52 protein-coding genes (2 of these 52 cut by a window edge) are annotated in these 57,671 nt (G+C 49.8%); 45 read left to right on the forward strand and 7 right to left on the reverse strand.

From position 1 onward, the window contains the following. The 20 genes from liaF to AC3WRW_RS10500 all read left to right on the forward strand — a co-directional run. Positions 1–858, forward strand: the 3' portion of a protein-coding gene (gene liaF, locus AC3WRW_RS10405; RefSeq protein WP_492546245.1) for a cell wall-active antibiotics response protein LiaF. The gene continues 264 nt to the left of window position 1, outside the view; only the last 858 of its 1,122 coding nucleotides appear in the window; its start codon lies beyond the left edge, outside the window; its stop codon occupies positions 856–858. 9 nt (positions 859–867) lie between these two features. Then, positions 868–1,932, forward strand: coding sequence for a HAMP domain-containing sensor histidine kinase (locus AC3WRW_RS10410; RefSeq protein ID WP_492546246.1), 1,065 nt, complete (start codon positions 868–870; stop codon positions 1,930–1,932). Continuing rightward, on the forward strand, positions 1,925–2,572 hold the full coding sequence (locus tag AC3WRW_RS10415) for a response regulator (RefSeq protein WP_492546247.1): 648 nt from the start codon (positions 1,925–1,927) through the stop codon (positions 2,570–2,572). Before AC3WRW_RS10410 ends, AC3WRW_RS10415 begins: the two co-directional genes overlap by 8 nt. Positions 2,573–2,658: 86 nt before the next feature. Beyond that, the gene (locus AC3WRW_RS10420; RefSeq protein WP_492546248.1) at positions 2,659–3,072 is read left to right on the forward strand and encodes a YugN family protein; all 414 of its coding nucleotides are present in this window, start codon (positions 2,659–2,661) and stop codon (positions 3,070–3,072) included. Between the two features lie 144 nt (positions 3,073–3,216). Further along, positions 3,217–4,797 carry a S1C family serine protease gene (locus tag AC3WRW_RS10425; RefSeq protein ID WP_492546249.1) on the forward strand — a complete coding sequence of 527 codons (1,581 nt, stop codon included), beginning with the start codon at positions 3,217–3,219 and terminating at the stop codon, positions 4,795–4,797. 140 nt (positions 4,798–4,937) lie between these two features. Further along, entirely contained in the window at positions 4,938–5,627 is a 690-nt protein-coding gene (locus tag AC3WRW_RS10430; protein WP_492546250.1) for a response regulator transcription factor, read from the forward strand. A gap of 1 nt (position 5,628) precedes the next feature. Next, positions 5,629–7,098 carry a sensor histidine kinase gene (locus tag AC3WRW_RS10435; RefSeq protein ID WP_492546251.1) on the forward strand — a complete coding sequence of 490 codons (1,470 nt, stop codon included), beginning with the start codon at positions 5,629–5,631 and terminating at the stop codon, positions 7,096–7,098. Between the two features lie 46 nt (positions 7,099–7,144). Continuing rightward, complete coding sequence (locus AC3WRW_RS10440; protein ID WP_492546252.1) at positions 7,145–8,101, forward strand: 4-hydroxy-3-methylbut-2-enyl diphosphate reductase; 957 nt, start codon at positions 7,145–7,147, stop codon at positions 8,099–8,101. Between the two features lie 60 nt (positions 8,102–8,161). Then, positions 8,162–8,677, forward strand: a complete 516-nt coding sequence (locus tag AC3WRW_RS10445) for a DUF2062 domain-containing protein (RefSeq protein ID WP_492546304.1) — start codon at positions 8,162–8,164, stop codon at positions 8,675–8,677. A 130-nt stretch (positions 8,678–8,807) separates the two neighbouring features. Then, the gene (gene aroF, locus AC3WRW_RS10450) at positions 8,808–9,851 is read left to right on the forward strand and encodes a 3-deoxy-7-phosphoheptulonate synthase (protein WP_171682792.1); all 1,044 of its coding nucleotides are present in this window, start codon (positions 8,808–8,810) and stop codon (positions 9,849–9,851) included. A 234-nt stretch (positions 9,852–10,085) separates the two neighbouring features. Continuing rightward, positions 10,086–11,510, forward strand: a complete 1,425-nt coding sequence (glnA, locus tag AC3WRW_RS10455; protein ID WP_492546253.1) for a type I glutamate--ammonia ligase — start codon at positions 10,086–10,088, stop codon at positions 11,508–11,510. 203 nt (positions 11,511–11,713) lie between these two features. Continuing rightward, entirely contained in the window at positions 11,714–12,265 is a 552-nt protein-coding gene (locus AC3WRW_RS10460) for an NADPH-dependent FMN reductase (RefSeq protein WP_492546254.1), read from the forward strand. A 188-nt stretch (positions 12,266–12,453) separates the two neighbouring features. Then, positions 12,454–13,809 (forward strand): adenosylmethionine--8-amino-7-oxononanoate transaminase, encoded by a 1,356-nt coding sequence (gene bioA, locus AC3WRW_RS10465; protein WP_492546305.1) that lies wholly within the window; start codon positions 12,454–12,456, stop codon positions 13,807–13,809. Beyond that, positions 13,806–14,546 (forward strand): dethiobiotin synthase, encoded by a 741-nt coding sequence (bioD, locus tag AC3WRW_RS10470; RefSeq protein ID WP_492546255.1) that lies wholly within the window; start codon positions 13,806–13,808, stop codon positions 14,544–14,546. The genes bioA and bioD overlap by 4 nt, the downstream gene beginning before the upstream one ends. A gap of 16 nt (positions 14,547–14,562) precedes the next feature. Then, the gene (gene bioB, locus AC3WRW_RS10475) at positions 14,563–15,561 is read left to right on the forward strand and encodes a biotin synthase BioB (RefSeq protein WP_492546256.1); all 999 of its coding nucleotides are present in this window, start codon (positions 14,563–14,565) and stop codon (positions 15,559–15,561) included. A gap of 22 nt (positions 15,562–15,583) precedes the next feature. Further along, positions 15,584–16,777 carry an 8-amino-7-oxononanoate synthase gene (gene bioF / locus AC3WRW_RS10480; RefSeq protein ID WP_492546306.1) on the forward strand — a complete coding sequence of 398 codons (1,194 nt, stop codon included), beginning with the start codon at positions 15,584–15,586 and terminating at the stop codon, positions 16,775–16,777. Beyond that, positions 16,774–17,523 carry an alpha/beta fold hydrolase gene (locus AC3WRW_RS10485; RefSeq protein WP_492546257.1) on the forward strand — a complete coding sequence of 250 codons (750 nt, stop codon included), beginning with the start codon at positions 16,774–16,776 and terminating at the stop codon, positions 17,521–17,523. Before bioF ends, AC3WRW_RS10485 begins: the two co-directional genes overlap by 4 nt. Continuing rightward, positions 17,501–18,370 (forward strand): malonyl-ACP O-methyltransferase BioC, encoded by an 870-nt coding sequence (gene bioC, locus AC3WRW_RS10490; RefSeq protein ID WP_492546258.1) that lies wholly within the window; start codon positions 17,501–17,503, stop codon positions 18,368–18,370. The genes AC3WRW_RS10485 and bioC overlap by 23 nt, the downstream gene beginning before the upstream one ends. Positions 18,371–18,507: 137 nt before the next feature. Beyond that, entirely contained in the window at positions 18,508–19,029 is a 522-nt protein-coding gene (gene mug, locus AC3WRW_RS10495; protein WP_492546307.1) for a G/U mismatch-specific DNA glycosylase, read from the forward strand. Next, positions 19,026–19,646, forward strand: coding sequence for an NUDIX hydrolase (locus AC3WRW_RS10500; protein WP_492546259.1), 621 nt, complete (start codon positions 19,026–19,028; stop codon positions 19,644–19,646). The genes mug and AC3WRW_RS10500 overlap by 4 nt, the downstream gene beginning before the upstream one ends. On the opposite strand, the gene thpR is transcribed toward AC3WRW_RS10500, so the two are convergent. Then, the gene (thpR, locus tag AC3WRW_RS10505) at positions 19,643–20,257 is read right to left on the reverse strand and encodes an RNA 2',3'-cyclic phosphodiesterase (RefSeq protein WP_492546260.1); all 615 of its coding nucleotides are present in this window, start codon (positions 20,255–20,257) and stop codon (positions 19,643–19,645) included. The genes AC3WRW_RS10500 and thpR overlap by 4 nt on opposite strands. A gap of 150 nt (positions 20,258–20,407) precedes the next feature. On the opposite strand from thpR, the gene serC reads away from it, so the two are divergent. The 4 genes from serC (at position 20,408) to nrdF (ending at position 25,553) form a co-directional block, all read left to right on the forward strand. Next, a complete protein-coding gene (serC, locus tag AC3WRW_RS10510; protein WP_492546261.1) occupies positions 20,408–21,496 on the forward strand; it encodes a 3-phosphoserine/phosphohydroxythreonine transaminase in 1,089 nt (362 codons plus the stop codon). Between the two features lie 617 nt (positions 21,497–22,113). Then, a complete protein-coding gene (gene nrdI / locus AC3WRW_RS10515; RefSeq protein WP_171682802.1) occupies positions 22,114–22,473 on the forward strand; it encodes a class Ib ribonucleoside-diphosphate reductase assembly flavoprotein NrdI in 360 nt (119 codons plus the stop codon). Further along, positions 22,460–24,544, forward strand: coding sequence for a class 1b ribonucleoside-diphosphate reductase subunit alpha (nrdE, locus tag AC3WRW_RS10520; protein WP_492546262.1), 2,085 nt, complete (start codon positions 22,460–22,462; stop codon positions 24,542–24,544). The genes nrdI and nrdE overlap by 14 nt, the downstream gene beginning before the upstream one ends. A gap of 22 nt (positions 24,545–24,566) precedes the next feature. Then, on the forward strand, positions 24,567–25,553 hold the full coding sequence (gene nrdF, locus AC3WRW_RS10525) for a class 1b ribonucleoside-diphosphate reductase subunit beta (RefSeq protein ID WP_492546263.1): 987 nt from the start codon (positions 24,567–24,569) through the stop codon (positions 25,551–25,553). A gap of 86 nt (positions 25,554–25,639) precedes the next feature. Here nrdF and AC3WRW_RS10530 read toward each other — a convergent pair whose 3' ends face one another. After that, positions 25,640–26,356, reverse strand: a complete 717-nt coding sequence (locus AC3WRW_RS10530; RefSeq protein ID WP_281364255.1) for a response regulator — start codon at positions 26,354–26,356, stop codon at positions 25,640–25,642. Between the two features lie 146 nt (positions 26,357–26,502). Here AC3WRW_RS10530 and trmL point away from each other — a divergent pair, with 146 nt between their 5' ends. Next, positions 26,503–26,967, forward strand: a complete 465-nt coding sequence (trmL, locus tag AC3WRW_RS10535; RefSeq protein WP_492546308.1) for a tRNA (uridine(34)/cytosine(34)/5-carboxymethylaminomethyluridine(34)-2'-O)-methyltransferase TrmL — start codon at positions 26,503–26,505, stop codon at positions 26,965–26,967. 182 nt (positions 26,968–27,149) lie between these two features. After that, on the forward strand, positions 27,150–27,404 hold the full coding sequence (locus AC3WRW_RS10540; RefSeq protein WP_492546309.1) for an AbrB/MazE/SpoVT family DNA-binding domain-containing protein: 255 nt from the start codon (positions 27,150–27,152) through the stop codon (positions 27,402–27,404). 584 nt (positions 27,405–27,988) lie between these two features. On the opposite strand, the gene AC3WRW_RS10545 is transcribed toward AC3WRW_RS10540, so the two are convergent. Genes AC3WRW_RS10545 through AC3WRW_RS10560 form a run of 4 tightly spaced genes read right to left on the reverse strand, consistent with a single transcriptional unit; the run spans position 27,989 to position 32,994 of the window. After that, positions 27,989–29,059, reverse strand: a complete 1,071-nt coding sequence (locus tag AC3WRW_RS10545; RefSeq protein ID WP_492546264.1) for a phosphodiester glycosidase family protein — start codon at positions 29,057–29,059, stop codon at positions 27,989–27,991. Next, entirely contained in the window at positions 29,059–29,490 is a 432-nt protein-coding gene (locus AC3WRW_RS10550) for a hypothetical protein (RefSeq protein WP_171682806.1), read from the reverse strand. Before AC3WRW_RS10550 ends, AC3WRW_RS10545 begins: the two co-directional genes overlap by 1 nt. 52 nt (positions 29,491–29,542) lie before the next feature. Beyond that, positions 29,543–31,171 carry a response regulator gene (locus tag AC3WRW_RS10555; RefSeq protein WP_492546265.1) on the reverse strand — a complete coding sequence of 543 codons (1,629 nt, stop codon included), beginning with the start codon at positions 31,169–31,171 and terminating at the stop codon, positions 29,543–29,545. Next, positions 31,171–32,994, reverse strand: coding sequence for a cache domain-containing sensor histidine kinase (locus tag AC3WRW_RS10560; protein ID WP_492546266.1), 1,824 nt, complete (start codon positions 32,992–32,994; stop codon positions 31,171–31,173). The genes AC3WRW_RS10555 and AC3WRW_RS10560 overlap by 1 nt, the downstream gene beginning before the upstream one ends. 158 nt (positions 32,995–33,152) lie before the next feature. On the opposite strand from AC3WRW_RS10560, the gene AC3WRW_RS10565 reads away from it, so the two are divergent. The 5 genes from AC3WRW_RS10565 (at position 33,153) to AC3WRW_RS10585 (ending at position 38,726) form a co-directional block, all read left to right on the forward strand. Continuing rightward, on the forward strand, positions 33,153–34,037 hold the full coding sequence (locus tag AC3WRW_RS10565; RefSeq protein WP_492546267.1) for a carbohydrate ABC transporter permease: 885 nt from the start codon (positions 33,153–33,155) through the stop codon (positions 34,035–34,037). Further along, positions 34,037–34,873 (forward strand): carbohydrate ABC transporter permease, encoded by an 837-nt coding sequence (locus AC3WRW_RS10570; protein ID WP_492546268.1) that lies wholly within the window; start codon positions 34,037–34,039, stop codon positions 34,871–34,873. The genes AC3WRW_RS10565 and AC3WRW_RS10570 overlap by 1 nt, the downstream gene beginning before the upstream one ends. 172 nt (positions 34,874–35,045) lie before the next feature. Beyond that, entirely contained in the window at positions 35,046–36,365 is a 1,320-nt protein-coding gene (locus tag AC3WRW_RS10575) for an ABC transporter substrate-binding protein (RefSeq protein WP_492546269.1), read from the forward strand. A 111-nt stretch (positions 36,366–36,476) separates the two neighbouring features. Continuing rightward, a complete protein-coding gene (locus AC3WRW_RS10580) occupies positions 36,477–37,706 on the forward strand; it encodes an MFS transporter (protein ID WP_492546270.1) in 1,230 nt (409 codons plus the stop codon). A gap of 42 nt (positions 37,707–37,748) precedes the next feature. After that, positions 37,749–38,726 (forward strand): NAD(P)/FAD-dependent oxidoreductase, encoded by a 978-nt coding sequence (locus AC3WRW_RS10585; RefSeq protein WP_492546271.1) that lies wholly within the window; start codon positions 37,749–37,751, stop codon positions 38,724–38,726. Here the strand turns inward: AC3WRW_RS10585 and AC3WRW_RS10590 are convergent. After that, a complete protein-coding gene (locus AC3WRW_RS10590; RefSeq protein ID WP_492546272.1) occupies positions 38,723–39,448 on the reverse strand; it encodes a DUF2161 domain-containing phosphodiesterase in 726 nt (241 codons plus the stop codon). The two genes, AC3WRW_RS10585 and AC3WRW_RS10590, sit on opposite strands and share 4 nt — an antisense overlap. Before the next feature lie 213 nt (positions 39,449–39,661). On the opposite strand from AC3WRW_RS10590, the gene AC3WRW_RS10595 reads away from it, so the two are divergent. The 14 genes from AC3WRW_RS10595 to AC3WRW_RS10660 form a co-directional block, all read left to right on the forward strand. Then, a complete protein-coding gene (locus tag AC3WRW_RS10595) occupies positions 39,662–40,954 on the forward strand; it encodes a sn-glycerol-1-phosphate dehydrogenase (protein WP_492546273.1) in 1,293 nt (430 codons plus the stop codon). A 340-nt stretch (positions 40,955–41,294) separates the two neighbouring features. After that, the gene (locus AC3WRW_RS10600; protein WP_492546274.1) at positions 41,295–42,098 is read left to right on the forward strand and encodes a heparin lyase I family protein; all 804 of its coding nucleotides are present in this window, start codon (positions 41,295–41,297) and stop codon (positions 42,096–42,098) included. A gap of 219 nt (positions 42,099–42,317) precedes the next feature. Continuing rightward, a complete protein-coding gene (locus AC3WRW_RS10605) occupies positions 42,318–43,712 on the forward strand; it encodes a family 4 glycosyl hydrolase (RefSeq protein WP_492546275.1) in 1,395 nt (464 codons plus the stop codon). 28 nt (positions 43,713–43,740) lie between these two features. Next, positions 43,741–45,954, forward strand: a complete 2,214-nt coding sequence (locus AC3WRW_RS10610) for an alpha-galactosidase (protein WP_492546276.1) — start codon at positions 43,741–43,743, stop codon at positions 45,952–45,954. Between the two features lie 2 nt (positions 45,955–45,956). Further along, entirely contained in the window at positions 45,957–46,331 is a 375-nt protein-coding gene (locus AC3WRW_RS10615; RefSeq protein WP_492546277.1) for a cupin domain-containing protein, read from the forward strand. After that, on the forward strand, positions 46,328–48,097 hold the full coding sequence (locus AC3WRW_RS10620) for a glycoside hydrolase family 36 protein (protein WP_492546278.1): 1,770 nt from the start codon (positions 46,328–46,330) through the stop codon (positions 48,095–48,097). The genes AC3WRW_RS10615 and AC3WRW_RS10620 overlap by 4 nt, the downstream gene beginning before the upstream one ends. An 18-nt stretch (positions 48,098–48,115) precedes the next feature. Then, complete coding sequence (locus AC3WRW_RS10625) at positions 48,116–49,108, forward strand: aldo/keto reductase (protein WP_492546279.1); 993 nt, start codon at positions 48,116–48,118, stop codon at positions 49,106–49,108. A 39-nt stretch (positions 49,109–49,147) separates the two neighbouring features. Further along, positions 49,148–50,359 carry a glucuronate isomerase gene (locus tag AC3WRW_RS10630; RefSeq protein WP_492546280.1) on the forward strand — a complete coding sequence of 404 codons (1,212 nt, stop codon included), beginning with the start codon at positions 49,148–49,150 and terminating at the stop codon, positions 50,357–50,359. Positions 50,360–50,459: 100 nt separating this feature from the next. Beyond that, positions 50,460–51,416 carry an ABC transporter permease gene (locus AC3WRW_RS10635; RefSeq protein ID WP_492546281.1) on the forward strand — a complete coding sequence of 319 codons (957 nt, stop codon included), beginning with the start codon at positions 50,460–50,462 and terminating at the stop codon, positions 51,414–51,416. A 30-nt stretch (positions 51,417–51,446) separates the two neighbouring features. Next, complete coding sequence (locus tag AC3WRW_RS10640; protein WP_492546282.1) at positions 51,447–52,316, forward strand: carbohydrate ABC transporter permease; 870 nt, start codon at positions 51,447–51,449, stop codon at positions 52,314–52,316. 158 nt (positions 52,317–52,474) lie between these two features. Further along, complete coding sequence (locus tag AC3WRW_RS10645; protein WP_492546283.1) at positions 52,475–54,049, forward strand: extracellular solute-binding protein; 1,575 nt, start codon at positions 52,475–52,477, stop codon at positions 54,047–54,049. Between the two features lie 83 nt (positions 54,050–54,132). Beyond that, positions 54,133–55,095 (forward strand): Gfo/Idh/MocA family protein, encoded by a 963-nt coding sequence (locus AC3WRW_RS10650; RefSeq protein ID WP_492546284.1) that lies wholly within the window; start codon positions 54,133–54,135, stop codon positions 55,093–55,095. 18 nt (positions 55,096–55,113) lie between these two features. Next, positions 55,114–57,243, forward strand: coding sequence for a glycoside hydrolase family 31 protein (locus AC3WRW_RS10655; RefSeq protein WP_492546285.1), 2,130 nt, complete (start codon positions 55,114–55,116; stop codon positions 57,241–57,243). Between the two features lie 51 nt (positions 57,244–57,294). Next, positions 57,295–57,671: the start of a response regulator transcription factor gene (locus AC3WRW_RS10660; protein WP_492546286.1), read on the forward strand. The gene runs 643 nt beyond the window's last position; the window shows 377 of its 1,020 coding nt (coding positions 1–377); its start codon is at positions 57,295–57,297; its stop codon lies off the right edge, out of view.

The following is a 57,671-nucleotide window of genomic DNA, read 5'->3' on the forward strand; positions in this document are numbered from 1 at the left end:
TCATTAGGCGAAATGTTTAAAATTTTGGCCCCGGCTGCCTTGATTTTATTCGGTTTGAATGTGCTCTTCCGGCCGGGTCGTAAAGAGTCTCCCGATTGGCTAGCGATGAAAGAAGCGAAAGAACAAGCAAGAAGAGAAAGACGGGAAGCTAGGAGGAAAGAACACGGGAGACATAGCAATCCGTGGGATTCCTCAAATTGGCATCCGCATACTGCGAAGGAGCCGTTCGCTAAGGAAAAAGCAGAAAAGGATCATTTCTCGGGAAATGAAACGAAGCATACGCTTAGCGATGAGGAAAAAGAGGTGCTGAAGGATATTCATGGCGAGTTCCACACGAAGCATGCGGAGGAATGGCTCGGCTCTGAAGAGCCTGCTCCTAAGCCGCCAATTCGACTTGACAAGCAGGCACAGCCGAAAACGCAGCATATGCATCACGGCCATCGGTACGATGATTTCGTGCGAAATTTCGATTCCGGCGACGTGCTTCACCGGCACGGCTTTATCGGCGATGTGCATCTTGGCCAAGAGGCGTGGGAATTAAAGCCGATTCAAATTTCACATTTTATTGGAGATTCTGTCATAGATTTGACCCGTGCGGCAATTCCGTTAGGTGAAACAACGATTCATGTCACGGCCTTTATCGGCGATGTGAAAATTTTTATCCCGAACGATCTTGATGTGGAAGTGCGCGTTATGGCCAGCTCTTTTATTGGAGATATGAAGGTGCTTGACCGGCGTGAGAGCGGCTTCCTGCGCAGCGTGAGAACGCAAACCTCGCATTATGAGGAGGCGGACCGGAAGCTCGTAGTCACAACCAGCATGTTTATTGGTGACATCACAATCAAAAAGATAGGTTAAGGATGGAGCATGTACAAATTGCGAATGTTCAATATGAAGTGGCAGCTGCTGAATTACTTTCTGATTTCGAGTTTACTCACCGTCTCAAGTATTTTTATCGTGCTTGAGTACTACAGCCGGGAGCTTGCGTCATGGGAGTTCCGGATGTGGTTTCTCATTGCCATTTTAACGCTCTGTCTAACCGTAGGTTATGTAGCAACCAAGAGATGGCAGCGCAAGGTCGATGAGCTTCATGTGGCCATGCTGGAATTGTCTAAGGGGAACTTCTCCAGCCGCGTTGAGCTTGAGCCTGTAGAACCATTCTTATATTTATATGATGCTTTCAATAAAATGGCTGCCTCTGTTGAAGAGCGTGTGCAACTGCTGCAAAAATTAGGCGAGGCAGAAGCTATTCGCGATCAGGAGCTCACGGAAAATGCGGTGATGGAGGAAAGGCGCCGCCTGGCGCGGGACCTGCATGATACTGTCAGCCAAGAGCTGTTCGCTATCCATATGTCCGCCTCCTCTTTGCCGAAAATACTGGAAAGAAACCCTGATGCAGCTCCGACCGTGATGAATCAACTCATTCAAATGTCGCATCATGCCCAGAAGCAGATGCGCGGTTTGATTTCGCAGCTTAGACCGATTGAATTAAATGATATGAGCTTACAAGAAGCCCTGGAGAAATGGTTTCCGGAATATTGCCGGACTCATGAACTGCAGGGCCAGCTTGATGTTTCGCTGCATGAAGCGATTTCGGAAGCGATCGAGCATCAGTTTTTCCTGATTATTCAAGAAGGTCTTGCCAATGTCGTCAAGCATGCTTCCGCCAAAGGAGTTCGGCTCGCGATCTACGAAAGAGAGCATCAATACGTGCTTCAGCTGCAGGATGACGGCCAAGGCTTCGAGCGAAGGGATATCCCGTCAGCCTCCCATGGCTTATCGACAATGAGAGAACGGGCGCAAAAGCTCGGCGGCGATGTGGAAATCGATAGCAAATTAGGATCGGGTACCCGGGTACGGGTACGCATTCCGCGTTTTACGGGACAGAACGGACTTGTTACAAAGGAGAAAGAGGGTAATGGCGATGACTAACATAAAGGTAATGATTGTAGATGATCACGATATGGTCCGCGTAGGATTAAGGACTTATATTTCCATGGAACCTGGGTTGGAGGTTGTAGGCGAAGCCGGGAACGGCCAGGAGGCATTCGACAAGTTAAATGGGGAGCTGTCCACAAGGCTTCCGGATGTGATTTTAATGGATCTTACGATGCCTGTGCTTGACGGGATAGGGGCTACCAAATTAATATGCGGCAAGTTTCCGGAGATCCGGATCATCATGCTTACGAGTTTCTTGGAAGAAACGAAAGTGCTTGAGGCCGTGGAGTCGGGAGCAATCAGCTATATGCTGAAAACGGTCTCCTCTGAGCAATTGATTCATGCCATCCAGAGCGCATACCGCGGGATGCCTGTGATGAATTCGGAGGTGTCTTTGGCCTTAACGAGAGGCGTAAGACAGCGCAATGCGATGCCGGAGGAAGAGGGGCTGACTTCCCGCGAGAAGGAAGTGCTGCTTTTGATTGCGGAAGGCAAAAGCAACAAAGATATTTCGGAGGAACTTTTTATTAGTATAAAAACAGTAAAAACGCATGTCAGCAATCTATTGATGAAGTGCGAGTTAGACGATCGGACCCAGTTGGCTATTTTTGCCCATCGTAAAGGTTGGGTTTGATGAAGTAGGAACCTCACACATAAAAACTACATTTTGGCACATTCTATGCGTACGGCAACTAATATGAGCGCTTAAGGAGTGTCTGAATGAAAACATTATCATCATCGTTGGAGCAGGTCAAAGAGTCCTTCGACAGTGTTCGCGACCACCTGCATGAGTTCGATTTCGCATTAGGAGGAAACTGGGATTACGATCATGGCTATTTCGACCGCTATTTAGACGAAGCGCATAAAGTATGGCTGCGCATCCCCTTTCAAGTCATCACCGGGAGAATCGATGGCGATTCGGAGGCAACGGATGCTATCGTGGAAGTGGGTACGCCATTTGTGCTGAAGCACGTTTATAATGAAGGGCTTGATCAAGCGGCGGAAGCGGAAACCTATGGAGCGATGATTGACCAGTTTCAAGCGCCGCTGGATCCGGATGCCGATGTGGAAGCCAAATGGGTGGAAGAAGCCGCAGAATTGCTCAAAAAGGTTGAGCAAGCTTGGATTCAATAAATTTGTCCTTTTTTTACCTCCATTTTATTGTTTTTTAATATTCGTTTAAGGTTGTGAGTGCATGATAGAACCATAGACAGCAAGACATTAGCCCACTAATGAAAATGCACATTATAACTTATTAAACAAGTGGAGGTAAGATGTATGGACGATAACAAAAAAGACTACAGCGACTTCTTCAAGTCGCAGAATAACAATAACGATTCAATGAACGGTAAAGAAGATAATCATCAAGAACCGCATGATCCTAATAAAGAAAGACCTTCCTACTATTATTCTTACGGTCCTTACAAGTCGGCTTTTAACGAAAATTCCGAGCAGGAAACATTGACAACCTCCGCTTCAGGAGCAGAGGGAACATCCAGCGTTGAGGTTACGCCGCCGAAGAACTTGCGCCCTTTCAGTTTCGGTCCGGATATAAGTTCCGGTCAAGGCCCTGGCCACTGGGATACGCACGCTAAGAAACGTTCTTCCGTGAAAAGCGTTTTCGCTGCTTTCATGGCAGGCGCCTTGGTTGTAAGCGCGCTGATGTTCAGCGCTGACAAGTTGAACCTGTTCACAGGAGGCAGTCAGCCGCTAGCATCCGGCAGCTCGACGACAGCTTCGACGAAGAGCTCCAACGGCGGCGAGGTGAAAAATGTAGGACTGGACGTTGTCCGCCCAGGCAACATTGCCGCCATTGCTCAGAATGCCGGACCGGCTATCGTGAAGGTTGAGTCTTTGGTGAAACCGAAGCAGACCACACGAGGTGGCAACTCCCTCTTCGACGATCCGTTCTTCCGTCAGTTCTTCGGAGATAACGGCGGCGGCTCCTCACCGAAGAGCGGCACGCAAGACTCGGGCAGCGGCGATCTTCAGCCTGCGGGGATGGGAACCGGGTTTATTTTCGAGAAAACCGGCTATATTTTAACAAATGAACATGTTGTCGATGGTGCGGATGAAGTTCAAGTGACTGTCGAAGGCTACGATAAACCGTTCAAAGCTAAGCTGCTGGGCAACAGCTATGACTTAGACTTGGCAGTACTCAAAATTGAGGGAGACAAAGAATTCCCGATTCTACCACTTGGTAAGGCAGAAGATGTTAACGTTGGAGACTGGGTTGTAGCTATCGGTAACCCGTACGGGTTTGATCATACGGTAACAGTCGGCGTACTGAGTGCGAAGGAACGTCCAATCTCCATTCCGGATACCAAAGGAACACGTGAATACAAACACTTGCTGCAAACGGACGCATCCATTAACCCTGGTAACTCCGGCGGTCCTTTGCTTAACTTGAATGGCGAAGTTATCGGGATTAATACAGCGGTAAGCTCCCAAGCGCAAGGTATCGGTTTCGCTATTCCGACGAGCACGATTTCATCGGTATTGGAAAACTTGAAGAATAATGTGCAAATTCCAAAAGAGCCTGTTCCTTATCTAGGGGTTGGCTTGCAGGATATCGGTAAAGACTGGGTTAGCGAATTGAAGCTTTCGAATACGGATGGGGCGTTAGTTGGCAGCGTTCAACGTAAAAGTCCTGCTTTCCAAGCCGGTCTGCGCCAATATGATGTGATCGTTGATCTTAACGGTACGAAGATCAAGAACTCTCAAGAGCTAATCACGAAGGTTCAAGCGACAAAAGTAGGCGATAAAGTAACGCTGGGCATCATCAGAGACGGCAAGCGCATGGAAGTGCCGCTTACGGTCGGAGACAAAAACGCACTGGCCGAAACACCCGCTCAATAAGATAGAGATAAACAAAGGTTAGTACGTGCGTTACAGGGAAGTGGAGACCCGCGGGCTTGAAGCTTGCAGGCTCTGCTTCTTTTTGCTTAGATGGCTGATTTTGATACAATGAAGAGAATAGAATGAAGGGGGGCCAAACGATGCGGGAAAATATTATGGTTATTGACGATGATGAGAAAATTACCTCGATGCTGAGACGAGGCTTGGCTTTTGAAGGATATTCCGTTGAAACGGCAAGCAATGGCGCGGAGGGGCTTAAGCAAATGCTAAGATCGGAGCCTAATTTGCTGATCTTGGATGTCATGATGCCTCACATTGACGGCTGGGAGGTTGTGCGCCGCGTTCGCGAAAGCGGAAGCGAGGTGCCAATTCTGATGCTGACGGCAAAAGATGAAATCAGCGACCGCGTCAAAGGCCTGGATCTCGGAGCTGACGATTATTTGGTCAAGCCCTTTGCGCTTGAGGAGCTGCTGGCAAGGGTGCGGGTTCTTCTGCGCCGGAGAACGGAGAGAACTGAACATCCGACAAATCGATTGAGTTATGAAGATACGACACTTGATTTGGATACGCGCGAAGTTTTTCGTGACGATAAATTGATTGAATTGACAACGAAAGAATTCGACTTGCTGCACCTGTTTATGCAGAATCCGAAGCGGGTGCTCTCCCGCGATATTATTATGGAAAAAATATGGGGCTACGATTACAGCGGCGAATCCAACGTACTCGAGGTATACATAGCGCTTCTGCGCCAAAAGACCGAAGAGTTCGGTCACAAACGATTAATTCAAACCGTCCGGGGAGCGGGTTACGTACTGAGAGGAGAATCCTGATATGTCGCTTCGTTTGCGGCTGACGCTCTGGTATTCGGGTGTTTTGGCACTGACCATGCTGCTATTCGGAATCGTGCTGTACTTTTTCCTGAATTATTTTCTGTACGATCAAATCCGTCAAGACTTGAGAAGAGAAGCAGGGAACACTTCTTTGCGTATCCAGAAAAGCTTTGCCCTTTCACAGAAGGGGCTTGTTGTGGAATTGGAGCTGGAAAACAGAGATTTTTATTCTACGAATACGTTCCTGCAATTATATAATGTGAAGCTCAAAAGCTATAACCGCTCGGCGAACTTGCAATTTTACAATGTTTCTCTGCCCATTGATAAGCCTAGCATCGATAAATTAATGGTGGATGACAGCGGCTTTTTTCAAAAGGCAAAAGTATTAGGGCAAGATTTCCTCATCTATTATCAAGGGATCTATGATCAAACCAGCCAACTGATCGGAGTTCTGCAATCGGCTGTACCTATAGGGAGTTATGAGAAAACTGCCGTTACCCTCCGCTATACGCTGATGGTCTGGGCGCTGCTGACGATTATCGTTGCGGCTTCGTTGGGATGGTTCTTATCGCGGAAGGCGCTTCAACCGATTGAACGCGTAATTGATGCTGCGAATCAAATTGGCAGCGGGGATGATTTGGAGAAGCGAATCGAGTACCAAGGTCCGCTGGATGAAATCGGCCGGCTCACCCAAACGATTAACGGCATGCTTTCACGTATCCAGATTACTTATCTGGAGTTGGACGAAGCGTATCGCGCACAGCGTAGATTCGTATCGGACGCTTCTCACGAGTTGAGAACACCGCTCACGACCATTCGGGGCAATGTGGATCTGCTCGAGAAAATGTGGAAGAAAACGTCAGGGACGGAACTTGCTACCCCTGAACAGATGCAAATGTCGCTGGAAGCGATGCATGACATTGCCGGAGAAGCCCAGCGGATGAGTCGGCTCGTAAACGACCTGCTGGCGCTCGCTAGAGCGGACGCCGGTGTAATTATGGAGAAGAGTCCTGTCGAAATGCTGCCGCTAGTGCAGGAGGTTGTGAGAAGGGCTCAATTGCTGGATCATACGGCGGATTGGCAGGTGGGCGATCTCCAGGCTTTAGATCATGCCATTGTGCAAGGCAACCGAGATTATTTGCAGCAGCTGTTGTTCATTTTCATTGAGAATGCGTTCAAATATACGCCGGATGGAACCGTATCGCTGCACGTGTCCCGGACAGATACTTTCATTGGCATTCAAATCGCGGATACGGGGATCGGGATGGACAAGGAAGATATTCCCCATATTTTCGACAGATTTTATCGCGCCGATTTATCCCGAGGGCTCACCGCGGGCACTGGACTAGGCCTTTCGATTGCCAAATGGATCATTGATGAACACGGCGGCTCCGTTGAAGTGACTACACGCAAGGATGAGGGCAGTACATTTATGATATGGCTGCCGGCAAACTTTCCTCTACCTGTGTAATCCGCTATAATAAAAGGAAAACCGATGAAGCAGGCAGGTGGAAGGCATGGAAGTGGTTCGAATATCTCCAAGAGGCTATTGTTATGGCGTCGTAGACGCGATGGCATTAGCTATGCAGACAGCAAAAAATTTAAATCTTCCTAGACCTATCTATATATTAGGTATGATTGTGCATAATGCGCACGTCACAGAATTTTTCAAAGAAGAGGGCGTCATCACGCTTGATGGCGAAAACCGTCTTGAAATATTGGAACAAGTCGAAAAAGGAACCGTCATTTTCACCGCGCACGGCGTTTCTCCGGAGGTCAGACGTCTGGCAAGAGACAAAGGTTTGACGGTTGTCGACGCAACGTGCCCGGATGTTACAAAAACACATGATTTAATTCGCGAAAAAGTAGCAGATGGCTATGAAATTATCTATATTGGTAAGAAGGGGCATCCTGAGCCGGAAGGCGCGATTGGCGTTGCCCCTGGCTTGGTACACCTGATTGAAAAGCTGGAAGAAGCCGAGCATCTGAACATCAAAGCTGAACGAATCATTATTACGAACCAAACAACGATGAGCCAGTGGGACATCAGGCATATCATGAATCGTTTATTAGAGCTGTTCCCGAAAGCGGAAATTCATAACGAAATCTGCCTTGCGACACAAGTGCGGCAAGAAGCGGTGGCTGAGCAGGCGAAGGAAACTGACCTTGTGATTGTCGTTGGAGATCCCAAAAGCAATAATTCCAACCGCTTAGCGCAAGTTTCAGAGGAGATTGCCGGGGTAAGGGCGTATAGAGTAGCTGATGTAACTGAATTGAATCGCGAATGGTTAACTCATGTTCGCAAGGTTGGTGTGACATCCGGGGCATCAACGCCGACGCCGATTACCAAAGAAGTCATTTCTTACCTAGAAAGTTACGATCCAAAAGATGAAACCACATGGGCAGTTATACGTACTATTAATATGAAGAAGCTCATTCCGGCTGTTAAATCCAAAGCTGCTGGCAGTGAGTGATTCCTATTTATTCCACAGGGCGGGATTGTGACCAGCATGCAGAGCACTCAGAAGGTGAAAATGATGAAAACTCGCTACGATTGGAAAAGCAGCAAACGCTGGTTCAGGTACAAATATTTACTTCTTTTACGTGCCAAAGGCGGACCATCTAAGGTAGCGCGCGGCTTTTCAATTGGTTTGGCAATCGAAATGTTTACCTTGCCAACTGCTGGGTTTGCTTTCGTTCTTATTTTTCCTTTGGTTTATTTGTTAAGAGCTAACTTACCTGCAGCATTAATTGGGTTTGTATTCGGGAAAGTGATCTATATTCCGTTCTCAATTCTTAATAAACAGGTAGGAAGTTGGCTGGTACCTAAGCACGTTAAGTATTATCTGATCCATCATTTGCCGCATATTCTCTCCAATATCATTAGAAGCGGTTTGGACTTGATTGTTGGCGGCATGGTGGTTGGAACCGTCCTCGGTATCATCGCCTATTTCCCGGTCGTGCTCTTCCTCAAATACCATACGAATCGCCGCAAAGAGAAACGCAGAATCCGCAAAGATCAACTTGTCTCGTCCAACACAGAAGAATAGCACATAAATTAACGCTTGACGAATCTTCGTCAAGCGTTGTATATTTACTTTAGCGATTAAAAGCGTAGAAGCGAACAAGCGTTGAAGTGATTAAGTGGAACAACCCATATATATAAGGAGCGTGTATATCATGATCGCCATTACATCCAACAGAACGTCTGACGAGCGTATTCAAGAAATTGTACAATTTATCGAGAAGCAAGGTGTGCAAGCTCATGTCTCCAAAGGAGAAGATCGTACAGTCATCGGAATTATCGGTAAAGCAGATCCCAAATTAGCAGAGCAGCTGCGCCAAATGACAGGAGTCGAACAAGTCGTGAAAATTTCAAAATCATACAAATTAGCAAGCCGTGACTTCCATCCGGCAGATACCGTTATCAAGATCAAAGGCGTAGAAATTGGCGGCGAGCAGCTTGTCGTGATGGGCGGACCTTGTGCCGTAGAAACGCCGGAGCAAATCGACGAAATCGCCCGATTGGTCAAAGCGGCGGGCGGGCAAGTGTTGCGCGGCGGCGCCTTCAAGCCGAGAACAGGACCTTACAGCTTCCAAGGCGTCGGCGTTGAAGGTTTGATCATGATGGCGGAAGCCGGCAAAAAGCATGGACTTCTAACGATCACGGAAGTCATGACTCCTGAGTACGTGGATGTGTGTGCGCAATACGCTGATATTCTGCAAGTAGGCACACGCAATATGCAAAACTTTGACCTGCTTCGCAAGCTGGGCACCATTCAAACGCCTGTCCTGCTCAAACGCGGATTCAGTTCTACGTACGATGAATTCCTGAATGCAGCGGAATATATTCTTGCCGGCGGGAACCCGAATGTCATGCTCTGCGAACGCGGAATCCGAACATTCGAAACTTACACGCGCAATACGTTGGATTTATCTGCCATTCCTGTTCTTAAGCAGCTTAGCCATCTTCCGGTCATCTCGGATCCAAGTCATGGCACGGGACGCAGAGAGCTTGTTGTTCCGATGACGAAAGCTTCCGTAGCCGCAGGAGCGGACGGATTGATCATCGAAATGCACACGGATCCGGACAACTCCATGACTGGCGACGGCGTCCAGTCGCTGTTCCCAGACCAATTCGCGAAATTGCTGGTTGATTTAGAGAAGCTTGCGCCACTTCTGGGCAAAAAGTTCGATACGGAAAAAGAAGCGATTCTGGCATAAATTTTCGTTCAAGGAAACGAGTTTCTTCTATAGAAGAACTCGTTTCCTTTATTTGTATATAAGAAAAAAATGTGAACTAGTGTGAGCATAGCTTACACACCAATAAAAAATACCTGACATAAGTATTGACTGTGTAAGCTCAATCGCTATATAATATGTGCAAGATAACAACAAAAAGTTGAACATTAATCATGTAAAGTACGTTGAATGTACGGAAATGGGAGGGTTTTTTAAATGTCAGTTCAAAACGTGTTGAACCTTATCAAGGAAAAAAATATTGAGTGGGTAGATTTTCGTTTCGTAGGTCTTTCCGGTAAAGCGCAGCATATTTCTTTGCCTGCTTCTGAAGTAGATGAAGATACATTCGTAAACGGCGTAGCTTTTGACGGTTCCTCCATCCCAGGATTCCGTGGTATTGAACAATCTGACATGGTAATGATGCCAGATACGGAAACTGCGTATGTTGATCCTTTCACAGCTCATCCAACATTGATCATTATGAGCAACATCCACACACCTGAAGGCGAACGCTATGACCGCGATCCGCGCAGCATCGCTCAAAAAGCTGAAGAATATCTTCAAACAACAGGTGTAGGTACGACAGCATTCTTCGCGCCAGAATCCGAATTCTTCATCTTTGATGATGTTCGTTACGAAAATGGTATGAACAAGTCTTACTTCGAAGTTGATTCCGAAGAAGCAGGTTGGAACACAGGCCGCAAAGAAGAAGGCGGAAACCTTGCTTATAAAGTTCCGGTTAAAGGCGGTTACGTTCCAGTAGCTCCTATCGATTCCCAACAAGACATTCGTTCCGAAATGTGTAACAAGCTTGCCGATGCAGGCCTTCGTATTGAACGTCACCACCATGAAGTGGCTACAGCTGGTCAAGCTGAAATCAACTTCCGTTTTGACACTTTGACTAAAACAGCAGACAACCTGCTCAAATACAAATATATCGTTGCTAACACAGCTAGAGAATATGGTAAAGTTGCAACTTTCATGCCTAAACCGCTGTTTGGCGACAATGGTAGCGGTATGCACGTTCACATGTCCATCTTCGACGGAAGCGAGCCTTTGTTCTACGAAAAAGGAGCATATGCGAACTTAAGCGAAATGGCGATCAATTACATCGGTGGTATCCTGTACCACGCTCCGGCTTTGATTGCAATCACAAACCCAAGCACAAACTCTTTCAAACGTTTGGTTCCTGGTTACGAAGCACCGGTTAACCTCGTATTCTCCAAAGGTAACCGTTCTGCAGCAGTTCGTATTCCAATCGCAGCAGTAACACCTAAAGGCTGCCGTATCGAATTCCGTACACCGGACAGCACAGCTAACCCATACCTTGCTTTCGCAGCAATGTTGATGGCTGGTCTTGACGGTATCAAAAAGAAAATTGATCCACGTGCTCTTGGATACGGTCCTTTCGATAAGAACATCTATGAAATGTCAGATGCTGAGAAAGGTGAAATCCGCAGCGTTCCTGGCACATTGGATGAAGCGCTTGATGCTCTTGCAGCTGATTCCGAGTTCTTGACTGAAGGCGGCGTATTCACACAAGATTTCATCGATAACTACATCGAATTGAAACGCGGCGAAGCTAAACAAGTTGCAATCCGCATTCACCCGCACGAGTACAACCTGTACTTCGACTGCTAATTCTTTCGCACTTATATCGTTATAATCATAGAACTGCTTCTGCCATGGTCATTCATGGTGGGAGCAGTTTTTTTACATTGAGATTCAGTATCTTTTAATAATTATTCTAAATAATATTGGAAATTTAATGAATGTGAGGTATAATGAAGGCATTCAGCAGCATTTCCAAACTCATAACGGATAAGACAGAAAGGAAGATATGTATGAAAGTAACCCTTATAGCAGGAAGCAACCATCAGGCGGCAACAAGTACAAAACTTGTCGAATATATCAAGCACTTGGTAACTTCGCAGGGGCATCAAGCAACTTTGATTGATTTGCACCAATCGCCGGTTCCTTTCTATTCACCGGATAATGCGCATGGAGGTCATGAGGCGCTGGAGAGTTTGAAGCGTGCGATGCATGAGGCGGATGGCATTGTGCTCGCTACACCGGAGTATCACAGCGGAATCTCGGGGGTTCTGAAGAATGCGCTTGATCATCTCGGGCAAGATTATTTCAACAACAAAGCCGTACTTTCCGTAAGTTCATCGGGCGGCGCCGTAGCTGTAAGCTCGCTAACCCAGCTGCAAACCATCGTGCGAAATCTTCACGGAATCAATTGCCCGGAATGGATTTCGATTGGCGGCGATCAACGGAAGAGCTTTCAAACCGGAATAGCCTACAGTGATATTCATCCCGATGTCGATAAACGCGTTCGACGTGTCGTAGATGCATTCCTTGATTTGACAGCGGCATTGTCCGTTCGACAATAGCTTGCTCGACAATCATATATTCATTATTCATTTTTACATTTTTTTTAGATGAGCAGTGCAAAGTGTCCCTGACGCTTTGTATTGCTCTTTTTTTTGTTATCTGCTAGAATTACGACATTCAATTGTTAACCAATATATTAATATATTGGTTAACAATTGATTTTAGAAAGGGAGGAATTTTCGTGTCAATGTCCTATGAACGGCTTGCTGCTCTAAACAAGTCACACGTTTGGCATCCTTTTACACAAATGAAAGACTATAACAACGAGGATCCGCTCATCATCGAGCGCGGCGAAGGCGTTAGACTCTATGACGTCCAGGGACGGGCCTATTATGACGGTTTTTCCTCGGTTTGGCTGAATGTACATGGACACAATGTGCCCGAGCTTAATCGGGCGATTACGAACCAGTTGGAGCTTGTGGCTCACTCAACGCTGCTAGGCATGGCGAATATTCCGGCTATTGAGCTTGCTGAGCAGTTAGCCAGAATTACGCCGAATGGATTAAATAAAGTGTTTTATTCGGATTCCGGAGCAACCGGGGTTGAGATTGCAATCAAGATGGCTTTTCAATATTGGCATAACCAGGGTGCGCGTGGTAAAAAAACGTTTGTTACGATGAATCAGGCGTATCACGGAGATACGGTTGGAGCCGTTAGTGTTGGTGCGATACCGCTGTATCATGAAGTGTTTCGTCCTTTGCTGTTCCAGTCTCACACCATTCCTTACCCCTATGCTTATCGCCATGAAGGAGGAGCGGAAGGTGCCAAGGAGGCAACCTTACATGCTTTGAGAGGTTTGCTTGAGGAGCGAGGGGACGAGATTGCAGCCCTGATCGTAGAGCCGGTTGTCCAGGGGGCCAGTGGGATTATCGTGATGCCGGAGGGCTGCCTGCGCGAGATGGCTGAGCTTTGCCGCAAGCATCATGTCCTGTTTATCGCCGACGAGGTGGCGACAGGCTTCGGCCGGACGGGGGAGATGTTCGCTTGCGATTTGGAAGGCGTACAGCCGGATTTGATGGTGGTCGGAAAAGGGCTGACCGGCGGCTATTTGCCTGTGGCAGCGACGCTGGCGACGGACGAGATTTATCATGCTTTCTATGCGGATTATAACGAGCAGAAAACATTTTTCCATGGACATTCTTATACGGGAAATCCCCTCGGTTGTGCGGTCGCTTTGGCCAGCTTGAAGCTTTTTGAGGAGCGGAACATGCTGGAAGGCGTTCGTACTAAGGCGTTAAGTATTCAAAATCGACTTGCGCCGCTTAAGGACAGACCGCACGTCGGTGAAATCAGGCAAAAAGGACTGATGATCGGTATTGAGCTCGTGCGCGATAAAGAAACACAGGAGCCTTACGAGTGGAGAGAACGGATTGGCGTTCGGGCAAGTCAAAGGGCGAGAGAGCTGGGCATGCTGACGAGACCGCTCGGCAATGTGATAGTTTTCATTCCGCCGTTAGCCAGCACGGAGTCTGAGCTTGCGGAGATGACGGACATTTTGGCCGAATCGATTATTCACGTCACGGAAGGATGCGTCCTGCGATGAACATCGTCCAAGCGGAACCGATACGAGGTCTGTTCATTACGGGCACGGATACCGGCGTCGGCAAGACAATGGTGACGGCAGCGTTAACAGCGGCTCTTCGCGCAGAAGGCTGGGAGGCCGGCGTTTGGAAGCCTGTGCAGTCAGGCGCAAGCCTGGGCAGCGGAGAAACGGATGCCGAACGGCTGCTGGAGCTAACGGGAATCGATGAGCGGCCGGAAGCGGTAGCGCCATATACGTATGAAGCTCCGCTGACTCCTATGCTCGCTGCTAAGCTTGCAGGCGCAGCCTTAACGCTGCAGGAGCTGATCGCCGCAGGCAAACCGCTTGTTGAGCGATACGAAGCGCTGCTCATAGAAGGCGCAGGCGGTGCGGCCGTTCCGCTCTGCGATGACGCTTTGATTGTGGATTTGATCGCGGAGCTCCGAATTCCCGCACTGATTGTGGCCCGTTCCGGCCTAGGTACGATTAACCATACCCTTCTGACGGCAGCCTATCTCAGGCACTATGGAATCCCCATTGCCGGCGTCATTCTGAATGACGGCGAAGGGCCGGATTCTCCGGACGATCCGAGCGTTGCCACCAACGCGGAACTTATCGAGCGCTACGGCGGTCTTAACGTCCTAGGGCGCTTTCCACGCTTGCCTGCGGATGTGCAGAGGGAATTTTTAATACATACGGTTCGGCAATCCATACAACTTGCACCTATCGAACAAGCCTTAAAACTAAGCCGGATTTAACGCCAAGGAGGAGAACATGAACACCATATCAACCCAAAAGGATTGGCATTTGTTAGCTCGAAAAGCATTGCAGGGGGAGCGTTTGACCATCGAGGAAGGGCTGGCTGTACTCGAAGCCGATAACGATGAAGTTCTCCCGCTGCTGCAGGCTGCCTTTCAAGTAAGAAAGCATTACTACGGCAAAAAGGTCAAACTGAACATGATTATTAATGCGAAAAGCGGGCTCTGCCCGGAGGACTGCGGCTACTGCTCGCAATCGATCGTTTCAACGGCGCCGGTTCAGAAATACACGCTGCTTGATAAAGATACGCTGCTTGCCGGAGCACGCGAAGCTTTGGCGCGCAAAGCCGGCACTTACTGCATCGTAGCGGCAGGGAAAGGACCGACAGACAAGGAGCTGGAGCAGGTGGTGGACGCGGTCAAAGAAATCCGCGAGACGATGCCGCTCAAAATTTGTGCCTGCCTCGGTATTTTGAAAGATGAGCAAGCACAGCGGCTTGCAGATGCCGGCGTCCATCGATATAACCATAATCTCAATACGAGCAAAGGGAATTACCCGTCGATTACGACAACCCATACCTATGACCAGCGTGTTGAGACTGTAGAAAAAGTAAAAACATACGGAATGTCGCCCTGCTCAGGCGTCATTATCGGCATGGGTGAAACCAATCAAGAAATCGTAGAAATGGCCTACGCGCTGCGCGAGCTGGACAGCGACTCCATTCCGGTCAATTTCCTGAATGCCATCCCGGGAACGCCACTAGAGCATGCAGGCCGCACGCCGGCGATGAAAGCTTTAAAAGTGCTGGCTTTATTCCGCTTCATCTGTCCGTCCAAAGAAATCCGCGTTGCGGGAGGCCGCGAAGTGAATCTTCGTACACTTCAGCCCATGTCGCTGTATGCGGCGAATTCGCTTTTTGTGGGTGATTATCTGACAACAGCCGGTCAAGCGGTCGGCGTGGATCATCAAATTATAGAAGATTTGGGCTTTGAAATTGAACTTAACGCTCTGTAAGGTGGTGCCGGCAATGAACAGGATGTCAGCTTTGACATGGATGGAACGGGAGCTTGCTTCATTGGAGGAAGCCTCGCTCATGCGATCTCTACGCGCAAACAGCGCGGTTCCAGGATCACCGGGGCGCATGGATCGAGGAACAGGCCCAAATAACTTGCTTAATTTGTCTGCCAACGACTATCTCGGACTGTCCCAGCATCCCGCTATCGTCGAGGCGATGCGTGACGCTCTGCTCAAGGAAGGCGCGGGAGCAGGAGCCTCCCGCCTTGTGACAGGCAACCGGATGGCGTATGCCTTCTTGGAAGAGGCCATTGCCGAATGGCAGAGCTGCGAAGCGGCGCTTGTGTTCGCCAACGGTTATATGGCGAACACCGGAGTTATCGGTGCCGTAGTCGGCCGTGACGATGTGGTGTTTAGCGATCAGCTTAACCATGCCAGCATCGTAGATGGCATCCTGATGAGCCGTGCGGAGCTGGCCAGGTACCGGCACAACGATATGGAGCATCTGGGAGCGCTGCTGCATAAGCACCGCGATAAAAGGCGGAAGCTGATCGTGACCGATGCCGTTTTCTCCATGGACGGAGATCAAGCCAGACTGCGCGAGCTCGTGCTGCTCAAGCGCGAGTACGGAGCGATGCTGATGGTGGACGAAGCTCACAGCGGAGGGATTTATGGCGGACGGGGCGAGGGATTATGCCACCTCCTTGGGATTAAGGATGAAGTGGACATTCATATGGGAACGTTCAGCAAAGCCTTTGGCGTCTACGGAGCTTATGTGTGCGGCAGTCGAACCCTCGCCGACTACCTCGTAAATAAGTCGCGGCCGCTTATTTATTCGACGGCGATGCCGCCTGCGCTGCTCGCAGGCATTGCTCAAGCTCTAGCGCTGGTGCAGCAGGAGCACTGGCGGCGCGAGCGACTTGAATCGGCTGTCCGTTTCTTCCGAGCTTCGCTGATGGACTCAGGTTTTCAGATTCCAGCAGGCGATTCCCCCATCGTACCGATGACGATCGGCGATAATGAGACCGCACTGCGTTTCAGCGCAGCGCTGGAAGAGAAAGGCATCGCAGCGGTCGCCATCCGACCGCCGACGGTGCCGGCGGGAACTGCGCGCATCCGCTTTTCGTTATCCGCCATCCATACGGATGAGGAACTGCGGGGTGCGATTGCAGGCATTCGCGAGGCAGGGCTGCAGCTTGGAGTGATTAGGCGATGAGCACAACAAGAAGCGGAACGATCTTATGGCTGCCTGGGTGGAGCATGCCCCCTGCGGTTTTCGACCGGCTTCGGGAGGAGCTGCCCGATTATCATCACGTGCTCATCGATTTCAGCGATGCCGAATCGCCGGAAGACATCGTGACGCGAACGGAAGCGGCGGCTGCAAAATGTTTGGCAAGTCCGGCAGACCACCGTCCTCTCTACATTGGAGGCTGGTCGCTCGGCGGATTGCTTGCGCTGGGATTAGCGGCTAAAGGGTTGACGGATGGCCTCATCTTGTTTGCGGCTACGGCCCGGTTTACCCGTTCGAAGGACGAGGCGGAGCTGGGTCAACCGGATGCCTACGTCAGGCAGATGATGAGAGCTCTCATGCAAGATTCGGCAGCAGTGGAAAACAAATTTCGACAGCGTCTGTGGACAGAGTCGGAGCGAAGGACGGGGATATGCGACACGCTTCCTCCCATAGGCAGCTGGACAATGCCGGCGCTGCTTGCAGGTCTTCATATTTTGAGAAATGAAGAAGCAAGTTCTGTACTTTCGAAGATTGTCTGCCCGGTACTTCTGGTCCACGGCATGGAGGATGAAATTTGCCCGTATAAAGGAGCGAAGGAGCTTACAGATGGGCTGCCGCAAGCCCAACTGCTTTCCATCCCGGATTGCGGGCATGTACCGTTTCTGGGAAGAGAGAAGGAGATCGCAGAGAAAGTGAGGCGCTGGCGGCATGAACAGCAGCATGGAGGTTAAGCGTCAATTTAATCGCAGCTCTGCGGGCTCCTATGACCGGCACGCGGATGTTCAGCGAATCATGGCGGATCAGTTGGCTGCAAAGCTCGGCGAGCTAAGGGGTGAAGGAGGCAACCCGTCCGCGTCCGTAGGGGACATTTTGGAAATTGGCTGCGGAACGGGAAATCTGACGAGCAGGCTGGTTGACACATGGCCTGAAGCAGCGATTACCGCTTTGGACATTGCTCCCGGGATGCTTCGGGCGGCGGAGCAGCGGCTCGGTCAGCAAGCAGGTATAGAAGTACGCTTCATCCAAGGCGACGTAGAGGAATGGTCAACAACTGCACAGGCAGCTTCATTCGATCTGATCGTCTCCAGTGCTTGCTTTCAATGGCTGAGACATCCAGTACAAACGCTTCAGCATCTGCGGCGGCTGCTTCGCCCAGGCGGTATGTTAGTGTTTACGACCTTTGGGCCGGAGACATTTGCTGAGCTTCACGAGTCCTTCAAGGAAGCGTATCGAAGCGGCGGATGGCAGCCGCAGCGGCACGGGCTGTCTTTTCAATCTGGGATGGAATGGAGAAAAATGCTCGCAGACTCAGGTTTTGCGCATATTGAAGATCAATGCTCTTTGCACGTTGAAACGTACCCGGCGCCAAGGGATTTTTTGCTTGCGGTCAAGGGAATGGGGGCCAGCACCTCGGAAGCTGAGGCTGTGCCCGGTTTAAGCAGGCGGCGGCTTTTTGCCGGTATGTACGAAGCGTACGAGGCGAAGTTTAGCGTACCGGAAGGTATTTTTGCTACCTATGAGCTTTTGTTGATGCAAGGAACAGCCCCTTACCAGGATAGAGAAGCGGACGGGATTTGATGATCTTAAGGCAACGTACGCAGTAGTAGGTCCAAAGAACTATCCTTCTTGTTTTGCTTTATTTACAATTCATGGTAACCTACTAGAAAAGGCGGAGTTTTCGTCTGTCAGAAGGAAGGGGGGCTGAAGCGGTGGGGATTGAGCCGATCTCGGATCATCTACAGGAGCATTTACGCATCCTTTTCGTGGGTTATAACCCTAGTTTACGGTCCGGCGAAACCGGCCATCACTATGCCAGTCCGAGCAATCGATTTTATCGTATTTTGCATCAGGCAGGATTAACGCCCCGGCTTTACAAGCCGCAAGAAGATCAAGATTTGCTTGAACTTGGCTATGGGTTTACGAACATCGTGGCGAGACCCTCGCTAACGGCTGCTGAAATTACACCTGAGGAATATCGGGAAGGCCGCTTGATTTTAAGAGGAAAAATTGAGAAGTATCGACCGCGGGTCGTATGCTTTGTGGGCAAAGGGGTTTACGAGCAGTACAGCGGACGAAGAGGCATGCAGTGGGGCAGCCAGCAGGAACCTCTTGTCGAGGGGGTCGTCGAGTATGTTTGTCCGTCTTCCAGCGGACTCGTTCGGATGAAGCTGGAGGAAATGGTCGCTATCTATCGCGGGATCAAGTCATTTATCGGGACGGAGATGGAAAAAGAATGAATATACCGTGGCTGCATTGGGCTAAAGAAATTCAAGCGATCTCTCAAGCGGGACTCGCCTACGGCGAGAACGGCTACGATTTGGAACGCTATGAGGCGCTTCGCAAGATCAGCGTGGAGATGATGAGCTACTTCACAGACACACCGATTGACAAAGTGACGGAATTATTCGCCAGCGACAAGGGATACCAGACGCCGAAGGTTGATGTTCGGGCCGTTGTCCTGCAGGAGAACAAACTGCTGCTTGTAAAGGAAAGAATCGACGGCGCCTGGGCACTGCCGGGGGGCTGGGCGGACATCGGCCTTACACCGACCGAAGTCGCCGTGAAAGAGACCCGCGAGGAAGCCGGATACGACGTCAAGCCGGTTCGTTTGCTGGCGGTTCTGGATAAAAAGCGCCACGCTCATCCGCCTTCCCCCAACCATACATACAAGATATTCATCTTGTGCGAGCTGACGGGCGGGGAGGCGCTGGAAGCCGGCTTGGAAACGACGGAGGTCGGCTTCTTCGGTGCAGACGAGCTGCCGCCTCTTTCGATCGAGCGGAACACGGCGGAACAAGTGCAGAGCATGTTCGAGCTTGCGAGCGGCCCGGCTTCTCAGGTGCTCTTGGATTAGCTGGAGCCGAACGTAAAAACACCGATCGGCTCATACGCCGGCGACCGGCCCAAGTGGCTCCGGTAGAGGACAATGTCCTCTACCCGCCACGCGGGCTGGCCGCCTGTTGGCGCGCCTGCCGCCAAGGCGGCGCACGAGAACGGACCCGCCGCAGCGCGGTATCGGCGGGCCAGCGTGAGATGCGGCCGATAGGGGCGAGCCTCGGCCGGAAAGCCATGGCGGGCGCAGGCGCCCGCGACCTCGCGCTGCAGCGCAGCCAGTGCGTTCAGGTCGCCGCAGGCGCCCGCCCACAGCACCGACGGCGCCGCCGGAGGTCCGAACACGCCGAGCCCTTCGGCGTGCAGGGTCAGCGGCAGCGCCGCTGCGGCAAGCTGGCGAAGCTCGCCCGCCAGCGCATCCGCTGTCTCGGCGGACGTGTCGCCGAGGAAGCTTAACGTAACGTGGACGTCCTGCGGATGCGTCCACTTCTGAAAGGGCAGCGCCTCGCGAAGGCTGCCCGTCCACAAGGCGAGCGCCCGCCTGGCCTCCGGCGGGAGCCCGATGCCGACAAACAGCCGATAATTGACCGGTGGTGATGAAAGCGTTTTTGTCGAATGGTCGGAAGGATGCATGGAAATGAGGACTCCTTTATGGTTTTTTTTGACCGGTGTAAGGATGAAAGTATCCTGCCTCAACTAGCATTTCCAACGAAGGTTTTACTTGATGCATGGGGAGAATATTGCTATCATAGCCATAATACAAAAGCAAAGGTGTGGTCATTCATGGGAAATCGGGCCTATAACTTTAACGCAGGGCCTGCGGCATTACCGCTCGAAGTTTTGCAGAAAGCGCAAGAGGAACTTGTCGAATTTAAAGGCATCGGCATGTCGATCATGGAAATTTCGCATCGCAGCGCAGAATACGAGCAAGTACATAATGAAACACAGCAATTATTGAAACAAATTTTCGGGATTCCGGATGGCTATCAAGTCCAGTTCCTGCAAGGCGGAGCAAGCACCCAATTCGCGATGATTCCTCTGAATTTCTTAAAGCCGGGCAAAGTGGGCAGCTATGTGCTGACAGGCGCTTGGGCGGAGAAAGCGGTACAGGAAGCCAGTCTGTTCGGGGAAGTGGCGATTGCAGCCTCCTCCAAAGAAAATAAATTCATGAAAATTCCGGATCTCAGCGAGATTAACATTCACCCGGATTCCGCTTACCTGCACTTGACGTCCAACGAGACAATCGAAGGCGCTCAATTCCAAAGCTACCCGGATACAGGCAATGTGCCGCTCATTGGGGATATGTCCAGCGACATTTTGAGCCGTCCTGTTGACGTTTCAAAGTTCGACATGATTTATGCCGGCGCGCAAAAAAATCTCGGTCCTTCCGGTGTGACGGTTGTCATTGTCAAAGAAGACCTTCTGCAGGATTTGCCGAAAACAATTCCGACGATGCTTCGTTATGAAATCCACGGCAAAAACAATTCCTTGTACAATACGCCGCCAGTGTACTCCATCTATATGGTGAACCTTGTGCTGAAATGGATTCAGGAGCAAGGCGGACTAGCTGTTATCGAGAAAAACAATCTGGAGAAATCCGGCTTGATCTACAGCGCAATTGATGGAAGCGGAGGTTTTTACCGCGGTCCTGTTGATAAAGGCAGCCGTTCTGCGATGAATATTACTTTCCGTTTGCAGGATGAAGAGCTGGAGAAGAAGTTCATCAAGGAAACCGAAGCGAACGGATTTGTCGGGTTGAAAGGTCATCGCAGCGTAGGCGGCTTGAGAGCATCTACTTACAATGCGGTTCCTTACGCGTCCTGCAAAGCGCTTGCCGATTTCATGATTGATTTCCACAAACGCAACGGTTAACATCGAATCGAATACCTGATCATGAGCTATTCATGGCACCCTCGTGTGCGCGTGAGTAGCTTTTTTTTGTTGCGGGCTAGAATGGTCGGTTGTTCGTTTACAATGTCTTAAGAGGGCTTCTGAGACGGTTTGGGAGGCTTTTTTGCATGGAGGGAGACTCTAAATCTAGTAGTGCGGCTGTGGAAATTACTGGCTTTGATCCTTTCGACAAATGTGAAAATTTGAAGGCAAAAATGAAAATTTTTTTTCAAATCCTCGCGAGGCGCGTCCTGTCTGGGTTTGGCTATTTTGGGCCCAGAAATGTGTCATAAGACACGTTGACAAACACAATATATTGATATAAATTTGAATCTATCAACTAGATGTCGTGGGAAAAAGCGAATTGCACAGAATCTGGATTCGCCCTGAAATTACCGCGAAATGCGGCGAAAAACCCTGATTTCAACTGTTTTCCCGCTTATAAAGATCCGTTTATTTTGTCGATGGAACGGTGGATTTACTACATATGGATAGACGGTAAGATTTATATTACACACTACATATGGTTTGTTCGGTTTAAGAGAAGCACAAGAACGAGAACAGCTTAATGAACGATAGAAATGTTAGGAGACGGAGCCATGCTAATTGCTTATGATTCGAAAACGGGAAATGTTCGCCGATTTATTGCCAAGCTCAAAATGCCGGCGATTCAAATCGAGGAAGCGATGAAAGTGGACGAGCCTTTCGTGCTTGTTACCTACACAACCGGTTTTGGTCAAGTTCCTGAGAAGGTTGCTTCCTTCCTGGAAAGTAATGCCTCCAAGCTTATTGGAGTGGCAGCGAGCGGGAACCGCAACTGGGGAGACGGGTTTGCCAAGAGCGCAGACACGATCTCACAACTGTACGATGTGCCTGTGTTAACGAAATTTGAGTTATCCGGCACCAAAAATGATGTAGAACGATTTGTTCAGGGGGTACATGCAATTGCGGCACATTGAGCTGAATAATTTATTGATGCAACGCGGAGCGGACGGTTTTTTTCAACTGGAGAAGGATAAGGAAGCCGTTGAAGTTTTTATGGCGGACGTACAGAGCAAAAGCCTCACTTTCCCCGATACCTCTTCGAAAGTTCGTTATATGATCGATAACAACTACTATGAGAACGTTTATGAACATTACACCATAGATGAAGTCAACGAAGTTTATCAAGTGGCACACGATCATCAATTCGAGTTCGCCTCTTACATGGCAGCTTCGAAATTTTATACAGACTATGCTTTGCGCAGTGACGATAAGTCCTTGTATCTGGAGCATTTCCCGGATCGCGTTGCGATTGTAGCGCTTTACTTGGGGCGCGGTAACGTAGAAACGGCCCGCACGCTTGCTGTATCGATGATGGAGCAGCGCTTGCAGCCGGCAACGCCGACTTTCCTTAACGCTGGGAAAAGCCGCCGTGGCGAAATGGTATCCTGCTTCCTGCTGGAAATGGACGATTCCCTCAACTCCATCAACTATGTGCTGGCGACCTGCATGCAGCTGTCCAAAATTGGTGGCGGCGTAGCCGTGAACTTGTCGAAGCTTCGCGGACGCGGGGAATCCATCAAAGGTGTGGAACGCGCAGCCAAAGGCATCATGCCTGTGCTTAAGCTTATGGAGGATGCATTCTCCTATGCGGATCAAATGGGGCAGCGCAAAGGCTCCGGAGCGGCTTATTACAACATTTTCGGCTGGGATCTCATGGAGTTCCTGGACAGCAAGAAAATTAACGCGGATGAGAAATCCCGTTTGAAAACTCTTTCCATCGGTTTGATTGTACCGAATAAGTTTTACAAATTGGCGGAGGAGAACAAGCCACTTCACGTTTTTGCGCCATATACGGTTTTGCAAGCTTACGGCAAGCATTTGGATGATCTCAATATTGATGAGATGTATGACGAGCTGCTGGCTAACCCGAAAGTAAAGAAAAAAGTCGTGATGAGCGCCCGTGACATGCTGGTCAAAATCGCTACTACGCAATTGGAATCCGGATATCCTTATATCATGAACCGCTCGAATGCGAACAAGGATCATGCCCTGAAGGGGATCGGTACGATTAAAATGTCCAATCTCTGCACGGAAATTTTCCAGCTGCAAGAGACTTCGGAAATCAATGATTATGGCCAAGACGATCTGATTTTACGCGATATCAGCTGTAACCTGGCTTCCATGAACATTGCCAATGTGATGGATCGCAAGAAGCTGCGGGAGACCGTTCACGAAGGCATGACAGCTTTGACAGCGGTCAGCGATATGACGACGATCAGCAATGCGCCTGGTGTGGCCAAAGCGAATCGTGAGCTGCATTCCGTCGGATTAGGGGTTATGAACCTGCACGGCTATTTATCCAAAAATAAAATTAGCTATGAGAGCGATGAAGCGAAAGATTTTGTCCGTACGTTCTTCATGGCGATGAACTACTATTCCATTGAGCAAAGTATGGCAATCGCCAAAGCGAAAGGGCAGGTTTTCGAAGGCTTCGAGTTGTCCGAATATGCAAGTGGCGCTTATTTTAACCGTTATACGGAAACGGATTACCGTCCGCTGACCGACAAGGTGAAGGGTTTGTTTGAGGGGATGGAGATTCCGTCTCCGAGCGATTGGAGCAAGCTGAAAGAAGAAGTGCAGAAGCACGGTCTGTATCATGCTTACCGTTTGGCGGTCGCTCCGACACAAAGCATCTCGTATATTCAAAACTCCACCTCGAGCGTTATGCCGATTGTAGAGCCTATCGAGACGCGTACTTACGCGAACTCAACGACTTACTATCCGATGCCTTTCATGGCTCGCGACAATTATTTCTACTATAAATCCGCGTATCAAATGGACCAATTCAAAATTCTCGATCTCATCGCTGAAATTCAAGCGCATGTGGATCAAGGCATCTCGACGATTTTGCACGTAAATAGCGATGTCTCTACGAGACAGTTGGCCAGACTCTATTTGTATGCGGCACACAAAGGACTTAAATCGCTCTACTACACGCGAACAAACCAGCTTTCTGTTGAGGAATGCGTAAGCTGCTCGGTGTAATTGGGAAGGGGATTGTATATAGATGAGTACTGCAACTACCGTTAATCATCCAACCGTCAAAAAAGCCGTGAACTGGAACCGGCCGGACGATGATTTCACGATAACTTTCTGGAATCAGAACATTATGCAGTTCTGGACCGACGAGGAAATCCCGTTGTCTGACGATAAAATGTCCTGGATCACGTTGAGTCCGGCTGAGCGCGAGCTGTACATGAAGGTGCTTGGCGGCCTGACGCTGCTCGATACGATGCAAGGCGGCGTAGGCATGCCTAAGATACTTGAGCATGTTGACGGGCTTCAGCGCAAAGCGGTGCTCAGCTTCATGGGCATGATGGAGCAAATTCATGCGAAGTCGTACAGTTCCATTTTCACGACACTGTCCACGACGGAAGAGATCAATGAGCTGTTCGCATGGGTAGAGCACAATCCTTATCTGCAGTTCAAAGCGTCTAAGATTTCCCATTATTATGAGAATATTACAACGACCAAAGAGCTGTATTTAGCGATGGCCGCGTCGGTTTTGCTGGAGAGCTACTTGTTCTACAGCGGCTTCTATTACCCGCTTTACTTGGCCGGACAGGGTAAAATGACGAGCAGCGGCGAAATCATCGATTTGATTTTGCGCGATGAGAGTATTCACGGTCTGTACGTAGGCGTGCTTGCTCAAGAGGTATACGCCGAGCTAAGTCCTGAAGAGCAGGATGAAGCGTATGAGACACTCAGCGCATTGCTTAAGGAGCTTCATGCCAATGAGGAGGGCTATACGGAGAGTCTTTACGGGCCTCTGGGGCTGGCGGAAGACGTGAAAGCTTTCCTGCGTTACAACGCCAACAAAGCGTTCATGAACCTGGGCGTAGAGCCGATTTTCGAGGAAGAGGACATTAATCCGATTGTTCTGAACGGACTCAGCACGAAGACGAAGCAGCATGACTTTTTCTCTAAAAAAGGGAACGGGTATGTACGTACGATTCATGTTGAAGCGTTGACCGATGATGATTTTGTTTTCTAGATGTTAGACAAAAAAACTACCTTGAGGCCGTCGCAATGCGGTGTCAAGGTAGTTTTTTACGGTTCTCGCTAATTGCTCGCAGGTACCTAAGCTAACGATTCTTTTACCACAGGCTCAGTCAACTTATAACCGACGTTGCGAATGGTCATGATATATTCCGGGTTCCGGGCATTTTGCTCGATTTTGTCCCGCAGATGGGAGATATGCACATCGACAATCCGGGTATCGCCGAGGAAATGATAATCCCAGACGCCGTGAAGCAGCTGTTGTCTGCTAAGAACTTTGCCGCGGTGCTTGCATAAGAAGAGCAGTAGTTCAAATTCTTTGGGCGTAAGCTCGATCGGCGCGCCGTTCATCGTTACTTCCCGTTGATCGGCTTTCACCGAGATTTGACCGATTGTAATCGGCGCGTTTTCCGTTGCGGACGGCAAGGTTTGAATACGCCGGTGAATGGCGTGGATACGGGAAATGAGCTCCTGCGGCGAAAACGGCTTGGTCATGTAATCGTCGGCTCCGTTATCCAACCCGGCAATTTTATCCGTAAGGTCCTGCATGGCGGTCAACATAATAATCGGTACGAGGTTATTCTGGTTTCTAAGTTTGCGGCATACTTGGAAGCCGTCCATTTTTGGCAGCATAAGGTCGAGAACGATCAGATCAGGGCGAAACGTCTGGATAGCATCGAAGACAGCTTCTCCATCGAATACGCAGTGTACTTCGAAGCCCACGAGCTTCAGGTTAAACTCTATAAGCATGGAGATGGAAGGTTCGTCATCGACAACGAGGATCTTTTTTTTCATCATGGTTAGTTTGACTCCTTTTATCGAGAAGGATAACTCTATTATGGAGGAGCTCTATCATCGACATATTAAGATAAAGTTAACCCTGTGTAAAATTGCAATCCGCATGGACATATAATAGGATAGAAGATGAGGTGAATTTGACAGAGATGGCTTTTCATATTGTATTAGTTGAACCCGAAATTCCTGCCAATACAGGGAATATTTCACGAACATGCGCTGCAACAGGGACGCATCTTCATTTGGTTAGACCGCTTGGCTTCCAGACCGACGACAAGACGTTGAAACGCGCGGGTCTGGATTACTGGCATTCCGTCAAACTTGAGTATCATGATTCGTTCGATGAGGTGCTGGACATGTACAAAGGGCACCGTTTCTTCTTTGCAACGACGAAGGCGAAGAAGCGTTACACGGATTTTACATTTCAGGACGGTGACTTTTTCGTATTCGGCAAAGAGACGAAAGGTCTCCCGGAAGAGCTCTTGCGCCAGCATCCGGAGACGCTGCTCCGGCTTCCGATGTCCGATAGCGTCCGATCGCTCAATTTATCCAATTCCGTCGCGATTATGCTGTATGAGGGCTTGCGTCAGACAGGCTTCGCAGGGCTCGACTAACGTTTTATTCGATCTCATTTAGGTCTGGGTGAACAAATTTGACAATAAAAGAAATTTCAGCTGTTAATTAGAAGGAGTTTCTTAACGAACGGCGAATAGTATTCCCTATCAGTCCGTAAAGGTATGCTCAGCCAATTGGCCAGGCATAGAAAATGAGAACGGAAGAGAGGTGAAGTCCTATGATGAAACCAGCCGGAGTCGTTCGTAAAGTCGATCAATTGGGACGTATTGTACTGCCTAAATCGTTACGTAAACGATATCAAATGAATGAAGGGGATCCTGTCGAGATTTTAGTGCAGGGTGATCATATCATTTTGGAAAGATACCGCCCGAAATGTGTTTTTTGCGGCAGTATGGAAACGGTGAGCGAGTTCAAAGAGCGTTACATATGCAATACGTGCGTAACTGAAATGAATGTGCTTAAAGTAAGAGCTTAATCGGTGTAAATGAAAAAGCATTGCCTTTCTCGTTAGAGAGAGCAGTGCTTTTTTTGTTGTGAGGGGACTGCATATGCACGCATGAACCGGACATACTATCTTTCGACGGTGAAAGCAGAGAGGTGTTGTGTCAAAGACAGTGTACACCCGGGAGGTTGTTGTTGAATCCGTTATAGAAGCGAGGAGATGTGCCAAAGGCCATTAAATGTAGTATTCCATACTGCAATAGTGTAATGAGGTAGAAACCGAGCTGATGTAAGGCTAAGGCAAAACCAATCCAATTATTCACCGTCAATGAGGACTCCGAAAGGGGTCCTTTCTCCTATTAAAAAAGACCGCCAGAATGAATCATTCTGACGGTCTTTGGTAAACTTACAGGCCTTTAGTTTTGTCCTCGTTATAGGAAGCCGTCATCATAGCGACGAGAAATAGTACAAAAACGGTGTTAACGAGCCAAAATGTTGTTGATAAGCCAAACATTGCTGCACCCCCTACAAGTTTAAAGAACGTAAAAGCATATAGTTAAGGCTTATTATACCCAACCATCCTTAAAAAAGAAACGAATAAAGTGTGAATAATTTCGTTTATTTGAAAAATAAGAAGTTCGTAGCCAGCGGTCTCAGCCTTCCGTCGGACGGCCGGTTAATGACGCTGCCACCCATGACCAAGGTCGTAGAGCCGCCTCCATCCAGGTTGTAGGCGTCAACGATGCCTAACTGCTGCATCTTGTCCTGCAGCTCGGCGAGCGTTGCTCCTGAGTTCCCGCTCTCGTCATAGCCGTCTGTAACGATAAACAACAGCTGGTCGTTTCGGTAGTTGGCCATGACGGTTCTGGCTGCACGTGCCGGCGAGCTCTGCCATTGGTAAGGGATGGTCGCTTTGGATCCGTTCTTCAGGAGCGTCGGAACGAAGGTCGATCCCATTAACGGATTAAGCTTGTCGAGCTCGGCCTGTGTGCTGAACTTGCCGCCGATGAGCTTGCGGTCTTTGTTCAACCCGATAAAGGTCGTATCGTTCTTCGTCGGGAAGAAGCCGTTAAGGTACTTGCCGTTCATCACCGTCGTGTCGAGCGGGTAGCGTTTGCCTTTGCTGTCGTCCGCAAAGCCTCCTGCGTTCACACCGGCAATGGCGCCATAGCGCGAGACGGCTTCCAGCGTTGTTTCGCTGGAGCCCATTTTATCTTTGCCCAGAACAAGCTTAATAGCTTTATCACTCTTGAGGTTTACTTTAAGAGCATAACCTTTGTAGTTATTTTCATTCAATGAAAACAGCTTTAAGTCGATATTCCCAGAGGAAGCTTGTCTCACAGGGCTACCGAGCTTCGCCGTGATTCTTGAGTCATAAATGACGCCGGGCTTAGCAACTTGGGCTGTGGCAACCTGGAGAGCCGCCGTTACTTCCGCCGTGCTCTTCTCATACAACTCAAAATATTGCTGAATGATCGACTTGGTTTGCGCAGCGTCATTCGTTGCTTTCGTCAGCAAGCTGTCCAGGGAGAGCGCTTCTTCGTGAAGCGATACAGGGAGCGGCGGCGCTTCCGTTGCCCAAGGACTGATCGGGATACTCGCGGAAACGAAAAGCAGCCAAATCAACATACCTACGAACGGGGCGCAAGCTAAGAGAAAGACGCGATTGATTCCTTGAATAGCACTCATTACTTTAACACATCCAGATTCTTCTGCAGCTCATCGAGCTTCTTTTTCACATCGGCCAGTTGGGTGTAAAGTTGGTTGCTGTTATCTGTTTTGCTGTTGGCGCTGTCCTTGGTGAAGGCAAGCAATTCATTCAGGGCGTCTACTTTGGTTTGCATAGCTTTCATGTCGGTTGAAACGCTGTCTTTCAATTCGGAAACCTGCTTCTGATAATCTTGCTGCACGATTTGCAGTTGCTGCTGAGTTTGCTGTGCGATATCGGTTGCTATTTTTTGTCTCAAATGCTCTGTATACAGCATGGCTGCTGCCACTCCGATTGCGATCAGCATGACCCAACCAAGAAACAAGTAAACGTACGTTTTTCTTCCGTTTCTTGTGGCTTTGGCAGCCCGGGGGAAGGAATTCGCAGTCGTTGTCTCGATTTGCATGCTCATGATAATCACCTCTGTTTCCTAGTATACCATATTCCAAATTTTATGCAGAATTTTAGATAGAATTCGATGTTTTTCGATATTCATTGGGGGTAATGCCCTCTAATTTTTTGAAAACCTTGCTGAAATATTTTTCGTCCTGATATCCAACCATTTCGGCCACTTGGGAAATCCGAAGATGCGGGTTGCGTAGGAGCACTTTCGCTTTGCTCATGCGGATTTGACCTAAATAATCGGAAAGATTAACCTCGAATTCCTGCTTGAATTTGCGGGAAATATACTCGCGGCTCAGAAAAAAACGGCCTGCTATATCCTGCAGCGTCACATCTTCGTGATAATGCTTTTCGAGATATTCGGCAATTTCAAAAATAACATTTTTGTCCTTTTGTTGATTTTCGAGCAGCAGTTTGGACATGTGTACAATACTGCGGGTAAGCTCTTGCTGCCATTGGGACAGGGACAGAATCCCATGCTCGTCCAGCGGGACGATGACGCTGGCAGGCTCGTCGGACAGCACCTGCTTTACTTTGTCTTCGCTGGCGCCGGAGAAGAACTGTTGGACAAAGCGCCGTTTCATCACGCTGAATTCCCGCCACCAATGGTCGAGCTGTTCCAGCGTGATGACGTCGCTCTGCTTGACGGAATCCATCCACTGCGAAATGGCTTCCTCAATTTGCCCGCTGCTGCCGCTGCGAATGGCGAGGTTGATCTTCTCTTCATAGTGGCTGAACATCAAAGACGGTTGAGGCGACTTAACCGGGTTCTGCATGCTATGAATCCACGTGTCTTTGGCTTTGAGGTTGCGCTTTCTAAGCGCATCGCGCGCTTCTTGATAGGACGAGGTCACATCAGCCGGGAAGGCGTGAATGCGTCCGATCCCAAAATCAACACGGGCGTGCAGCGTCGTGCGCATCCCTTCATTAATTTTCTCAAGAAAAGCCTCGGCGACCGGCAAATCCTTCCACAGCAGCAAGACGATTTCAGTTTCGCTGTGCCAATGGCGGAAAGCGTAGCCGCGTCCATCCGTTGTGAGAAATTCATTGCAAATATTGATCAGGGAGAAAAACAACAGATCCATGTTCTGGCTGAATTTATTTTTCACGCTTCGTTCCATCGTATCAAGAGATAGAATGGCAACGCGGCATTCGCCAACGCTGCGCGATAAATTCAGCTCTTTGTCGAGCTGTTCAGCATTGCCTTCGTAAGTGGCCGGCTCGGCAATCATCCCGGAGAGGAGCTTGTCCCAATACATCGGCTTAATGGTATTCATTTCAATATTGAGCTCGCGGTTGGTTTGACGGAACTCTTCCTCTTTGTTCCAAGCCTGAATCGCTTTATCCAGCGCCTCGTTCAACTGGTCGGGATCAACGGGCTTTAGAATATAATCGGTTCCTCCATACTTCAAGGTATGGCGCAGCAAAGAGAAATCGTCATGCCCGCTGATGACAATCGTCTTGGAGTCCGGCGCATTCGCCTGCAGCCATTCAAGCAGCTTCACGCCGTTCATGATGGGCATCATCATATCGGTCATAATAATTTCCGGGCGATGCCGGGCAATCAGCTCGGTGGCACTTTCGCCATCCGGCGCTTCAAGAATCGTATCGATGCCGTGCTGCTGCCAATTGACAAGCAGACGGATGGCGTCACGTACATGTTTCTCATCGTCGACAAGTAATACTTTCATTAGATAGCTCCCTTATTCATCGGTATATGGATGACGATCCTTAGACCCCGGGGCTGTGCATGTTCAATCTCAAGAGCAGCATCATCGGTGAAATACAATTTTACTCTGGTTAATACATTGCTTAGCCCAATACAGGCTTCATTGCCAGTCGAAGGGGCCTGAAGCCTGTTTCTCATTTCGCGCAGCCGCGCATCGGTGACGCCAACTCCATTATCCTCTACAACCAACTGTAAAAAATCATACCCTTCAGCGGATTGTATCGTCGCTTGAATGCGCAGCAGCCCAACATCATCTGCACTTGGCTTAAAGCCATGTTTGAAATAGTTTTCGACAAGCGGCTGCAGAATCATCTTGGGCACGGACAGTGCTTTGGTTTCTTCTTCGACCTCATAGACGATATGGAATTGATGCTCGAACCGCTGCTTTTGCAGCTCCAGATAGGCTTTGACATGATCAAGCTCCTTGCCTAAGGGAACGACGGATTCGTTCGTATTCATGCTGTAATGCATCATTTTGGCGAGGGAGGCGATTAATGCATAAACCTTCGGCGCATCGTGCTGCAAAGCCAGCGTCCCGATGGATTGCAGCGCATTATTCAAGAAATGCGGATTGATTTGTGCTTGCAGTGCCATCAGTTGATTGGACTTGTTCGCAAGCTCCAAGCGATATTCGCGCATGACCATTTGATTCAAGTCCTGCATAAGGCCATGGAAACGATTGGCGAGAATGCCCATTTCGTCCGTCCGCGTCAGTTCAATGTCTTTATGCATTTGGCCGAGCTGAACCTGCCCCGCCTGAATGCGTGTAATATAACGAATTAATTGTTTAATAGGCGCTGTAAAGCGAATGGAGATGAAGATCGTTCCCCCAATAACAATTAACATGAAAAAGGTCAAGATAAGAGAGTTGATCAACGTCAACTGCTTGGCGTTTTTCGTTAATTGCGCGTACGGGAGGCGTTTGACCATCGTCCAGCTGACATAGTCAGTTTTCATTTTTTCGTAAACATTTATGCCCGCGTAGGCCCCTTTGCTCCACTCATAGGACCCTTTCTCAAGCGTGCTGTGAATGGCCTCATCTCCCCAGTTACCTTCCAGCAATTTTCCCCATTTCGAAGGATCGGGACCGAAAACAATATAGCCCGCATCATCCAAAATGTACAGTTCTTCCTCGTCATGGGTGTACAGGTTTTGGGAAATCTCGGAAATAAGGTCCAAATGAAGATCGATAATGAGCTCTCCGATGGATGTGTTATTCGGCGAATACATCAGCTTGCGATGCATAGACAGGACAGGGGTTGGAGCAGAATACACGTTAAGTGCAATATTGTAATTGTGGCTTAGATGGGTGGTCTCAAAATAAACCGTTTTGTCTTCCGGAAAAGGGCGCAGAGACTCATATTTGCCGGTCGTGCTTCCTTGAAAATCGTTGCTGGATAAGAAGGACCGGTCGCTGACGGAAGCGTATAAGTAGACTTGTTTGAACTCCTTAACGGCATGCGACATGACTTGCAGTCCGCTCTTGATGACTTTATCGCTCATATAGTCGATCTCGCGTTCGCGCTCCAGGATGTCGTATAATTGTCCGAGTTCAGACAAATGCTGTCCCGTATAAATGGTTGCAGATGTTTGAACAACCCCGTTTAAATAGTTTAATATATTCAATTTTGCTTGAGAGATCAGGGCAGAATTGTTCGTGATGGTGTCTTCGGTGACTTTTCCCTTCGTGAATAAATAGGAGACAACGATGGAGGTTATGAACGGAACGAGCGTCGCGATCAGCAAAAAAAGGATCAGTTTATTGCGTATACTATGACGGAACATGTCGAATCAACTCAGTTTCTTCGTGGACTTTTCACCCTATATTGTAGCAGTAGAGGTCAACAAATTCCACCTAATGCATCACGATAATCTGTGTTTCATCAGGGTAAAGGCTTTTATACTATAGGTTATAGTTACCTAATCGTAAGGGGGAAATTCCCATGAAACAGAGCAAAGGGTTATCAGGATTATTACAGCAGTGGGTATTCATCGGACCTGCGTTCCTATTTTTTGCCCTCATTGTTGTAGCTCCTTTTCTCATGAGCATTTATTATTCATTTACAGAGTGGAACGGTGTCACGACAAGCGTGAAGTTCAACGGCTTGGACAATTTTAAGCACCTTCTCTTTAATGACACAGATTACCGCAATGCGTTCTGGTTCACCACGAGGATTACCGTGACAGATGTGATCCTTACGAACGTTGTCGGCTTCCTGCTGGCTCTTCTGCTGACGCAAGCATTGAAAACGAGAAATGTGCTGCGCACGATTTTCTTCATGCCGAACGTTATCGGCGGACTTCTGCTCGGATTTATTTGGCAGTTTATTTTTGTAAAAGGATTCGGAACGCTCGGCGAGTTGACGAACTGGAGCTTCTTTCAACTGCCTTGGCTGGGCGACGCTCCTACCGCATTCTGGGGGATTGCCATCGTGAGTATTTGGCAGGGTGCCGGATACTTAATGATCATTTATATCGCGGCGCTATCGAATGTGCCCAAAGATATGGTGGAAGCTGCGTATATTGACGGCGCTACCCGTTTTCAAGTACTCAAAAGCATTATTATTCCGCTCATTATGCCGGCGGTTACCGTATGTTTGTTCCTAACGATTTCATGGAATTTCAAAATGTTCGATCTGAACTTCTCCTTGACCAAAGGCGGACCGTTCAACTCGACGGAATCGGTGTCTATCAATATTTATCAAGAAGCGTTCCGCAATAACAACTATGGCTTAGGAACAGCGAAAGCGTTAGTATTCTTTATTGTAGTAGCCATTATTTCGACCATCCAAGTCATGTATACGAAACGCAAGGAGGTTGAAGTGTAATGGATGCAGTCAAAAAATATACAGGACGGTTATTCACACTTGAAGTGCTGGGTATCCTGATCGCTCTCTTATTTCTGGTTCCGTTCTATTTTGTCGTTGTCAACTCGCTGAAAACATTCCCGGAACTGGCTGCAAGCACAGCGAAGCTTCCGCAAAGCTTGTACTTTGATAACTACAAAAAAGTATGGACGATTATGAAATTCCCCAGCGCCTTCATGAATTCTTTGATCATTACGGTTTTCAGTAACGTAGGACTTGTCATCATCAGCTCCATGGCGGCGTATCGGATGGTGCGCAAGCCGAGCAAATTCAACAATTTGGTTTTCCTGGCTTTCGTAGCCGCGATGGTGATTCCGTTTCAATCCATCATGATTCCGTTGGTACGCGTTGCAAGTCAAGTCGGGCTGATGGACAGCAAATTGGGATTAATCATTTGTTATTTTGGTTTCGGTGTATCCCTTAACGTTTTCTTGTTCCATGGTTTTATTAAATCGATTCCTATGGAAATTGAAGAATCCGCTACGGTGGATGGTTGTTCGCCCTATGGCGTATTCTGGCGCATTGTTTTCCCGCTGCTGAAGCCGATGTCCACGACGGTCATTATTTTGAACAGCTTATGGATATGGAACGATTACTTGCTGCCTTCTCTGGTGTTAAACAGTCCCGGCTTGCGAACCATTCCTCTGGCGACATTCTCCTTCTTTGGACAGTACACGAAACAATGGGATTTGGCGCTGGCCGGCTTGACACTTGGCGTATTGCCGATCGTTATTTTCTTCCTCGCTATGCAGAAGCATATTGTTGAAGGGATTACCGCAGGTTCCGTAAAAGGGTGACAAAATTGTAAAGTGGTTCAAAATCTTCCACCTTTATGTTCAATATTCTCTGTGTTAAGGGCTTAAGAAAGTGTTTACAATAAACCTTGTGAACGGATGACGACGAGAGAAATGAATCCTCTGCTCGTGATCAGGTACGAAGAGTAAACAAAAAAAGGGAGGCTTTATCTTAATGAAAAAATTAACGATGATCAGTATGGCTACCGTACTTACATTATCCTTGGTTGCAGCTGGCTGCGGCAAGAAAGAAGAGACACCTGCGCCAACGGCTTCGGCGGGAGCAGCTACAACTACAACGCCTGCTCCGGCTGGCAAACCGGTTACAATTAAAATGTTCCAATTCAAAGTAGAAATTGCGGATCAATTGGGTAAATTGGTTGCAGAATATCAAAAATTGAATCCTAACGTGAAAATCCAAGTTGACACAGTCGGCGGCGGCGCGGACTATGGCGCAGCTTTGCTGGCGAAGTTCAACTCCGGCGACAAACCGGACATTTTCAACAACGGCGGCTTCTCCGATCTGGATAAATGGATCGATAACCTGGAAGATCTTTCCGATCAACCATGGGTGAACGATCTGGTCGACGTTGCGAAAGAGCCAATGACGAAAAACGGCAAAATTTACGGACAGCCGCTTAACCTTGAAGGATACGGCTTCCAATACAATAAAGATTTGTTCGCGCAAGCTGGTATCACGGAGCTGCCAAAAACACTTACACAGCTGGAAGATGCCGCTAAAAAGCTTCAAGCCAAAGGCATTACACCGTTTGAGAACGGCTATGGCGAGTGGTGGGTACTGGGTAACCACTTTGTGAACCTTCCATTTGCATACCAGAAAGATCCAAATGCTTTCATTGATGGTTTGAACAAAGGCACAGCGAAAATTCCAGGCAACGAACAATTCAACCAATGGGCGAAATTGTTTGATCTGACGCTGCAATACGGCAACAAAAACCCGCTGCAAACAGACTACAACACGCAAGTAACTGACTTTGCTACAGGCAAAGCGGCTATGACACAGCAAGGAAACTGGACACAAGTTCAAATTTCCAAAGCGAACCCGAATATCAAAATTGGCTTCTTGCCAATGCCGATCAGCGATGACGCTGCAACGAACGACAAATTGTTCGTAGGCGTACCTAACAACTGGGTAATCAACAAAAACTCCGCTGTGAAAGACGAAGCGAAGAAATTCCTGAACTGGATGGTAACTTCCGACACAGGTAAAAAATACATTACGGATGAATTCAAGTTCATTCCTGCGTTCAAATCCATTCCTGCTGACGAGAAAGTTCTTGGACCATTAGCAGCAGACATCATCTCTTACAGCAAAGCTGGTAAAACACTTAGCTGGAACTGGTTCAAATTCCCAGGCGGCGAAGCATCCAGTAAAAAATTCGGTGATATTATGCAAGGTTATGTCGCGAAGAAGTATACGAAGGATCAAATGCTGGATGAATTCCAGAAAACATGGGATAGCTTGAAGAAGTAACACCATAGTGGGTCGTAATAAAGCCTCAGCGCCAATGCTGGGGCTTTTTGCCGTTTAACAGAAAGAAATCGGGCTGTTACAATAAGGAGGACTGAGGAGCGGAGGGCTGCGATGAACGTAAGATTTAGGACTTGGCTGCAAAGCAGAGGCAATTCTCTGCCGCAAGAGAAAAGATTAACACGCGAAGCTGTAATTTCGCTCATTATTCATTCTACTTTTCAATTCGGCGCTTCCATGTCGGGTGTGTTTCTGAACTTATATCTTTGGCGATTAACACACAGCGTAGCCGTAAACGGAACGTACAGCATTATCGTTTACCTCCTGACACCGATTGGCTTTGCCATTGGCGGCTGGATGATCAAGAAGAAAGACAGAATGGTGTCCTACCGGCTTGGCATTATGCTGATCGGTCTATTTTATTTGAGTGTCATTATCGCTGGGGAAGCTCTCGTGAAATATTACATAGCGTTTGCCATTTTCAACGGGTTGGCAGGCGCATTTTATTGGGTAGGTTATTTAACGCTCATGTACGATGTATCTACCGAGCAGAACCGGATTCGATATCTCGCCTATAACATGATCTTCTTCACGATGGCCACATTAGCGGGACCTGCGCTTGCGGGATTTATTATTCGGTTAAAAGAAGGACTCAGCGGGTACACGATCGTATTCTCGATCGCCTTCTGCATGTTTCTCCTGGCGGCCCTCATTTCTTTGAAAATCAAAGCCTCCGGCGGGCATCACCGGGTGTATTATTTGAAGCTGACCGGCCTGATCATGAAGAAAGAAAAGGACTGGTTTAAGGCGCTGCTCGGTTTCTTCGGGATGGGCCTGCTCCAGGGCATCATGCTGTTCCTGCCGAATATCCTCTTGTTTAAGGTGATGCCGCGGGAAGATATTGTGGGGTACTTAGGCGTGCTCTACTCCAGTTTAAGCATTGTTATGGGGATGTTTATTTCCAAATATGCAAGGAGCAATAAATCCCGCTTGTATTTAGCGGTTTCGACGGTCGGTTATTTGGTCGGGGTTTCGTTTCTAATGGGAAGCATCACGCTCTGGTCGGTCGTAGGCTTTATGATTCTGTACTCCATTTTCTCCCCGCTGCAAGGCAACACGATGACGGGTTACTATTACGGACTCATCGCGAAACTGCCGCTCAAAGGCGAGTTGAAAGTAGAAAGCGTTGTCGTGCGGGAACTTTTCCTCAATATCGGCCGGGTGATTTCGATTTTTTGCTTCATTACATACGGGCGTGATTTGGATGGCGGGTTGATTCCGTGGATTCTCATGACCGCTGCCCTCACGCAATTTGCCTTAGTCTGGTCTGTTAAGAATCGGTAGAGGGAGCATGAAAGCGCCCTTACGAGGTTATCCTAGGGATAGATGACAGGAGAAGAGGGACTACAGGTTATGAAACAGTATGACAGTGTAATCGTCGGCGGAGGCATCGCCGGACTTCAGGCGGCCATCCAGCTCGGCAGATATGAGCATAAAGTGCTTGTTATTGATGCCGGATACGGCAGATCGACCTTGTGCAAAAGCTATCACAATTTACTGGGGTGGCCGGACGGCGTTTCGGGTGAAGAGCTCCGCAGGCTGGGCAGGCTGCAGGCCGAGAGGCTGGGGGTTGCTTTTGTCAAAGATGAAGTTGTACAAGCTGTAAACAAAGGCAAGCCAGGGGACGGTTTCGAATTGTGGGGGAAGTCGGGGAATGGATATGAAGCGCCGACACTGCTACTGGCGACCGGGCTTATGGATCGTATCCCTGAAATTCCAGGACTCAAGTCTTGCCTCGGCTTAACAATCTATGTCTGTCCGGACTGCGACGGCTATGAGATCCGAAATAAAACGACCATTGTGATGGGTTCAGGCGATGCCGGAGCGGGAATGGCGCTGAAGCTAAGGCTGAGGACGGATAAGCTGACTTACGTCAACCATGGACAATACGCTGTGAAATCGAGCCTTTTGAAAGAACTCAAGAAAAATGGAATTACCTACATAGCCGATGATATCGAAGAAGTTATTGCAGCGGAAAATGGCCTTTGTCAGGGCTTGGTGACGGTGAGCGGAAAACGGTTGGAAGCGGAGCGCGGCTTTATTGCTTTTGGCGGGAATGAAGTGAAATCGGATCTGGCCCGTCAGCTGGGAGCCGAACGCATGGAAAATCGGCATATCATAACAGATCCCCGTTCGAAAATGACCAGCGTACCGTTCCTGTGGGCAGCCGGCGACGTAGGCGTTCACGCCGAGCAGGTGACGATTGCCATGGGCGAGGGCGCGCAAGCTGCGATTTGGATGAACAAAGTGCTGCTTATGCTGAAAGAAGAGGCGAACGCCAACCGGGTGGTCGTCCGCTCTTAGGAAAGTTCAGTGGAGCTTGCGGAGGGAGAAAAGGCTGCGGTAACGTGTACGTAATCCGCCAGCGCTTTTTCCCCGAGCGGGGTAATGTGGTAGATACCGCGGCTTTGGCGTACGAACCACCGGTAGTAGTTTTTTTGCAGCAGGGAGCTGACGGCTTTGTTATTTGTCAGGTCACGCAGCTGGCGCGGACTGAGAGGTCCGTGCTCACGCATCAAATAGGCGCAGTGCAGCGATTTCTCACGGTAGGCGGTCATCAGCTTTTGCTGGGTGCTGCCACCTACATTGTAATCGCCGCTGCGTTCATGAAACTCGTTGACGACCCGCAAGGCCGCTCTTTTATTATGCCGCAGCGTATATGGCGTAGGCTCGCAGACAAGGTCGACTGCGGGCTTTTTGCGTTTGTAGAACTGAACGGTTAAGACGCCAAGTCCCAGCATGCGGCAGAGCCGCCGAATGTCCTCCCACTGCAGGCGATGCGGCGCTTTCCCTTTGTTCGGCAGCTCAAACGCGATATACACCTGCTCGGTTAGACGCAAACGGTCGATTCCTTGCACAAGGAGCGGGATGTTGAAGCTCTTTTTCAGTTCGACGACAATCGGAGGCTCGTCACCGCGAATGGCAACTAAGTCGCAATGCTTGACTTCCCCGCGAACGGCATAGCCGCGCTGCTCGAAATATTGCTTAACCGGAGCATACAGCTCCGTTTCGTTTTGGATGGGCATGGTGAAAATTCTCCCCCTACTTGGGATGAAGGCAGTCAGAATGTGTTTCATTATAGCACAGGTTTTGCTAGAATAGGGGAAGATGTGCTTGTACGTACATGTTGGGGTTGGTCTGAAGCGGGACTACCAAAGAAGTTGAAATACGAGTGATGGCGTAAGTGCGACTTATGCGTTTGGGATCAATAGGGAAGGGTGATGAGGGTGAGTGAGGTTTTGAATACTTGGCTTGGCCGCACGATGGATTGCGCATGCGGGCAGAGGCATGAAATTCCGATTCGGCGCATCGTCATTGAGCGAGATGCTTTGGGTCAGGTGGCCGGCTATGTGAAAGAAGCCGGCTACAGGGAAGTGACGCTTGTTGCGGACGAGAAGACGTACCAAGCTGCGGGGGCGAAGCTGCGAGACTATCTCGAAGCCGCGCAGGTCAAGGTCAGCATCAGCGTGATCCGCGAGAACGCGATGGGGGAAGTTGCCGCCGATGAGGAGGCGATCGTCCAAGCGCTGATGGACACGCCGTTAACGTCGGAAGCACTTGTTGCCGTGGGGGCGGGAACCCTGCACGACATCGTGCGCTTCGTCAGCCACCGCTCGAAGCGGCCGTTCTTGTCTGTGCCGACAGCGCCATCGGTGGACGGCTTCGCTTCTGTCGGCGCGCCGCTGATCGTGCGCGGCTTCAAGCAGACGATCCCTGCCAGCGCGCCGGAGGCGATCTTCGCCGACCTTACCCTGCTCGCCGAGGCGCCGCAAGCGATGATCGCGGCCGGCCTCGGCGACATGCTCGGCAAGCACACCTCGCTCGCGGACTGGGCGCTGGGCCGCGTGCTGCTTGACGAGCACTACTGCGAGCTCAGCGCGCAGTTGACGCTGGAAGCCGTGGAGCTGTGCACGGCTCATTTGGACGAGATCGCGCAGCGCACGGATCTCGGCTTGTTGAAGCTGATGGAAGGCCTGCTGCTGTCCGGCCTTTCCATGCTCTTGGTCGGCCACTCCCGGCCGGCCTCGGGGGCAGAGCACCATCTCTCCCACTATTGGGAGATGGTGCTCCTGCAGCAGCGCCGCAGGGCGCTGCTGCACGGCGCGAAGGTCGGCGTCGCGACCGTGCTGATGGCGCAGCGCTATGCGTCGCTGCGGGATGTCACGGCCGCTGAGGCCGCTGCGCGCCTAGCGCAAAGCCAGGCCCCAAGCCAGCAGACGGATGCGCAGCGCATCCGCGGGGCCTATGGGGCCATGGCAGAGCAGGTCATCGCCGAGAATTTTCCGGCGGATGGCGCGGTTGTCGATAGCGAAGCGCTGAAGGCGCGCATCGCTTCGAGGTGGGGCGATGTGCAAGCCATCGCCCGCGCGGTCCCTGCACCCGAACAGCTCATCGCGTGGCTCGGAGCTGTGCAGGGACCGCTGACGCCCGAGCAGCTCGGCGTGGAGCCTGAGCTGGTGGAGGCGTCTTGGAAGGATGCGCTGTTCGTGCGCAACCGGTTCACGATTTTGCGCCTATTGCGGCTCTTATAGGAGCTAATGACAACGATCCTCTCCTGTTCTGGAGAGGATTTTTTTGTGCTGGGCTTTGGGACTTCCTCCAGCCTATTACAAAGGTAGTGTTGAACCTGAAACGTGCAAAATGTTAAAAAAATACAGTTGTATCGTAAAAAACTGCAGCTAGTTTTTCCCGCAAGAGGGTTATGATAGAACCGTTCAAGGATTGTAAGCGCGTACATAGCAGATTCCTTGAATCAGATCAGATTCTAAACAGAGAGGAGGATGGATAATACCAAGCAGCACGATCTGGGTTCTCAGTAAACGACCCGTGCAATGTCAGTAAACTTAGGGTTGATAAGGAGGAAAGTATGTGATGAAAAAAAATTTCAAAATGATGGTAGCCAGCGTAACGCTCCTGTCTACGATTGCCGTTGCAACAACCGTATATGCAGCCACGGTTACCATTAACTCCGATGGTCCCAATACAGGGTTGAGTGCGCTTGCCATTTTCCAGCAATATTTCGGACCGGATCCGATCGATGGCCCCACGGATTCGGGACACTTGTATGAATCTACTTCTACGCATGTAGGCAATGTGTTTCAATTCAAGGCAGGCACTTCTTCGGATACCGCTGTATTAGACGGCAGCAATACCGACAGGCAGCGTATTGAGGTTAAAGCATACAAGAGCTCACCTAGCAATGTAACGGCAACGAACGGGCAGACAACGACATACAAATGGCAGTTTAGAGCGGTTAGTCCCTATCCGATGCCTCCGGCAGGGAATTTCCATCATATTTTTCAGCTTAAGGCTCAAGACGGCGATGATGGTGCGCCGATTTTGACTTTTTCATTGGAAGGAGGGTACCTGAAATTCAGGCATAGCCCGATCGGAGCAACCATGGATCAAGTAGAAACGTTAGCCCAAACTTCTTTCTCCAACATCGACGGCCAATGGGTGGAAGCATCCGTTACGGTGAAACATACGGATAGCGGAGCGATTACTATGACTCTCAAAAAATTGGACGGTACCGTGCTGATGTCCTATAGCGGCACGAAGGATAATTGGAGAGAAGGAGCCACTATCAATCGTCCCAAATGGGGTATTTACCGTAAGATTTATACGGATATGCCGGAAGCAAAAATTCAGTTTGCCAATTTCCAAATCACAAAATAACGGCATGTTGATTTTTTGGATGGCGTTCACTCTTTGAGTGAACGCTTTTTGCATCATGAAACACCGTGAACGAAGGGTGGCGCTTGGCATTGTGGAGGGGAAAGTACGGAATTTTTGTCCTAGCAGGGGCGGCTATACAGATAAAAAGTGTAAAAAATCACAACCCCGCTAAATTTTTGCCATCCCTCAAAAAGGAATTGTTTTCTATACTTGTAGCGAATGCATGTCGAAGGGACTCATCGCGGGAAAGTCAGCGAGATACAAATTGCTTATATTGGCGGAGGCTCTATGTACTGGGCGAAAAATCTGATTGCCGATCTGGCGCTGGATGAGCAGCTGTCTGGGACAATCCGGTTGTATGACCTGGATTATGCCAAGGCTCAAAATAACGAGAAACTAGGCAACTCGGTTTCCGAATATGCCGAAGTCAAGTCCAAATGGACATATAAGGCTTATCCATCGCTGAAGGAGGCGTTAAGCGGGTGTGATTTTGTGTTCATTTCGATACTTCCCGGAACGTTCCGCGAGATGCAATCGGATGTTCATGAGCCGGAGAAATATGGCATTTACCAAGCGGTAGGCGATACTACCGGACCTGGGGGGCTGGTTAGGGCACTGCGGACGATTCCTATGTACGTAGAAATTGCTCAGGCTATTGAGCGCTTTTCGCCGGATGCCTGGGTGTTTAATTATACAAACCCGATGGCGCTCTGCACGCGGACGCTCTACGAAGTTTTTCCTAACATCAAGGCGCTGGGCTGCTGCCATGAAATTTTTGGCACACAAGGGCTTTTGATTCGCATGCTGCGTGACATGGAAGGCTTGGAAGGTGTTCAACGGGACGATGTGAAGGTGAATGTGCTGGGCATTAATCATTTTACATGGATTGATCAAGCCACGTATCAACAGATGGATTTGCTTCCCATGTACCGGAAGTTTGTCGATAAGTACTATGAATCAGGCTTTGAGCACAACAAAGATGCCTGGATGACGAACACATACACAGCCGCCAACCGTGTGAAGTTCGATTTGTTCCGGCGCTATGGCATTATTGCGGCAGCAGGAGATCGCCATTTGGCAGAGTTTATGCCTCCTTGGTATATGAAAGACCCGGAAACGGTCCGTTTTTGGAAATTTGGATTAACGACGGTCGCAAGCCGTGTCGAGAAGCACGCTGCCACTGAGCTTTATTACGGCAAGCTGCTGAGCGGAGAGGAGAAATTGCCGCTGAAGGCGTCGGGAGAGGAAGAAGTGAGACAGCTCAAAGGTTTGATCGGTCTGCAAACTTTTGTGACCAATGTCAACGTTCCGAACGTGGGGCAAATGAAGGGCATTCCACTCGGAGCTGTTGTCGAGACGAACGCTGTATTTTCAGCGAACAGTTTGCGCCCTGTCTATGCAGGAGAGCTTCCGCTTGCTGTTAACAACTTGGTGCTGCAGCATACGGGGAATCAGGAACTCATTTTAAAAGCTGCGCTTCAAAAGGATAAAGCATTAGCGTTCAATGCGTTCGTGAACGATCCGCTTGTGAATATCGATGTGAAGCAGGCTGAGGCGCTGTTCGATCGGATGCTGCAGAATACGAAAGCGTATTTGCCGGGATGGAACATCTAATTAAATGCAAAGAAAGGAGCTGCGGGATATGGGGATTAGTTATGATCCGAAGTCGCAAATCTTCCATCTTCAGGGGAAGTCATCCAGCTATGTGATGCAGTTGGTTAAATCCAAATATTTGGCGCACGTTCATTGGGGACGGCAGGTGCGCGGAAGCAATCTTGGGGGCTTGCTCGCTATTCGGCGCCGCTGCTCATTTTCCCCGTCTACGGACCCGAACGACTTAGCGCTGTCGCTAGACACGCTGCCGCAGGAATTTCCGGCGTACGGGGGCAGTGATTTTCGCGTGCCGGCGTATCAAGTTCAAGTGGATGACGGAACGACCGTCAGCGAGCTTATTTATGAATCTCACCGGATCTACGCGGGCAAACCGCGGTTGGAGGGGCTGCCGGCTACTTATGTGGAAGACGACAGCGAAGCGGAGAGCCTCGATATCGTTCTGGCGGATGCAGCGATCGGTCTGAAAGCCGTTCTTACCTATACGGTATTCCGGGAGCATGATGCGGTTTCCCGGTCCGTTCGGTTCATCAACACCGGGAATCGCTCCTTGAAGCTGCTTAGAGCCTTAAGCTTCGGCATTGATCTGCCCCATTCCGACTTCGATATGTTGCACTTGTCGGGCACATGGGCGCGCGAGCGTCATATCGAAAGACGTCCTATTGCAACAGGCGGGTCTGTGATTGAGAGCCGCCGGGGAAGCAGCAGCCATTCGCTTAACCCGTTTATGGCGCTGCTGTCCAAGCAGGCGGATGAAGATCAAGGAGAGGTCTATGGCTTCAGTCTTGTGTATAGCGGAAGTTTTGCGGCACAAGCGGAGGTAGATCCTTACGGAACAACCCGTGTCGTGATGGGGATCAACGCATTCGATTTTTGTTGGCTGTTGGAGGCGGGACAATCGTTCCAATCGCCCGAGGCGGTCCTTGTTTTCTCGGCGGAAGGTATTGGCGGGATGTCGCGCACGTATCATAAGCTGTACCGCACACGGCTATGCCGTGGGGAGTTTCGGGACCGTCACAGACCGATTCTCATCAACAATTGGGAAGCGACCTATTTCAACTTCAACGCGGATAAAATCGAAGCGCTTGCCAAGGCCGGAAAGGAGCTCGGTTTAGAGCTTCTCGTTCTGGACGACGGCTGGTTCGGCAAGCGGGACAATGATAAAAGCTCACTCGGAGATTGGTTCGTCGACCGCAACAAACTGCCTGAGGGCTTGCCGGACTTGGTTAGCCGTGTGAATCGGCACGATCTGGCTTTCGGTCTATGGTTTGAACCGGAAATGGTATCTCCTGACAGCGACTTGTACCGGGCTCATCCCGACTGGTGTCTGCACGTGCCCGGACGGCGCAGGACGGAAGCAAGGCAGCAGCTGGTGCTTGATTATTCACGTGAGGATGTGAGGGATTACATCGTTACGGTCATGACGGATATTCTTGCAAGCTGCCCTATCGCCTATGTCAAATGGGATATGAACCGCAATATGACGGAAATCGGCTCCGCTCACCTTCCGCCGGAGCGTCAGCGGGAGACGGCTCACCGCTATATGCTTGGTCTCTACGAGGTGATGGAGCGGATAACGTCCGCATTCCCGAACGTGCTGTTCGAAAGCTGCTCCGGCGGCGGCGGGCGGTTTGATCCCGGCATGCTCTACTACATGCCGCAGACATGGACGAGTGACAATACGGATGCCGTGGAACGATTGAAAATTCAATATGGCACAAGCATCGTATATCCGGTCAGCGCGATGGGAGCGCACGTTTCCGCGATTCCGAATCATCAAGTGCATCGGACGACGCCTCTGGAGATGCGGGGACATGCGGCCATGTCGGGCAATTTCGGCTACGAGCTGGATTTGACGGCTTTTACAGAGATGGAAAAGGAAGCGGTGAAGCGTCAAGTTGCGCTTTATAAGCAGCTGCGTCCACTGATTCAATTCGGAGATTTTTACCGGCTCAGCAGTCCTTTTCAAGGTGTTGACGCCGCATGGATGTTTGTGTCAGAAGACCGGAAGGAAGCGCTGGTCGCTTATTTTCAAGTGCTGGCTGAGCCGAATGCTCCGCTTAAGAAGCTGAGACTGAAGGGCTTGGAGGCAGGAGGCAACTATCATTTGTACGAGGCAGATGCACCTGACGAGATGGAAGCGGCCTGCTTCGGAGGCGACGAATTAATGCATATAGGACTGAATTTACCGATCTGGAAAGGCGATTTCCGAAGCCGCCTTTACCGTTTGAAAATGGAGGAGTAGCGATGATAAAGCTGCGTCTGAGCGAGCTGAAGGATACCAAGCACGGTCATATTTTGCAGGGGGTGTTACCGGGCGATTATTTGTCTTCAGGCGGTCTTTCTTTTGCCAAACGGGGAGAGCGCAGCCACACGAATGACGGACCCGATGGCAGAGACTATCATATCCACGGGGACTGCGAAGCATTCATCATTTTGCAAGGGACGGGGACGATGGAGATCAATGGGAGCCATATTCCTGTTGTAACCGGGGATATCGTGATTGTCGAGCCGGGAGAGGATCACCATCTGAATTCGAGCGAGGAGGATCCCATTGTGACGGTGTGGTGCCATGCAGGCCCCAGCCGCCATAAGAATCAGCAGCAGGAGGAGTCCGTATGAACAAGCAAATAACGACGGATACCCACACCTTTACGTTAGCCGGAGAAGATCATCCTTTCACTGCCACTCTTACCGCAGAAAAGCTTCAGGAAGGGCTTGATCTAATTACGCTGCGCTTGGAAGCTGCCCAGGCTTCGATACCTCCTGTTTTCACGCTCCGCTGGTCGCATCCCGCATGCGACATTCAGGCCAGCTGGCATCCTGCGCAAGACCGGAATAAAAGCTTTAAAGCGGACTGGATGCGCACCTTGCGATCCAATGCAGCTGCTTCGGCCCCTGTATACGCTTTGTTTAACAGTGTCGGTCGCAATAGGCTGACATTCGCTTATTCGGATGGGCTGAATACCGTTCATTACTCGGGAGGCATTAGCGAGGAAACGGCTGATTTTCACTGCCGGGTTCAATTGTTTGCGGAAGCGACTGCGCCTTTCCAAGCTTATGAAGCCCAGCTTCTCGTGGACACGAGAGACATTCCTTATTATGAGAGCTTGCAAGGCGTGCAGGAGTGGTGGAGCGCAATGCCCGCATATCGTCCTGCGTTCGTTCCTGCTGCAGCCAAGGAGCCGATGTACTCGACTTGGTACAGCATGCACCAGAACGTCACGGCTGCACACATCGAAGAGCAGTGCTTTCTGGCTAAGAAGCTCGGAATGGAGGCTGTTATCGTAGATGACGGCTGGCAGACCGAGGATAACCGCAGAGGGTATGCGTACTGCGGCGATTGGGAGGCCTATGAGGGGAAATTCCCCGATATGAAAAGACATGTGGAGGCGGTCCATCGCCTGGGCATGAAGTTTATCCTCTGGTACTCGGTGCCTTTTATCGGCAAATACAGTGAAGTATGGGATCGTTTCAAAGATAAGATTTTGCGGTTTAATGAAAATCACGGGGCTGGCGTACTCGACCCGAGATACCCGGATGTCCGGGAATATATCATTCAGAAATATGAAGAAGCGGTCAAGGAATGGGACTTAGACGGATTTAAGCTTGATTTCATCGATACGTTTTATTCGCCGGAGGGGCAGCTCCCCTCGACGGTCGAAGGGAAGGATTATGAGTCGGTACCGGCTGCCGTCGACCGTCTCTTAACGGACTCGATCGGCAGGCTGAGACAATTGAAGCCCGATATCATGATCGAATTCCGCCAAATGTATGTGGGGCCGGCGATGCGCAAGTACGGCAATATGTTCCGGGCATCGGATTGCCCGAACGACAGTATCCAGAACCGGGTACGGACGCTCGATATCCGGCTGATCTGCGGGCATACGGCCGCTCACGCGGATATGATCATGTGGCATCCGGAGGAACCGGTGGAAAGCGCCGCACTCCAGCTGATCAATGGCCTGTTCTCCGTGCCGCAAATATCCGTCCTGCTGGATAAGCTGCCAGCCGATCATTTGTCGATGCTGGCCTTCTGGCTTGCTTTTTGGAAAGAGAACAGGGACCTGCTTCTGAATGGCGCCTTGGAACCGCTGAATCCGGAGCTGTTATACCCGCTCGTACGTTCCGTTAAAGGGAACCAAGGGATCGCTGTCGCTTACCATGAAAGGATTGTGCCCGTAGACACGGCTGTGTCTCAGTGGATGATAGTGAACGGCAGAAGACAGGATGGACTTTACCTGGAGATGTCTTGTGCTGCGGCAGTTAAGATCGTCATTAGATCCTGCACAGGGGAGATCGTGGAGGAGCTGTCTGCCCGGCTTGCGGCCGGCTTGCATAAGCTGCCGATTCCGGCCTCCGGCGTTGCAACACTAATTTTTTCATAAATCTAGGAGGTACCTTTCATGAACTATTTGGCTGACGAACAACGATATACGGGAATGACTTATTCTCGAACAGGAAAAAGCGGGCTTAAGCTGCCGCCGATTTCGCTCGGCTTATGGCATAACTTTGGCGGCGTAGATACATTTGAGAACAGCAGAGCTTTGGCGCGGCACGCGTTTGATTTGGGGATCACGCATTTCGATCTTGCGAACAATTACGGGCCGCCGGCAGGTTCCGCGGAAGAAATTTTCGGCCATATTATGAAAAAAGATCTGCTCCCGTACCGTGATGAGCTCATCGTCGCCACGAAAGCGGGCTACCGCATGTGGGACGGTCCTTACGGAGAACGAGGCTCCCGCAAAAGCATGCTGTCCAGCCTCGATCAAAGCTTGAAGCGGCTAGGCATGGATTATGTCGATATCTATTATTCGCACCGCTTTGATGCCGAAACTCCGCTCGAAGAAACGATGGGCGCTCTGGATCAAGCTGTACGTCAAGGGAAAGCGCTGTATGTGGGCGTGTCCAACTATAATGCGGAGCAGACGGAGCAGGCCGCCCGTATTTTGAAAAGCCTCGGAACGCCGTTCGTCATCCATCAAGTCCACTATTCGATGTTCGAAAGACGATTGGAGCAAGGGCTGCAGGATGTGCTGGCCAAAGAGGGCGTTGGTACGATCGCTTATAGTCCCTTAGCCAGAGGGCTGCTCACCGACCGTTACCTGGAGAACATTCCAGCGGACTCCCGTGCAGCAGGCGGCAGCGTATTTCTGAGACCTGAAGACATTACAGAGGAGAAAATCGCAAAGTCCCGCCTGTTGAATGTGCTGGCGCAGGAACGCGGGCAAAGTCTGGCCCAAATGGCTTTGGCATGGGTTCTTCGCAAAGGACATGTTACCTCTGCTTTAATTGGTGTAAGTAAAGTGAAGCAATTGGAGGATAATGCGGCGGCTTTGAACCAGCTGCATTTTGCAGAAGACGAATTAGCTCTAATCGATCAAATTCTGGCAGGGTAAACGATCGGGATATCGTTGCCGCAGTGGGAGGAATCAGGGATGAACAGCGGGATACAGCGCAGTAAGGAAACGTTCGCAGCGCATATAATGCAGCTGCAGGTTTTGGACACACACACCCATCTGGTGGGGGATCGCCTCGCTGCCAGCGATTTTTGGGAAATCGCTCATTATTTCTGGCTGTTTCGCGAGATGCAGGCAGCGGGCTATCCGGCTGGCGCGATGGAGCTTCCGGAGGATTTGCGGATCGATGCGTTTCTGGAGGCTTACCACGAGACTAGAAGCACCTTGATGAACATAGCGTTCACCCACATTTTCAAAGATCTCTACGGCATTGCGATGACCGACAAGGCTTCGGTGTTGGAAGCCATTGCTGCCGTCAAACAGTCCGCTCAAAGGGGCGACTGGGCACAGGAGGTAGCGGACCGCATGCAAGCGCGCCGATTCGTCGTGAATATACCGGAGCATGCGAAGTTTCAAGGCATGAGGCAGAATGCCATTCTGATCCCGCGTATTGACGGGCTAATAGGCACGTGGGTCAAGGAGATCGAATCGTCGCATAACCCGGCTGCCGCATTTGCGCAAACGCGTCTGAAATTGGCGCAGTTATTGGACGCGTACCAAGAGGACGGCATCATAGGCATCATGACGACTCTGCCGGGTTATGAAGCTAGCGCCAACCGAAAGGTTGTCATCGGGCAGGGGAGCACCAAAGATGAGATTCTCATGATGCTTCTGCACGAGATCGGTGCGGCGGCTGAACAGAGAGGGCTGCTCCTTCAATTGTTTCTAGGCGTGGAACGCTCCTGGTGCGGAACCGCCACCCCGGTTAACGATCCGGCCCGTATCTTGAAGCTGTCTGCCTTATTCGAAACGTATGCCTGTCCGTTTGAGCTTGTCGTGGCTTCAGAGCTTAATAATCTTGATATCGTGCAAGCGGCATGGAACTTTCCGAATGTACACGTAGGCGGACATTGGTGGTTTAACTTTCGGGCGAGCACGTACCGTGACAGCATGCAGTATAGGCTGGAAGCGCTTCCGGCCATCAAAAGCTCGCTGATCGTGTCTGACGCCCGTTGCATGGAGTGGAGCTACGGTAAAATTGTCGTGATCAAGCGATTGGTGAGCGAATTTCTATGGAACCAAATCGAAGCGGGTTGGATCGATCACGATGCGGCTATTCGAATTGCAGAGAACTGGCTGTACCGAAGCGCTGCGAAGCGGTATGGCCTTGAGGAACCCTTTCGATCGTAAAAAAACACAAACCGCTATAAGTTACGCCATCGCTGCATACGGCCAACCCTTGTAAGATAAAAGAGTAGATGAATGCTGCACACATGAAGGGGAGGAGAAAATGGCCAGTAAAATTCAGTCATCCGATCGAACGGTTTACGATTTCTCATCGCAGAGTCAGAAATGGGCTTTTGTGCGAAAACATTGGCCGATTTATGTCATTTCATTACCGGGAATTATTTATTTCTTGCTGTTTAAATATATTCCGTTATTCGGTTCTGTCATTGCTTTTCAAAACTACAACATCTTCAAAGGAATTAAAGGGAGTCCGTGGGTCGGCCTGGAAAATTTCCATCGCATGTTTCAGTATACGGAGTTTTTGCAGATTTTGAAAAATACGATTTTGATCGGAGTCTACGATCTCCTTTTTGCCTTTCCCGTTCCCATTATACTGGCCCTTCTGATCAATGAAATACGGGTTATGGCTTACAAACGAATCGTGCAAACAGTGGTCTATATGCCGCACTTTCTATCGTGGGTCATTGTCGGCGGGGTTGTTGTCGGCGTGCTGTCGCCTTCCACGGGAATCGTCAATCATCTTCTCGGCTTGTTCGGTATCGACCCGATTTACTTTTTAGGGGAAAATGAGTACATCCGTACGATCCTCATCTCCTCCGGGATTTGGAAAGACAGCGGTTGGGGAACGATCATCTATTTGGCTGCGATTGCGGGGATTAATCCCGATCTGTATGAAGCGGCTCAAATCGATGGCGCCAGTCGCATCAGGCAAGTGTTTTCCATCACGATTCCGACGATTCTGCCGACCATTGTCATTTTGTTCCTGCTCCATATCGGAAACTTCCTTGACTTTGGCTTCGAACGCGTATTTGTCTTCCTTAATCCGCTTAACAACGAAAATGGGGAAATTATCGATACGTTTGTATACCGTGCAGGACTTGTAGACCGTCAATACAGCTATACAACGGCCATTGGGTTGTTCAAATCGGTTGTAGGTTTAGCCTTAATTATGATCAGCAACACATTCAGCAAAAAGATGACGGGCGAAGGCTTGTATTGATGTCACGGATACGAAAGGAGGCAACCCGCTATGATTATGACAAGAGGCCATAAAATTTTCAATTTCTTTAATGTTATTTTGCTAGGGGCTATCGGACTGAGTATGGTGCTCCCCCTTATCCATATTATTGCGCAATCTTTAAGCAACAACGTTGCGATTAACGCAGGGCATGTATCGTTGTGGCCGGTTGGTTTTACATTGGGAAGCTATAAGCTGATTCTGCAAGATCCGACGATTTGGCTTGGGTTTCGAAACAGCGTTATTATTACCGTATGCGGTACGTTCATTAATTTGTTCATGACAACAACGCTGGCTTATCCGTTATCTCGGCCTGAATATTTGTTTCGTAAAACGATTCTGATCATGGTGCTGTTTACGCTGATTTTCAGCGCGCCGTTAATTCCGAATTATTTGCTGGTCAAACAATTGGGTCTGCTCAATACGCTTTGGGCGTTAATGCTCCCGATGGCGATAAGCGCTTTTAATTTATTTGTCATGCGTTCGTTTTTTCTAAATCTTCCGGTTGAGCTGCTGGATTCAGGCAGAATGGACGGATGCGGAGAGTTTCGCATATTGTGGAACATCGTGCTGCCGCTTTCCAAACCTGCCATGGCGACCATGGGCATCATGTACGCAGTAGGACATTGGAACCGTTATGCCGAAGCTGTTTTTTACATCGATCACCGAAACTTGATTCCGCTGCAGGTCAGGTTGCGGGAAATTGTTTTCACGGATCAGTTTGGCCAATCGGACTTAACGTCTGAGCTAATGCTCTTTCTTTCACCGGAAGGCATTAAGATGGCGGTCATTGTCATCGCGACGGTTCCGATACTTTTTGTCTATCCGTTCCTGCAAAAGCACTTTATTCAAGGTATGATGGTAGGATCGGTCAAGTCTTAAAAACACGTCTGAGTTGTTGTCACAAGCGAACCGCTTAGCAATCGTATAAAATGACAGGCCTCCTTAAATTTACACATTTAGAAAATAAAACATAATCGCGTATGATAAGTTCAGAACGTTGAAACCGCTTGCAAACTAATGGGGAAAGAAGGGGCAGTATGAAAAAAACGATCAGTCTCACTCTGGCTGTCATCCTGACAGCATCTGCGCTCACGGCTTGTTCGACAGATGAGAAAGCAACTGAAAAAGCATCATCGCAGCCGTCTGCAAGTACGAAGAAAGAACCGACGAAATTCTCTATCCTTTTTCCAACGACGGTAAGTACGGGCTATCATACCCGCGTGCCGGATTTGAACAAGGACAAATGGGTGCTGAAGCTTGAGCAGTTAACGAACACGGATTTGGACGTCAAAGTGATGGAGGATGCCAAATTCGGCGTTATGTTCGCAAGCAACGATATTCCCGATGTTGTCGGCAGCATCGGCGGCCCCGGCAGCAAATCAATGTCCGGTTCCGTGGAAAACGGCGTATTTATGCCGCTGGACGATCTGCTGAAACAGAATGCTCCGAATTTGCTTAAAGTGATTCCTAAGTCGGCTTGGGACAGCGTTTCCTATAACGGCAAAATTTATGGGGTTCCTGAATTTCTGAGCAATCCGTCCCGCCGATCTACGTACATTCGTACGGATCTTCTGGAAAAAACAGGACTTCAACCGCCGAAAACGGTGGATGAATTTCTTAACGTGCTGCGGGCGTTCAAGAAGCTTGGTGTAGAAAATCCTTATCAAATGAGAGAAAACTTCAAGTATGCGGACGTTATTTTGGGAGCGTACGATGTACTGCCTTACAAGGATCAATTTGAGCTGGTAGACGGTCAGGTTGTCCCGAAATTTTTCGATGTGGAAAATGTTCAGAAAGCTCTTACTACATACAAAACGATGTATGACGAAGGCTTGATTCCAAAGGAATTCGCTACGATTTCCTCCACCGATTTTTCCAAAAATATCGAATCGGGCAAAGCGGGGATTTGGTCGCAGAACGCTTCGGGCTTGCCGGGGTACCGCACGAAAATTCTGCAAGCCGTACCGGGGTCCAAGGTTGATATTATTGCATCGCCGAAAGGACCGGAAGGCAAGGGCGGATACTTCTACTATGCGCCGGTCATCCGTACCTTCTTCATCAACAAAAATGTGAAGCCAGAAACGGCGGCAAACATCGTTAAAATGTTCGACTGGATGGTGTCGCCGGAAGCCGAAACGTTCTTCACCTTCGGAATTGAAGGGGATACCTACACCAAGGACGGCAGCGGAAACATCAATTATAAATTCCCGACGACGAAGGAAGAGACCGACGAAGAAGGCTTCCGCAGCGGAACTTTGTGGGCGGTGCATGACTCCACTTACAATAAACCAAGACTGCTGCTGAACGAGGACGGCAAAGCGACCTTGAAAGCATTCGATGAGGTATTGACGAAGGAAGGGCTGTCAGGCATCGGATTTTATCCGGATTTGAGCACGTTCTCCAAATTCCCTGATCTAGCGGCTCCGCAACCCGACGTTGGTCCCAAAATCATTGTGGATCACATGATCAAAATGATTTACGGCAAAGAGCCTATCTCCGATTGGCCAAAAGTGATCGAAGAGTATAAGGCCAAAGGCGGCACTGAGATTATTAAAGAAGCGACAGAGCGCTGGAACAAGAAGCAAGGCGCGGTTATGATCGATATTAAATAGCAGTTGAATGTAGAAAGTATCCTTACAGCGAGGCAAGCTGCTGAAGGATACTTTTTTCAAAACGATGGAGAGGGGATCAGCAGTTGAAAGCGATATTGGTTGGTTTGGGCGCTGCGGGATTTAGTTGGTATAAACGTTTGCGAGACCGTGGATTATTGGCAGCTGTAGTTGAGGTGGATGTGGCGATGAAAGCGAAGATGGGGGAAGATCCTTTTCCCTTCTATACTTCGCTAGAGGAAGCCTTGCAGCATGAACAGGCGGATTTCCTTGTTAACGTGACTTCGCCAATGATGCACACGGCGGTGAATCACGCGGCATTTGACCGTAAGCTGGCTGTTTTGTGCGAAAAGCCGATTTCTTTTGACTATGAGGAATCCATTGAAATCGTCGCCCGGGCAGAGCGGGAAAAGCTGCCTTTTATGATTGCAGAAAATTATCGCAGGATGCCGTATATCCGTAAGACAAAGCAGCTTCTGGACGAAGGCGTTATCGGCAGCTTGTCTTCTTTGGATATACAGTTTTACAGATACCACAATGTGCAAAGGAAATATACCGTCAGTATCTTGGATGACATCGGCGTTCATCATGTGGACTTGCTTCGTTATTTTAGCGGAAGAGAAGGAAAATCGGTGCAGGCCAGGCTGTATAATCCGCTTAATGCGTGGGAACAGGAAGGCGCCGTCATTAATGCCTACGCGTTCTATGTAATGGATAACGGGATTACGGCGTCGTACAGCGCATCTATCTCAGCCAGAGGGACCGAAACGCCATGGAGCGGAAATTGGCGAATCGAAGGCACCGAGGGAGCGATCGAAGTCGTCGATAAAGAAATTCGCGTCATCAAGGATGGACAGGCGCTGCCCATCGAAGATTACAGCGGTGTGGACGAAACGGATACGCTGGACGAATTTGTGGCTTCGCTGCAGGAGAGGCGCGAAGCGGAAACAAGCGGCAGGGATTATTTGAAAACGCAGGCGCTTGTGCATTACGCCAAACTGGCTAGCGAGTCCGGTCAGACTTGTCTCATTGAGGTTCCGACTTTATAAATGAATGGAGAATGAAGCATGCCGATCGAAAATTGGGAACAAACGGCGCCAGGCATATGGCGCTTAACCATTAGAGAGCCTCGGGGGATGACTCCGCTAACTTGGATGGGCGTTTCGCCTAAGATTGAAGCGCTGCAGGGGATGCCGCAGGTGCAGCCGCCTTTTGCCTGGGACGCTATTGAGCTTGAGGAAGCCGGCGAGAGCCTCATCCTGTCCTTTCCGCTGAATGCAGCCGAGAAGCTGTATGGTACAGGCCTTCAGCTGATGCGCATGAATCAACGGGGGAGAAGCCGTTATTTGCGGGTAAACAGCGATCCTAAGCAGGATACCGGTGAAACGCATGCGCCTGTTCCTTTTTATGTAAGCGATCAGGGCTACGGCGTATGGGTCGATACTTCCCGTATCGTGACAATGTATTGCGGTTCTACTTTGAAGCAAGAAGATACGAAGAACGATCAGATTCGCGACCGCAATACGGATAAGGGATGGCAGGCGACGCCGTTAGCTTCGCGGGTCGAGATTCGGATCCCTGCCGAAGGCGCAGTCGTTTATTTATTTGGCGGGCCTGCTCTCTCGGATGTGGTAGCCAGATATAATTTGTTGTGCGGTGGAGGCGTGCTGCCGCCCAAATGGGGGCTTGGCTTCTGGCACCGCGTCCCTACGCTGTATAGCGATCAGCAGGTGCTTGAAGAAGCAGGAGAGTTCCGTCTTCGCGATTTCCCTTGCGATGTGATCGGACTGGAACCCGGCTGGCATAGCCATAGCTATCCGGTCAGCTATGAATGGGAGAGGAACAGATTCCCTGATCCCGAAAGCTTTGTCCGTGAGCTTGCGCAAAAGGGTTTTCGCGTGAACCTCTGGGAGCACCCTTACGTCTCGCCCCAGAGCGATTTGTACGCTGCGCTGCAGTCGCTTTCGGGAAGCCATACCGTGTGGGGCGGGCTTGCGCCGGACTACGCTTTGCCGGAGGCAGCCGGGCTTTATAAGAAGCAGCATGAAGAGCAGCACGTCAGCATCGGGGTATCCGGGTACAAGCTGGATGAGTGCGACGGCAGCGAATTGACGAACCATTCCTGGATGTTCCCGGCACATGCCCGGTTCCCATCCGGCTTGGACGGCGAACAGATGAGACAGATGTACGGGTTAATGTTTCAAAAAATGACGGCCGATCTGTTCCGCAGCCACAACCGCAGAACGTACGGACTCGTTCGGGCTTCGAATGGGGCTGCTTCCACGATGCCTTATGTGCTGTACTCGGATCTGTACGACCATAAGCAGTTTATTCGGGCGCTTTGCAACTCTTCATTCAGCGGCCTGCTGTGGACACCGGAGGTGCGCAGGGCGAGAAATGCCGAAGATTGGGTTCGGCGGATGCAAACCGTTTGTTTCTCCCCGCTGGCTATGCTGAACGCTTGGGGGGACGGGACGAAGCCTTGGTCCTTCCCGGAAGTGGAGGGCATTGTCCGGCATTATATTAAGCTGCGGATGAGGCTGCTGCCGTATTTGTACACCGCTTTCGCCATCTATCGTGAGCAGGGAATTCCGCCTTTCCGGGCGATGCCTTTCGTCCTGACGCCATCTGCGATTGCCGATGCCGAAGCGAAGTCAGCCGCAGATGAGCAGCTCCTGCTGAATACGACAGATGCCGCATACGGCAAGAGAAAAGCGAGAGAATGGGACGACCAATACATGGTCGGCGATGCGCTGCTCGTAGCTCCGCTGGTCGAGGGGGAGACGGAGCGCGAGGTGCTTTTGCCTGCGGGCGTCTGGTATGGGTTGGAAACCGGGGAGCGGTATACCGGCGGCTGCGTGATCCGGGTACAAGCAGGCTTGGAGCGTATCCCGATTTTCGTCAAAAGCGGGTCGATCCTTCCGATGATGGCTGCCCTGCCGCATGTTCCGGCATCAGGAACGCGGACGGAGATCGAGCTCGTGCATTTTGGCTCAGAACCCGGGACAGCACGGCTGTATGACGATGATGGGGAAACCTTCGATTATGAGCAAGGCAAATGCAGTTGGTGGGAAGTGTCGGTTGCGCAAGATCAAGATGGCTCTTATGCCGGTGTATCGACAGGAGAAAACGATGCCACGTCTTCCTACCGGATTGTCAATTGGCGATTCTCGCAAACACGGTTGATGAACGAATGATCGTGAGTCATAATTGGATTAACAACGCGGAAAAGCATTAGGAGGTCTGACATGCATGTACTAATCGTAGACGATGAACCTGTTATTCGCAGAGGAATGGTGAAAATGGCGGAACTGTACGCCCCCGCCTTCACCAAAATTCAGACGGCCGAGAACGGCGAAGCTGCTTTGGAGCAAATCCGGGCTTCTGAGCCTGATCTGGTGTTGACGGATGTTCGCATGCCCAAAATGGACGGACTGGAACTATGCAAAATTATTCATGAGGAATTTCCTCATATTAAAACCGTTGTCATATCCGGTTACAGTGACTTTGCATATGCGCAGAGAAGTATGAGCTACGGGGTCAGGCATTATTTGTTGAAACCGGCTACGAAGAGCGATGTCCATGACATGCTGGATCAATTGATCAAAAAGCCGAAGCAAGGCTA

It is taken from the genome of Paenibacillus sp. FW126-R14 (assembly GCF_058789495.1).

Excerpts from the sequence above, each read along its gene's own strand:
- AC3WRW_RS10635 (WP_492546281.1), top strand. The coding sequence starts at position 50,460 with ATGGCCAGTAAAATTCAGTCATCCGATCGAACGGTTTACGATTTCTCA.
- aroF (WP_171682792.1), top strand. The coding sequence starts at position 8,808 with ATGATCGCCATTACATCCAACAGAACGTCTGACGAGCGTATTCAAGAA.
- AC3WRW_RS10630 (WP_492546280.1), top strand. The coding sequence starts at position 49,148 with ATGAACAGCGGGATACAGCGCAGTAAGGAAACGTTCGCAGCGCATATA.
- AC3WRW_RS10425 (WP_492546249.1), top strand. The coding sequence starts at position 3,217 with ATGGACGATAACAAAAAAGACTACAGCGACTTCTTCAAGTCGCAGAAT.
- AC3WRW_RS10445 (WP_492546304.1), top strand. The coding sequence starts at position 8,162 with ATGATGAAAACTCGCTACGATTGGAAAAGCAGCAAACGCTGGTTCAGG.
- AC3WRW_RS10565 (WP_492546267.1), top strand. The coding sequence starts at position 33,153 with ATGAAACAGAGCAAAGGGTTATCAGGATTATTACAGCAGTGGGTATTC.
- bioF (WP_492546306.1), top strand. The coding sequence starts at position 15,584 with ATGTCAGCTTTGACATGGATGGAACGGGAGCTTGCTTCATTGGAGGAA.
- AC3WRW_RS10620 (WP_492546278.1), top strand. The coding sequence starts at position 46,328 with ATGAACAAGCAAATAACGACGGATACCCACACCTTTACGTTAGCCGGA.
- bioA (WP_492546305.1), top strand. The coding sequence starts at position 12,454 with ATGTCCTATGAACGGCTTGCTGCTCTAAACAAGTCACACGTTTGGCAT.
- AC3WRW_RS10610 (WP_492546276.1), top strand. The coding sequence starts at position 43,741 with ATGGGGATTAGTTATGATCCGAAGTCGCAAATCTTCCATCTTCAGGGG.
- bioD (WP_492546255.1), top strand. The coding sequence starts at position 13,806 with ATGAACATCGTCCAAGCGGAACCGATACGAGGTCTGTTCATTACGGGC.
- AC3WRW_RS10500 (WP_492546259.1), top strand. The coding sequence starts at position 19,026 with ATGAATATACCGTGGCTGCATTGGGCTAAAGAAATTCAAGCGATCTCT.
- AC3WRW_RS10655 (WP_492546285.1), top strand. The coding sequence starts at position 55,114 with ATGCCGATCGAAAATTGGGAACAAACGGCGCCAGGCATATGGCGCTTA.
- AC3WRW_RS10435 (WP_492546251.1), top strand. The coding sequence starts at position 5,629 with ATGTCGCTTCGTTTGCGGCTGACGCTCTGGTATTCGGGTGTTTTGGCA.
- AC3WRW_RS10560 (WP_492546266.1), bottom strand. The coding sequence starts at position 32,994 with ATGTTCCGTCATAGTATACGCAATAAACTGATCCTTTTTTTGCTGATC.
- AC3WRW_RS10585 (WP_492546271.1), top strand. The coding sequence starts at position 37,749 with ATGACAGGAGAAGAGGGACTACAGGTTATGAAACAGTATGACAGTGTA.
- AC3WRW_RS10615 (WP_492546277.1), top strand. The coding sequence starts at position 45,957 with ATGATAAAGCTGCGTCTGAGCGAGCTGAAGGATACCAAGCACGGTCAT.
- AC3WRW_RS10645 (WP_492546283.1), top strand. The coding sequence starts at position 52,475 with ATGAAAAAAACGATCAGTCTCACTCTGGCTGTCATCCTGACAGCATCT.
- AC3WRW_RS10540 (WP_492546309.1), top strand. The coding sequence starts at position 27,150 with ATGAAACCAGCCGGAGTCGTTCGTAAAGTCGATCAATTGGGACGTATT.
- AC3WRW_RS10550 (WP_171682806.1), bottom strand. The coding sequence starts at position 29,490 with ATGAGCATGCAAATCGAGACAACGACTGCGAATTCCTTCCCCCGGGCT.
- AC3WRW_RS10575 (WP_492546269.1), top strand. The coding sequence starts at position 35,046 with ATGAAAAAATTAACGATGATCAGTATGGCTACCGTACTTACATTATCC.
- AC3WRW_RS10415 (WP_492546247.1), top strand. The coding sequence starts at position 1,925 with ATGACTAACATAAAGGTAATGATTGTAGATGATCACGATATGGTCCGC.
- AC3WRW_RS10545 (WP_492546264.1), bottom strand. The coding sequence starts at position 29,059 with ATGAGTGCTATTCAAGGAATCAATCGCGTCTTTCTCTTAGCTTGCGCC.
- AC3WRW_RS10580 (WP_492546270.1), top strand. The coding sequence starts at position 36,477 with ATGAACGTAAGATTTAGGACTTGGCTGCAAAGCAGAGGCAATTCTCTG.
- AC3WRW_RS10640 (WP_492546282.1), top strand. The coding sequence starts at position 51,447 with ATGATTATGACAAGAGGCCATAAAATTTTCAATTTCTTTAATGTTATT.
- bioB (WP_492546256.1), top strand. The coding sequence starts at position 14,563 with ATGAACACCATATCAACCCAAAAGGATTGGCATTTGTTAGCTCGAAAA.
- nrdI (WP_171682802.1), top strand. The coding sequence starts at position 22,114 with ATGCTAATTGCTTATGATTCGAAAACGGGAAATGTTCGCCGATTTATT.
- trmL (WP_492546308.1), top strand. The coding sequence starts at position 26,503 with ATGGCTTTTCATATTGTATTAGTTGAACCCGAAATTCCTGCCAATACA.
- AC3WRW_RS10555 (WP_492546265.1), bottom strand. The coding sequence starts at position 31,171 with ATGAAAGTATTACTTGTCGACGATGAGAAACATGTACGTGACGCCATC.
- AC3WRW_RS10625 (WP_492546279.1), top strand. The coding sequence starts at position 48,116 with ATGAACTATTTGGCTGACGAACAACGATATACGGGAATGACTTATTCT.
- nrdF (WP_492546263.1), top strand. The coding sequence starts at position 24,567 with ATGAGTACTGCAACTACCGTTAATCATCCAACCGTCAAAAAAGCCGTG.
- AC3WRW_RS10420 (WP_492546248.1), top strand. The coding sequence starts at position 2,659 with ATGAAAACATTATCATCATCGTTGGAGCAGGTCAAAGAGTCCTTCGAC.
- AC3WRW_RS10530 (WP_281364255.1), bottom strand. The coding sequence starts at position 26,356 with ATGATGAAAAAAAAGATCCTCGTTGTCGATGACGAACCTTCCATCTCC.
- AC3WRW_RS10410 (WP_492546246.1), top strand. The coding sequence starts at position 868 with ATGTACAAATTGCGAATGTTCAATATGAAGTGGCAGCTGCTGAATTAC.
- serC (WP_492546261.1), top strand. The coding sequence starts at position 20,408 with ATGGGAAATCGGGCCTATAACTTTAACGCAGGGCCTGCGGCATTACCG.
- bioC (WP_492546258.1), top strand. The coding sequence starts at position 17,501 with ATGAACAGCAGCATGGAGGTTAAGCGTCAATTTAATCGCAGCTCTGCG.
- AC3WRW_RS10440 (WP_492546252.1), top strand. The coding sequence starts at position 7,145 with ATGGAAGTGGTTCGAATATCTCCAAGAGGCTATTGTTATGGCGTCGTA.
- AC3WRW_RS10570 (WP_492546268.1), top strand. The coding sequence starts at position 34,037 with ATGGATGCAGTCAAAAAATATACAGGACGGTTATTCACACTTGAAGTG.
- AC3WRW_RS10600 (WP_492546274.1), top strand. The coding sequence starts at position 41,295 with ATGAAAAAAAATTTCAAAATGATGGTAGCCAGCGTAACGCTCCTGTCT.
- AC3WRW_RS10485 (WP_492546257.1), top strand. The coding sequence starts at position 16,774 with ATGAGCACAACAAGAAGCGGAACGATCTTATGGCTGCCTGGGTGGAGC.
- glnA (WP_492546253.1), top strand. The coding sequence starts at position 10,086 with ATGTCAGTTCAAAACGTGTTGAACCTTATCAAGGAAAAAAATATTGAG.
- AC3WRW_RS10590 (WP_492546272.1), bottom strand. The coding sequence starts at position 39,448 with ATGCCCATCCAAAACGAAACGGAGCTGTATGCTCCGGTTAAGCAATAT.
- AC3WRW_RS10460 (WP_492546254.1), top strand. The coding sequence starts at position 11,714 with ATGAAAGTAACCCTTATAGCAGGAAGCAACCATCAGGCGGCAACAAGT.
- AC3WRW_RS10430 (WP_492546250.1), top strand. The coding sequence starts at position 4,938 with ATGCGGGAAAATATTATGGTTATTGACGATGATGAGAAAATTACCTCG.
- thpR (WP_492546260.1), bottom strand. The coding sequence starts at position 20,257 with ATGCATCCTTCCGACCATTCGACAAAAACGCTTTCATCACCACCGGTC.
- AC3WRW_RS10605 (WP_492546275.1), top strand. The coding sequence starts at position 42,318 with ATGCATGTCGAAGGGACTCATCGCGGGAAAGTCAGCGAGATACAAATT.